Source organism: Acidobacteriota bacterium, from assembly GCA_040754075.1.
Classification (GTDB): domain Bacteria; phylum Acidobacteriota; class Blastocatellia; order UBA7656; family UBA7656; genus JBFMDH01.
Window position 1 is genome coordinate 1 of sequence record JBFMDH010000032.1, and the last position, 57,671, is coordinate 57,671.

Below are 57,671 nucleotides of genomic sequence, written 5' to 3' on the forward strand. Positions count from 1 at the left end.
GCAGTGCGAATGCAGGGAAGACGTTCTTAATCTTCGTGACGGGAAGTGGCGGCACGAGCCGCAACCTGACATCCGCAGTTGCCGGAGCACCGGCGGGATGTGCGTTGGGTAATGAACAGGGCGTTCAAGTCACCTTCACCTGTAGAGGTGCATCGGGTGGCACGGGCACAGCTCCTGTCATTGACAGCGCAACAATTGAAGGCGGCGTGTTAGTCGTCAGAGGTAGCAACTTCCAAGACACTTCGCTTGCCACCATCAATGGCACGAGAGTCAAGAAGATGAAGTTCAAGAACGCCGTAACGACGGGCTCGAACATCAGCTACAACACGTTGATTCTCAAAGGCAATGCCTGCGGCTTACTCAATGGCAACGCTGAATTGAAGATCAGCAACTCTGATGGCGGCTTCGCTACGAAGCGCATCACTCAAACCTGTCAGTAGTTGAAACCCTAACCGTAGAGGTAGGAGATAAAATTCTGCCTCTACTTAACAAATTAAAGAGGAGCCGAATCTCGGCTCCTCTTTTTTATTTCTCGCAAGGCTCACCTTGCGTTTTAATAAATCGCTCGCACATAATGACAAGCTTATGACAGAAAAGATACGAGTTAGATTTGCACCCTCACCGACCGGTTACCTGCATGTTGGCGGCGCTCGAACCGCTTTATTCAACTGGCTATTTGCTCGAAAAAATAAGGGCATTTTTCTTTTGCGTATCGAAGACACAGACATACAACGCTCTTCGGAAGAGATGGTCAAGGGCATTCTTGAAGGCATGCATTGGTTAGGACTTGATGCCGATGAAGGACCATTTTTTCAATCCGATTATGCCGACGAACATCGCGCGGCAGCTTACCGATTGGTTGAAGAAGGCAAGGCGTATTACGATTTCACGCCTAAAGAAGAGAACGATGACCGAACCGTTAAAGAACGTAGCGCGGAGCGTGGACGCGCGCAGGTGACAACCGGAAAGGAGGCAAATCCGTATCGCGATTTGCCTATCGCAGAAGCTCAACGCCGATTGCAGGTAGGGGAACAGGCAGCCATCCGATTAAAGGTTCCGGAATCGGGGACATCGAAATTTGTTGATTTGGTTTTTGGGCAGCAAGAACGAGATTATACAGACATCGAAGATTTGGTTTTGGTGCGCTCGGACGGGCATCCGCTTTATAACCTGTCTGTGGTTGTCGATGATATTAATATGGGAATTACCCACGTCATTCGCGGTCAAGACCATTTGACCAATACCCATAAACAGGTGTTGATTTATCAGGCTCTGGGGGCGACGATTCCGGTATTTGCGCATCTGCCGTTGATCTTTGCGCCGGGTAAAATCAAATTGTCGAAACGCAAACATGGCGAAGTGGTTTCGGTGACTACCTACCGCGATAGAGGATTTGTGCCGGATGCGCTGGTCAATTTTCTGGCATTGCTTGGCTGGTCGCCGGGCGACGAAAAAGAGATTTTATCGCGTAGCGAAATGATTGAAAAATTCAGCCTCGAAGAGGTTCATAAATCCGGCGCAATTTTTAATTTTGAAGAATCGGAAAAAGGCGACTGGACAGACCCGAAAGCGCTTTGGATGAACAGCGAATATATCAAAGCAATGGCGCTCTCCGAGCTTGCGGAAATAGTCGCCGAACAATTTAAAAAGGCGGATTTATGGCGCGACGAATATGCCAGTGATAAGCGCGAATGGTTTGCAAAAACCATTGATTTGCTGCGCGCCCGCTATCGCACCTTGACCGATTTTGTGACGCTTGGAAGACCGTATTTTGCCGATGAATTTGAGTATGAAGAAGCTGCGGTCAAAAAGAATTTGAAAGATGAACGCCTGAAAGAACTCTTGCCGGGGCTGGCTGATAAGTTGAATGAGGTCGAAGATTTTTCTCACGATGGCGCAGAATCGGCTCTCAGAGCCTATTCCGAGGAAGCCGGCGTCAAAGCCGGGTTGCTCATCAATGCATCGCGAACCGCTTTAACCGGACAAGCTGTGGGACCAGGAATGTTTGATATTATGATTACGCTTGGTCGCGAGAAAACCGTTGCCAGGTTAAAACGCGCTGTGGCAGTAGTGGCGACTTGAGCCATCTGAAATTATTTTTGGGATAGGTATTTGATTGAGCATTTAATAAAACAGAGATGGTGATTGGCTATTTGTCGCAGGCTTATGGTGGTTGATTCGAGTCTAAAGATGGCAAAGCGGCAGGCGCAGGAATTATGAGTAGCAAACCCCCTGATTTACTACAAAGCGGAATAGAACCGGTTGATAAACTGCTGGGCGGCTTGATGAGGGGAGCCTTGTATCTGGCGCATGGAGACATTGCCGCACAATCAATCTTAGGTATCAAATTTCTCATTGAAGGATTAAAGCGGGGTGATAATGTCGCGCTGGTGACTCACCATTCACCGCAAGATGCCATGCGCCAATTTGCGCGCCTGGGTTATGACTGTCTTGAAGATGTGCAAAAAGGCAAACTGGTTATTCTGGAATATTCGGAACAGATCATCGGGCAGGTCGCCCGCTTAACCAAACTCACACCGATTCTTCGCGAATTGGCGTGGTGGTTAAAAGAATCATCGCCTAAACGATTCGTTTTCGATTCGGTTGCCGAACTGGTTCAAGGAAAAGTTGAAGGGCGCAAAGACCGCATTCGCGAATTTGCCGAATGGGCACAGTCATTGGACGCTACGGTCTTATTGATTGCTGATGAAGCGCATCAGCAAGTTGTTCAGGAACTTTCGCCATATGTGAAAGAGTCGTTTCACATTCAAAGCAATTCGCTAGGGAACCGTCGAACCGGGTCATTGGCATTTGAAAAATCGACGACCCTCAAACCGCAAGCCATTGAAATCGATGCCTTCAAGGGATTGTTTCTTTTAAATGGCGCAAATCAATTCAACCCATCCGCAACTGTAGAACCCATCACAGAAACCTCGAAACCCGTTGAACCTGCAAAAACGGAAGAGATTTTTGAAGCCTTCTCGGCAGTCGAGTTTCCTGTGGAAACCATTGCCCAGCACGATACCCATAGCGAAACGCAAGTCCACTCCGAAGATTTTCCGCATCAGGTTGAGCCAGTTGTGGAATCAACCTTTGTGCAAGCCGAAGTGGATGCGACCTCGACTCCTCAAACCACTCTTGAATCGGTGTCGGTGGTAAACCCGGCGCGACTCGATACCAGCGAGTTGGTTGAGCAGGAAGCAACCGAAGCAGGCGCGGTCATCGAAGTTCGGGATTACGATTTTTCTGATTTTGTCGAAGAGCTTGATGTTGAGATAGATGAATTTGATTTAAATAAAGTTGAAACGCATGCTCAGATTGCCGACCCGCGACGCAGAGTTGTCGAATTAAAAGACGCGAGCGCAAAAATTGAACGACTCCTGAATGATGACCTTGTCGAGTTGAAACAAAACCTGCTCGCCAGTGCCAGAGAGCAAGCGTCGCTCAGACGCTCGACCGATTTTACTTCTGAGTCAGGCACAGAGCCGGTGCTTGAACAAGAAAAACCTGCCGTCGCCCGATTAACCATTGAGGAGAAAAGCGCAGATTCACATTCGCCTAAACCTCAGATGGAATCAGCCGAATCAACGAAACGTCAGACTTTGCAAACCGGCACTAAAAAATTTACCGTTGCGGTGATTGATTATGACCGCGCCTCCTGTGAACGCATTGCCAGAGCTTTGCAAGATTTTCACGTCGAAATTTATAATGATTCGGTAAACGGAATTGCCAGCATTCTGGCGTCGCCGCCGGATTTGGTTCTGCTTGATGTGGATGCGCCAATCGTTGACGGATTCAAAGTGTTGGCGCATATTCGCGCCAGCCTGTCGGTTCCGATTATCGTTTTGTCGAAATTTCATATTCGCGCCAGCGACCGTATTTTATCTACCGAACTGGGCGCGGATTATTTCTTAACCAAACCCTTCAGCACCAAAGAACTGAAACAGAAAGCGCGACAATTAATCGCTCGTTATCGCGGGATTAATTCCTGGATTGCGACGCCCGTGGCGCTCAGTGAAGCCATCGCCCATCATACGGATAAAATCGCGCAGAAAGTTTTTGAGGAAGACCTCAGCGCAACCCCTGGGGCAGATTTCAGGGATAATTTACCGCGTGCCAAAAAAGATAAACTCGAACCTTACAGCCATTTCATTGTGCATGTTGAAGAACAGATAAAGATGGTGATGGAGAAAGGCAACGCCTTTTCAATCGTCGGCTATCGCCTTGAACCGCAGGCGCAAAGTATCAGAGTCAAAGTTGCCGAATTCTTTGACCTGGTGAGTTCGTCGGTTCGCAACGATGATTTGATTTCTACAAACCCGCACAATGATTTGGTTATTTTACTTTCCGATACCGACATCAAAGGCGCAAAAGGATTTGTCAACCGCTTGCGAAAACAGATCACCGGAGAATTGCATCAGGCATTGACCGTGTGGATTCGCAGCTTCCCAAACTTTGAAGAAAGCAGCGAAATATTGAGTGCGGATAAATCGACACCGCCTAACCAGCAAAATAATGCAAGCAATAGCGCGCGCGCCTGAGAAACCTTGCCTGCTTTAAGCAAACGCACCCTGTTGACCAAGTGCGTCATTATGTTTCCTCTGCGATACGTTTATAACGACGAGCTTTGAATTCATAACGCGGCAGGCTGCCGCTTGCGACCCCTTCAATACTGACGCGAATGTTGAAGCGATTGCGAAAGGCATTGGCAATGGTCTGCGAAGTTTCTTGAAAACCAGTAGCGTCCGTCGGTTCAAACTTGATTAACAAATCGTGCATTCCTGAAATCGAGCGAATCTGAACTTCGTATTCCGCGATGTTCGCGAGTCCGCCAAGCAAATCATCAATCGCGCCGGGATAAATATTGACGCCGCGCACAATCATCATATCGTCTGCTCGACCGAGCACCCCGCCTTTGATGCGCGCGAAACTTCTGCCGCAAGCGCAGGGTTCATCGATGATTTCAACCAGATCGCCAGTGCGATACCTGAGCACAGGCATGGCTGCGCGTCCAAGATTGGTGATTACCAACTCGCCGCGCTTGCCGGCATCAAGCAGTTCGCCGCTTTGCGGATCGATAACTTCAAAAATAAACTCGGCTTCGTTCAAATGAATGGCTGCGCGCTCTTGCGCACAGGCAAATGCCCACGCGCCAACTTCGGTTGCGCCCGCATGGTCATAGCAGGTTGCGCCCCAAGCGCTTTCAATCCGCTTGCGAATATTCGGGAGACTTGCGCCCGGTTCGCCCGCGTGAATGGTTGTGCGAATGCTGGAGTTTCGCAAATCAATTCCGAGTTCCGCGGCGCGGTCAGCCAGATGTAAAGCGTAGGTCGGCGTACAAAGCAACACGGTGCACTGGTTGTCGAGCAAGGTTTGCAACCGCTGTTCGCTGTTGAGTCCGCCGCCCGCCAGACACATTGCGCCGATATTCCAACCCCCGACAATCGCTACCCAGTGGCTGATGTAGGGACCGAAAGAGAAGGCACAAAAAATTAAATCATCTTCACTGACGCCCGCGCCGCGAAACACATAGCCCCAACCGTCAACAAACCATTGCCAGCTTTCGGCAGTATCGAGCCACTTGAGCGGACGACCTGTAGTGCCCGAAGTTTGATGTAAATAGCGATAGCGCGAACGCGGGTAAGTCAGCAGCCTGCCAAACGGTGGGTGCTGCGCTTGTTCCGCAACAAGTTCGGATTTTGTCGTGAAAGCAAGCGCCCGCAAATCTTCAACTGTTTTAATGTCGTTAAACTCAAGCCCGCGCGCCTTGAATTTTTCCCGATAAAATTGATTGGGTTTTATTTCTGCCAACAGATTTCGCAGTCGCTGGTTTTGCCATTCGCGTAACGAATCGCCTGTAAGAGTTTCGATTGATTTATTGAAAAAACAGTTTGAAGGGTCTACTGAAGTCACGCTGCGGCTCCTCGCAATTAAAGTTGGTCGCCGTGTTTAAAAAGCGCCCGCCCGATTAAAGCGGCAAGCACCATATTGGCGTAAAAAATCGGCGGGGCAACAAACAAACCTAAACTTAAAAAGAGAACGATATTAAAACCGGCGCGTAAAAATACTGCGCTAATTAAATAAACCGCTGTAGACGCGATTGCAACCAGAATGAGATAAAACCCAAAAAGGCGCAGAAAAGTTGCGCCAAGTTTGAGCATTGCGCTTAAACCAAAAATCGGATTGATGGTTGTCCAGAAACTGCCGCTCAGATAAGCGACAAGTACAGCAATCGGATAATAAAAAATCGTCCAACTCAGCATGAGTAAAAAGACCGGAAAGGATTGTTCGATGAGCGGCGTTGAACTAAAGCGGAGGATTAAAATCGTCGGCAAACTGACGACCATAAATATCGCCGCAGCGATTCGCACAGAGGTCCAGAATTCGCTTAACAGATACGATAAATCGAAAACGTCTGCGCTATCGCTGCGTCCGGTTTCAAGGCGTTTGATGATTAACCTCGCGCAGCCAATCATCATGGCATTGACCAGAAAAGCCGGAAGCAAGCCAAGGCTGCCGAGAACGCCTCCGACACCTTTCAAAGCATAAAAAGTGAGCGAGAAATAGCCCGCGCCGTAAATTGCCGAAACCCCAAGCAAGGTAAAAATTTCCTGCAACGGATAGCCGATAGCGAATTTGAAATCTTCAAACCCGAAAGCGGTTTGCCGGTCAACTTGAAGATCATGTTTTTGTTTAAGCTCAGCAAAAGGCGCACAAAGTGAACCACACAAAGTGCAAATGCAGACGGTTGAAGTATTGATGAATTTCACGCAATGGCGGCAAAAATTTGTGTGACAGGCAGTGCAGGTAAAAGCGGCGGCGAGGTGTGGATGATTATGGCAAACTTCGTTAATGGCTTGGTTCATCGCGCATCATCAAACCGGTTTTTACCGCTTGAGCAAAGCGAGCGGTTAAGCTTTTACATATTTGCTCAAACGAATGTATTCGGGAGTGCCGGTCACCGCCTACACTCCCGAACGATTTTCATTAAGGCGAGATGGTGATTTGCAACGCGCTTGAAGTGGCTACGACATTGGCTGAATCGGTAATTCGCACGGTGAATGAGAAGTTGCCGGTTTGCGTTGGCGTGCCGGAAATCACGCCCGTCGTAGTATTCAGCGTCAATCCCGGCGGCAAGGTCGAACCGGTCGGCAAAGACCAGGTCACGGGTGGCGTGCCACCTGTGAAAGTGAGTTGATGGGTGTATGCCTGATTGATTCGCCCGCCGGTTAAGGTGCCCGAACTGGTGATGACCAGCGGCGCAGGCACGATAACAATGGTCAAGGTGCCTGAGGTCACACTGACGGGTGGTTGCTGTGAATCGCCCACCTGTACCGTGAAGGTGTAAGTGCCCGGTGTGGTTGGTGTGCCGTTAATCACGCCGGTCGTTGCATTCAATGAAAGCCCCGGCGGCAAGCTCGCGCCGCTGCTGAGTGACCAGGTCATTGGCGCTTGTCCACCAAGGAAAGTTAATTGATAAGTGTATGCGCTTCCGGCTGTGCCTTGCGTTAGGGTGCCGCTGCTCGTGATGACCAGGGGACCCGGCGTGATGGCGATGTTCAACGGCTGTGACGTAACCGTCGTTGAGGTGGCATCGGTCAGGCGAAGCGTGAAAGTGTAATTGCCCACTTGGGTTGGTTTGCCTGAAATCACCCCGCTTGATGCGCCAAGGCTAAGTCCCGGCGGCAAATTGCCGCTTGCCATGCTCCAGGTTCGCGGCGCTGTGCCACCGGCAAAGAGCAACTGATAAGCATAATCGACGCCGGTTAAACCTGCCGCCAAATCGCCGCGACTGACGATATTCAACGGTTCAATGTCCGGTTGAATAAACAGGATGAGCGATGCGACGGCAACCCCGCCTGCCGTATCGTTTACCCGCACACCGAAGGTGAATGAGCCTGCAACCGTCGGCGTTCCCGATATGACGCCGCTGGCGTTCATATTCAAGCCTTGCGGCAGCGCGCCCGAAGTGAGCGTCCAGGTGTAAGGCGGTCGCCCGTCTGCTGCGCCCAATTGGAAACTGTAAGATTCACCTTTTTTGCCTCTGACCAAATCTGTAGTGGTGATGGCAAGCAAACGATTTTGAACTTGAATAGTGCGTGCGCCGACGATCACGGTATTGCCCTGCGCATCGGCAAAACGAACCGCGAGCGTATGATCGCCGTTGGCGAGTTTGGTGGTATCAAGTGAGAATCTGAACCCGGCGTTTGCGCCATTCGGGAATGAACCCCAGGCGACAGCAACATCGGGTCTGGCGATGCCGTAATCGGCTTCGGCGACTTTTTGATTATCGATTAGAATATCAATCGCCACGACGCCCACATTATCGAGCGCCCAACCGGTGCCGGTAATCGTACCGGTCAAAGTGGCTTTGTGGTCGGGTGTTTCAAATACGCCGAAAGGTGCCAATCGGTCAGCCGGGTTGATTTTAATTGCCAACGTTCGCACCGTGGTTTGTTGCGCCGAATCGGTTACGCGCACGCCAAACACCGCGGTTCCCGGTGCGGTTGGCGTTCCTGAAATCGTGCCGCTGGCTGAAAGGTTCAAGCCTGCGCCGAGACTGCCGTTGGCGATACTCCAGGTGTAAGGCGGTACGCCACCAGTGGCTTGCAAGCTTTGGTTGTAAGCGCGCTCGGCTGAAGTTTCCGGCAACGAAGTCGTGGTAATCGCAAGTGGCGGCGGCGGCGGAACGACGGTGATGGAAAGCGCTTTGGTGCTTGATGTGCCAATCGCATCACGCAAACGCACGACAAAATTGGCGGTGAACACGGCGGTTGCGCGTCCCGTAATGTCGCCCGATTCGGATAAGGTTAAGCCGTTTGGTAAACTGCCCGAATCAAGCGACCAGGCGTAAGGTGCAACTCCACCGTTGGCTTCGAGTTTGCCATTGTAAGGCAAGCCTTGAGTTGCCGCCGGTAAGCTGGTAGTGCGAATTTCAAGCGGTGGTGGTGGCGGCGCGATTTCCAATGTGAACGGTTTAGAAGCAACGCGGTCTGCCGCATCGATAGCCAGCAAGGTGAAATTATAAGTGCCTTGAGCGGTCGGTGTTCCCGATAATATCCCTTCTTTGGAAACCGTTATGCCGTCGGGCAAGGTTCCGAATTTGGCTTTTTTCTTTTTCTTCCAGACATAGGGTTCGGTGCCTGACGTGGCTTGCAATTCAACGCGGAAAGGCACGCCAACCGCCCCTGTCTTTAAAGCGGATTGGGTCAAGATGGTAAACTCAGGTGGCGGGTCAACATCAATCTCAAATTGTTTGATGGCGCGTTGTCCACTTTGATCAATGGCTTCAATTTCAAAAGATTTTTCACCTGACGATGTCGGTGTGCCGCTGATGATGCCATTGGCTGAAAGCGTGAGACCATTGGGAAGTTCTCCCGATTTGAGCGCCCAGCGATAGGGTGAACTGCCGCCTGCGGCGATCAGGGTTTGCGAATAAGTTTCACCGACAACCCCATCCGGCAACGCGACGGTTTGAATGGTCAACAACAAAGTCGCCGGATTGATGACGAGCGAAAGGGTTGTCGTCGTTGTGGCACTGGTGGCATCCGTGAGTTTAAGCGTGAAACTCGAAGTGCCGGCGCGTTCCGGGGTGCCTTGCAGGTTGCCGGTTTGCGTGAGCGTTAAACCTTCCGGCAATGAGCCGGATTGAATTGTCCAGGTGTAAGGCGTTTGTCCGCCAGAGGCACCAAGTTGTTGACTGTAACTTGTACCTACTGAGCCTCGCGGTAATTCTTTAGTAGTGATTGTAAGCACTGCGGCAGCTTTGACGACTAAAGAAAATGCTTTGGTAACTGAATTGTTTGCCGTGTCGTTGACGCGCGCGACAAAATTAAAGGTTCCCGCCGATGTTGGCGTTCCTGAGAGGTCGCCAAATTGTGACAAGCTGATGCCGGGCGGCAATGTCCCGCTATCGACAAGCCAACGATAAGGTGGCAACCCACCCGATGCAGAGAGCGTGCGGCTGTAGGGAACATTGACCGTGGCTTCAGATAAATCCGCTGTGGAAATGCTCAGGTTGGTCGAGGTCGCAGGCGTGCGCACACTTGATTCTGAAGAATATCCCGATGCGCCCGACACATTAAAAGCGCGAACTCTGTAGGTGTAAATCGTATCGGCAGCGACCGTGTTATCGGCAAACGAAGTGAGGTTTGCGGCGGCAGTGCCGATCAAACTGAAATTCGCATCCGACCCGCCTTTGCGTTCAATCTGAAATCCCGCCTCGTTGGTTGCGGTGTCCTGCCAGTTGACTAACACCTGGGTCGGTGAAGATGCGGAAACCACGAGTCCTGCGGGCGCTGTGGGAATGTCAGGCAGCACGGTACTCGTCCAGCCGATTTGTGCTGCGGTGTAGGCGCATAAAGCGAGTTCATTGATGCGCATCATGCATTCGGTTGACACCCCGCAACCCGATTCGCAATTGCCGTTTTTGGCTTCGGGTCTCACCTCAGGCGCGCAACTACAACTACAGGTGTGAAACCCCGGTTGGCTATATTCATCGCAGGCATAAAAAATATGCCCGGTTTCGTGCGAGATGATGCGCTTCAAATCCCAACCATAGGTGCGGAATAAAGCATTGACATGCGGGCCGCCGATATATGCCCACGAAGCGCGTCCGTCGGCAAAGGCATTCTGCGCGGGCGCAGGATTGTAACCGATGAAAATCGAATAAGCCCAGTTGGCGCGATTTTGATCGCGAATCACCCGATCAAAAGAAGCGACACGAATGAAGGTATCGCCGGCGTCAACGCCGAGATTGTTCATTACATTATTAACCCAGAGCGCCGACTCGCGACCTTCGTGCAAAATGGGTTCATAAGCAATCTGGCAGGCAGGGTTATTGGCGAAGTAAGGAACAATAGTAAATTGCAACGGGCGTCCGAGATTGAAAGCGCGTGATTGCTCGACCCACCAGTTCAAGCCTTCGACGACAGCGGTGAGCGCGATGTCTTGATCAGCCTGATTCCAGGTGTGTTGATTGGGGTCGATTGCGCCGGTGCTTTCAAGCAGAAAAACCGCGACGGCGACATTACCATCCATAGTATCGGTGTTGCCCCAAAAGTTCGGCTGCACGCTGAGATTTTCTAAACTTTCCTGCGCGCCGAGCGATTGCAGATTGCGAATAAAATCCTGTTTGTTAAATGAATGCGGACGTGGAACCGCGCACTCAACCAGCGGCGGGCGGGTGACGTTAAATTCCTGTTTGTCTTCAAGGCGGTTTGATTCCAACTGGCGCGCCCGTCTGCCGCTTGCCAGGTCGTTATAGAGTCGCGCTGCCATGTGGGTTACGCGGTCGCCGTAGGGCAAAGCCTGGGTGTCAATTGCCGAATCATGCACGGCGCGAATTTTATGCTTACCAAGAATGCGCGCTTTTACCGCAGGAGTAATCCAGCCATAAATGGTATGCGGTGGAAGAATGATGGCAATCGTGCCGCCTTGCGAAGCAATAAAATCGCGGGCGTCGGCAAGTTCTGCCGGGGTGTTGGCATCAACCAACACCATTGAGTAGCCGCGTGAGGACGAAGCCAGCCGTTGAGCGGTGTGAGGTTTTGCTGAAGCATAAAGAGCAAAGGTTATCAACAACAGCAAGGACGATAAGATACAACGCATCAATATGAACCTCTTCTTATTTCCTGCACAAACTTCTAATTTATTAAATGAACCAAAACATCCCCGATAAAAATGTTTTGCCTAATGACATTTGGAAAAACAGGGAGAACATTTGACCAACGGTGAACCCACTTTAATTTTGGGCAACCGAGTATATCGCAGCCCTTCAAGTCGATGCAAGCAAAGCTGCCAGTAGTTTTTTGTCTCGCAGACGATAAAAACAAAATGACTAAATAATGCCTGTTTCCCATGGTTCAAAGAAAGAAACGGTTAAAAATTATTGATGAAAAAGCGGCTTGCCCAACTCCTTGACGATGTATGGTACAAGGGTGTAGAGTTGTGGCTTGCCTCATAGAGATGTATGGAGCGAGAGCAAATCAAGCACGGTTTTCAATGTCCTGCCACGCGCTCTCCCGAAGGAGAGACATTCGTAGCATCAGCGACATAGGTCATCTGAGATTGTTTGGCTTCGCCTTCATCTCTGAATAAAAAGATGAAGCATAGCTATGAGGAACGCTTACGCCAATTTTCATAATTGGTTTTTGATGAAATTTCAAAGGCACTCGAGGAGGCATAGCAGTTAAATGGCGATAGATGAGGTAAACCCGTCCGGCGCAAGCATGGCAGCAGATAGCGCCAACGATAATGCTGCCAATAGCAGTCAGAGCGCAGGCACAGACGGCAAGTCTGAAGAGGCTGCCCCTGTAGCAACCGCACCCACACCGGAAAACAGCAACGATAGTTCCAATGCGAACGACAACCCCGAAAATCCCAATGCTGAACCGGAAACCGAATCCATGGGCGACTTCAGCGCGTTGCTCGAAAACTACGAGAAAGAGAGCGCCGCATCCAAACAGGAAGGCGAAATTATCCGCGGTGTGGTGGTTGGCATAACCGAGCAATACGTTCTGATTGACATCGGCTATAAGTCTGAAGGCGTCGTGGCGCGCGAAGAATTTCTCGACCGCAGCGGCAATGTTACGGTTGGGCGTGGCGATGAAGTGGATGTCCTGCTCAAGAGTTTGGAAAATCAGGATGGTTACGCCGTACTCTCACGCGCTGACGCCGTCAAGATTTTATCCTGGGATAAACTCCGTCAGGCGCATCAGTCTCAAGAAACCGTAACCGGTCATATCACCAAACGCATCAAAGGCGGACTCGCCGTCGATTTGTACGGCGTCGAAGCTTTCCTGCCCGGTTCACAGGTGGATACCCGCCCGGTGCGCAACCTTGAAGCCTACATCAATCAAGACATTGATGTGCGCGTCATCAAACTCAACAAAAAACGCGGCAATGTCGTGGTTTCGCGCAAAGCGATTCTCGAAGAAGAATCTGCCAAGAAGAAAACCGAAACCCTTGCCAACCTCGACGAAGGCTACATTGTTGACGGCATTGTGAAAAGCATCACCGATTATGGCGCGTTCATTGATCTGGGCGGCATTGACGGTCTGCTTCACATCATCGATATGAGTTGGGGACGCATTCAATCGCCGAACGAAATGTTTAAAGTCGGCGATGCCATTCAAGTCAAGATTCTGAAATTTGACCGCGAAAAGGAACGCATCTCGCTCGGCTATAAGCAACTACAGCCAGACCCCTGGCAAAGTGTCGCCGAACGTTTCCCCATCAGTTCAAAGGTCAAAGGCAAAGTCGTGAGCCTTACCGATTACGGCGCGTTCATTGAAATCGAACCCGGCGTTGAAGGTCTTGTGCATGTAAGCGAGATGACCTGGTCGAAACGTTTGAAACATCCCTCGAAATTGCTTTCGATGGGACAGGAAGTTGAAGCCGTTGTACTTGAAGTCGATTCGCACAATCGCCGCATCAGCCTCGGCATCAAACAGGCATTGCCCGACCCGTGGTCGACCTTGATGGAACGCTATCACGTCGGTCAGCGAGTTTCCGGCAAAGTGCGTTCGCTTACCGAATTCGGCGCTTTTATTGAAATCGAAGAGGGCATTGACGGACTGGTTCACGTTTCCGATATTTCCTGGACCAAACGCATCAAACATCCATCTGATGTCTTGAAAAAAGGTCAACCGGTCGATGCCATCATCACCAACATCGAAATGGAAAATCGCCGTTTGAGTTTGTCTATCAAAGACCTTGAACCCAATGCCTGGGATAAATTCTTTGATACGCATAAAGTCGGCGATGTGATTAGCGGCAAGATTGTCCGCTTTGCCAATTTCGGTGCCTTCGTTGAAATCGAAGAGGGCATCGAAGGGCTTTGCCATATTTCGGAACTGAGCGACGAACGAGTTGAAAAACCCGAAGAAGTTTTCAAAGCCGGTCAAGCTATGCCGTTCAAGATTTTGAAACTTGATCGCGAACAGAAAAAGATTGGCTTGTCGGCGCGCGCCGTCGGCAAAGAGAACGACCCCGGAGACATTCGTAGTTATCAGGACACCGGTATGGCGACGCTCGGCGACCTGTTCAATCAGGTGACCAAGAACGAAGAGTAATTTAAGTTTTGGTTAATCAACTGAGCCGGAGGCTGGCGGTTAAATGTTTGCAACAAGCGTTTAACCACTAGCCTCCGGCTCTTTCTGTTTGTAGAATGCTTGCCGTTTATTTAAAAACAAATGGCAATATGACTTTTACTGTTGAGAGGCGGTCTTTGACCGCCGCAATGGCAACTTGTTGACTTAACGCTTTCGCCAAATTTTCAGGAGTTATGAAGCGTGAAAAAAATTGTTATATCAGCCGCTCTGATTTTACTTTCGTTCAGCTTTTTTGCTGATTTGCCTTTCAATTCACAGGCGCAAATTATTGCTCGCAGTAAACCCTTAATCATCGCCCATCGCGGCGGCGCGCGTGAATCGACGGAAAACACCATCGAAGCCTTTCAGCGCGCCGCGCGCATCGGCGCTGATGGTATCGAAACCGATTTGCGATTGACCCGCGATGGCGTGGTGGTCATCTATCACGATGAAATTTTCGGGCGCGTCGAAGGCTTGCCGAAACCGCAACAGACGCGCCCGGTCGCCGATATGACTTACCCGGAACTGCGCGCCAGTCCGCTCACCCCCGTAGGTGATGATGCGGGCAATCGTCATGTGCCGACGCTTGAAGATGTACTCGCGAAAATTAAAACCGGACTGCTGAACATCGAACTCAAGCGCGGCGCGAATTTCGACAAACTGGTTGATAAGACTATCGAGATTTTGCGCGCAACGCCTGCGCGCGACCGCGTCGTACTTGAGCCGCCCGATCTGCGCACCGCTGAAAAATTGCGTAAAGCTTTGGGCGCGGATTTAAAACTTCACATCAATCCGGCATACGATACGACCGTCAGTTTTCAGGAATCTTTAGAGAAAGTGTTGAAGTTCAAACCGCATTCTATCTCAGTCAATTTTCGCAAAGTTTCTTTAGAAGTCATCGAAAAGGCGCATCAATCGGGCGTAGAAGTCTGGGCTTGGACACTCGATTCGCCGGAAATTGCGGGCGCTTTATGGACGCTCAAAGTTGATGCCATCAAAACCGACAGACCAACGGCTCTTCTGGATGCGTTCAGAAGAGCGCGATGAGATACAGGTAAATGACATAAATAGCCTGTAAATCAAGGTATTCGCGCATCTGAAAATGGACAAAGGTGAGAGTAGAAAATTTCTATCACAAATGACGCAAAAAACTTTACCGGCATTCGGTCTTCCAAGCGAGAAGAATGAGGTTTTCAAATTCTTGTAACAAATTTGCAACCATTTATTCAGAAAATAGTTCTTGAAATTTGCGGTTTAACTTTCATATACTGAACCCGTTTCAAAGCAGAGCAAGTTTTCGGTTTTTTCCCCGGCTTAACATTTTTGTTAAGTGAACTGTTCGATATTTCCCGTACCTCACTTCGTCATAGAACCAAATTAAATTTTTAGAGGATGATGTTATGCAACCCAGCCTGTCAGTTCGTTTTTCTTCGCTCATTTCTCAATCACTCAAACCGGTTGTGCGCTTTACGAAAAGCATTTAGGAAGAAAACTGATCTGTCTGGCATTGATCTTGAGTTTGTTGATGCTGCCTTCACACGGCTCATTCATTGAAGGAGCGCAGGTCTTGGCATCTACTACGTTCAATGCAACCACCCATGTGGTGACTGCGCCGATGAGCAGCGTCACCTCGTTTTTCAGGTGGTTGTTCGGAGGCAAACCCGCGCAACGTCACCGCGAGACGTTGAACGAACGCCTTACCAGAGTGGCTTCACTGCAAATCTCTCCTGCCAAATTTGTCGGCTATCAGGGACAAAGTGTTGTGTTTAGTGCCTTGCCTTTGGATAACAACGGACAAACCGTGCAAGGAGCGCGGCTCTCCTGGTCATCTTCCGATGCTGAAAAATTAATTGTTGATGACAGTGGAACGGCAACTTTATTGCAACCCGGACAGGCGCAGATCACTTGTCGCGCCGGGGTTGCCGAACAATCCATTCCGGTGCTGATTCGTCCGGGCAATCGCCCAACTCAAACCGACGCCGATTGGGACGCCGACCAACGTTCGCTCACCGATTCCGGGGTTCGCATTGGCAGCCTCGCGCCTCTCGACAAGCTGATGGATAAATTCATGCCAACCGTCAACGCGCAGAATAATTATTGTCCGACCATCGGTGACAGTTCCGATTTTGGTTATGATGAACTCTACAGCGAATCGCGCAATCTGGTTGGCAATCCGCGCTATCGCGCTCTGGAGCCAACCCTCCTTGGCAATGTGCAACCCGAAGGCAGCAATTTCAATATGGCGATGCCGCTCTATGGTCTGAGCGGCAGAGGCTTGGGCGCAAGCCTGACGCTGTTTTATAACTCTCGCATCTGGTCGCGGCACGGCAGCGCCATCACCTTTAACGCCGTGAATAGCTCGCCCTCGCCGGGCTTTTCTTTGAACTTCGGGCGCATTCTGACTTATGGCTCAGGGGCGAGCGCCAAGTATGTGTTGATTGACCCGGACGGCACCCGTCATTATCTGGGCACCGGCAGCGACACCACTTCGACGACTTATCAAACTACCGATGGCACACACATTACGTTTGTCGGCAGTAAATCGGCGGGCGGCAAACTCTATTTCAATAATGGCACCGCCGTGACCATCAGCGTCACCAACAATCGTTTATTACCGACCAAGATCAAAGATGCCAACGGCAATTATGTGTCTATCGGTTATAAAACCTACAACGGCTCGGCTCCGAATCAATTTCTCTGGCGGCAGGCGATTGATTACCTCACCGACTCGATGGGCAGATACTTGCAGTTCAACTATGACACCAACATGAATCTGTCGTCGATCACTGCGCCGAATTTCAGTACGGGAACACGAACGGTGGCGCAGTTCGATTACGAATGCCGTTCGATCAGCGCGAGTTTCAGCGGACTGACGGTGGAGAACGCGCCTAGCGGCAATATTCCGGTCTTAAAGCACGTCTATTTTCCCGCGACCAACACCGGTTACAAGTTCGATTATTCGGTCTATGGCATGGTTTACAAGGTGACCGGTCGCAAGGATATGAGCATCGATGCCAACCTGGTGATTGCTGACGGCACGGAAAAGAACTCAGTAGAATTTAACTATCCAACGACTGCTTCGTCGCTTACGGATGCGCCGTCATTTAGTCAACGCGCGGAAAGCGCGACCAGCGCCCCGACTGCCACTTATACTTATTCGTCAAGCGCCGGAAGCGGCACGGCGACCTACACCATCACGCGCCCCGATTCCTCAAAGTTATTGTTGACGCGCTCAACTACCGGTTCCAATGATGGCTTGATGACGGAAACCCAGATTCAGAATGCCTCAAGCGCGACGATGGCAAAGACCGAGTTCACTTATACGACCGATGGCGGCAGCAACAAACAGGTGCAGACGGTGACCAGCTCTGATGACGCCACGCCAACCGCCAATCAAATTAAGGTGGATTTCGATTACGATAGCTATGGCAACGTCACCAACACGCGCGAGTATGGTTATAAAATCAGTGGGGTGTTTCAAGTCCGCAGACGAACCCATGTGGTTTATAAAACCGACACTTCCTATCTCAATGCTTATCTGAGAAGTCTGGTGATTGAGACCGATGTTTATGATGCCTTGGAAAACACCAACGACAACGATGATTCGCTGTTGGCAAAGGCGACGTTTACTTACGATGATTATGCCTCAATGGGCGGCATGGAGGTTTATAGCGGACAAAGCGAAGCCCCCAATCACGATGCAACTTATGATGCGACCAAGACGGTGAGGGGCAATGTCACCGGCGTGACCCGTTACAAAGATGTGGGGGCGGGAACCAGCATCACCCGCAAGACCAAGTATGATAAATACGGCAATGTGGTGAAGCAGGAATTGGGTTGTTGCAATGAACAGACCTCGACGCTTGATGGCACCAATGCTTACACCGCGCCGGTATCGGTGACCAAAGGCACGGGCACAGGGGCGTTGACTTCGACGATGGAAGATGATTTCAACACCGGCTTGGTGATTAGCGCGACCGATCCGCGCGGCGAACAAACCACCGTCACTTATGATGCGGCATTAAGACCGGATGTGGCGACCTATCCGACGACCGCAACCAGCGACAATAGTTTCGATGACGCGAATTTGACGGCAAGCCAGACGGTCACCTATGACGAAGGCGCGAATACCAAAACGGTGACGACAAGCTATAGCTATGATGGTTGGGGCAGGGTTATCACCCAAACCCCGCCAGGCGTTGGAGCAGTAACCACGACCTATGATGCGATGGGACGAGTGTGGAAACGCAGCAATCCGTATCAAGCAGGCGTGAGTCCGACGCCGGAGACCGTCAATAGCTTCGATGCTCTGGGGCGAGCCACGCAAGTGAGCTTGCCGGGCGGCAACACCGTGCAGACCAGTTACAGCGGCGCGACGGTGACGGTGACCGATCAAGTGAACCGGCAGATGAAACGCGAGTTGGATGGGCTAGGCAGACTCATCAAAGTGACCGAGCAGGATGTGTCAAGCGGTTCACTCAATCAGGAGACCAGCTATTCGTATGATTTGCTCGACAATCTCAAAGAGGTCAATCAAGGCAGTCAATATCGCAAGTTCAAATACGATTCGCTCTCCCGAATGCTCTATGAAAAAATCCCCGAACAGACTGCCAGCATCAATGACGGCACGGGAACCTATTGGACAACGAAATACACCTACACGGATTTTGACGCGGTTGACACGAAGACCGATGCGCGCGGGGTGATTACCACATACTCCTATGACACGATGAATCGCTTAACCGGCATCAGCTACAACGTCGGGTCAAGCGGGGTTCCGGCAACGCCGAGTGTCAGCTACACCTTCGATAACGGAGCATCGAGTTCTACGATAGGCTTGTTGCTGTCGGTGAGTCTCAGCGGACAATCATCCGAGAGTTACAGCTATGATAGTTTTGGCAGATTATCGGGAATGACCGCGACCATCGGCGCGAAGAGTTACACCACGAGTTACAGTTTGAATGAAGCCGGACAAGCGACGCAGATGACTTATCCTTCGACTCGCGCCCTCAACCTCAGTCACGACGCTTACGGCAGGTTATTGAGCATCGTCAACAACTCAGACTCCACGAATTATTTATCGAGTGTGAGCTACACGGGCGCGGGACAGGTGTCGGGTTGGACGCTCGGCTCGAACATTAATGAGTCATTCGGCTATGACAGCAACCGCTTGCAACTGACCTCTCAGACCGTGACCCAAAACGGCTTCACGCGCCTGAGTTTGACCTACAGCTATGCGGCAAGTTCAGGACAAAACGGCAACGGGTCAACGGCTGGCAACAGCGGGCAGTTGATGAGCATCAGTGGCAGCATCAACGGAGCGACTGAATCGGCGAGTTACACTTATGACAATCTCGGCAGGCTTGTGACCTCCAATCAAACGACCAACTCAGTGTCGGCACAGCGGCGGTTTGTCTATGACCGTTGGGGCAACCGAACCAGTGTGTACGATGCGACGAGCGGCGGCACTCAAATTCAATCCATCTCACTGACGCAATCAGGCGGTGTGCCGACCAATCAAATCAGCAGTGTGACGACGAATGGCGGCAGCCCGGTGAGTTACACCTATGATGCCAATGGCAATGTCACCAATGATGGCTCGCACACCTATCAATACGACGCCGAGAATCGGGTGGTGAGTGTCGATAGCGGCGCGACGGCGACCTATGCTTACGATCATCAAAACCAACGTATCAAAAAAGTGGTCGGCTCGACGACGACACATTATGTCTGGCAAGGTGGGCAATGCATCGCCGAACATAATGGTTCAACCGGTACAGTGGTGACGGATTACATTTTCAGCGGGTCGCGAATGATTGCCAGAGAAAGCAGCGGCAGTCGCTTGTTCTTTTTGTACGACCGGTTGAGTGTTCGGGCGACGATTACGGATGGACAAGGCTCAATTCAAGGACGGCAAGCACACTTACCATTCGGCGAAGAGTTGAACACCAGCGGCACGACGGATAAACATAAGATGAACAGCTATGAGCGAGATACGGAGACCGGGAATGATTACGCGGTCAATCGCGACTATTCGGCGAATATTGGCAGATTTAATCAATCTGACCCTTATGAAGCCAGCGGCTATCTCATCAACCCGCAGAGTTGGAATCGCTATGCTTATGTGGAGAACAGTCCAGTGGATTGGATTGACCCTGAAGGCTTAAAAAAGAAGGGTGGAGGAGAGCCTAGGCAACCCTCTGTGTTAGCGGAATTTGAAGCATACAATCCCGGACTCGGTTTATCCTATGGGGATAGTGAATTTTCCGATGCCCCCACCTCTAGTGGTGAAGCGGCTGAACCAAAAGCAGATGATAGCCCAGAATTTAAAAATTTAATGGAGTTTTTAGAACAGGCGTCGGAAAATTGTAAAAAATGGGCAATTGATTTGGGTCTGTGGCAATTTCTTGAGGACTTCAAGAAAACAGGCAAGGTAGTTGATGCAAAATCTGCGTATGCTAGGACAACCCAGATGCCTGGAGCCCCCCGCGATACTACCTACTATAGGTTTTGGATGGATAACTACTTTGATTATGCAACAGGAAGGGATTATGCAGTTGCTGCGGCCCCAGGTTCGACAAATGGTTCTCCTTATGGGGGATTAATTTTACTTGGTAATAGTTATTATTACCCACAATTCGATAGTATGAAGTATCCATCAAGACAGTATCTACAAGATGCTGGTAATAACCTTGAGTTTTATCAAGCGATGGTTATGCTTCATGAATTAATGCATGTGAAAACTGCAAAAGGTCATGATCCTAATAAATCACCTGATGATTATAAGAAAGAAACGGGCTTTAATAATCCGGGAGAACTGATAAACTTTTTTAAAAATGATTGCAAATAAAGTTACTAACAAAAATATTATAATCAATTTGCCGCAGATAGGAGTGTTTCACTCATGAATTACTTACTAATTCATAGAGTGGGAGAGTGTTTTACGCATTAAAGTTCATATTGTTGAGCTCAATGTGCGACTCTTTTGGTTTGATGCTTCATAAGCCCTTTATTTTCAATGCTGGTGTTTTCGATTTTTTGGCACTGACCGGAAATCACAACCACAAACGGCTGAAAACAAAGCACGAAAAAAGAGTCGCACATTAGGTATTGTTGAATTAGCTGTCGCATAAAGTTGAGGTGAAGATGATCTACAAGGCTGTATTAGGTATTTTTTTAATTGTATTAATTATTGTGGGATTAAAGATGACTATTCCTATCGACTCACACAAGCAACAGGACATGAAATTAGATTTTCCTTTCGAGTTGGTTTGGGAGAAAAGCTTCAAGAGGCTAAGCACGGTAATTGTGAGAACAGGAATATTGATCTCCACGGAAGATTATTCTCAGGAAAAACTCCGCCGTCTCTTTACCAGCTATTCACGGAAACAATCAGATGTGAGTAAGATTTTAGATGTCTATGTTTATACTGATCGAGATAAAGCCAAGCGCGGGATGGAGCTGTTCTTTCCGAAAGTAGAACCTAAAAATGAAGAAGAGCCGATAGATTATCTTTATGATGCCAATTTTTGTAGGGATGGTGATGGCGGTTCATTGGGGTATCGAAACGAATGGTTCATCTACAAACAAGATATAAATGATTGGCAATCGAGGAAGACGGTTGTGCTCAAAGGCGATCCGAGAAATACCGGGCCTTTATTAAGCTCATCCAGGGATAAAGAAAAAACTTTAGAAATTTGGGAGACTGAAAACACGCCTTTCAAAATTAGTGTAACTGTCTTTGAAAGGGACGATCTTGAACCGCCACAAGTCTATTATAATTTTGAAGCGATAGATAAAAAATTCTTCTCTGGTGCCAATAGGGTAATAACCTTTATTTCTCCAAACAAAGTTGAAATTCCAAAGAATCAAATTCGCTTTGTAAACGACAAGGTAGGTTATTTTTATATGGGATGGCTTTATGCCGTTACCCTAGATGCTGGAACAACCTGGTCGGCTTGGGATGCTGAATTGGATTTAGAGAATTGGCAGTGTTGTGACGCGCAATTGATTGAAGAGGTCACCCTAGCTTTAGATGGAACAGGCAAAATGAAAATCAAACCCATAAAGCAGGGTTCCGGCTATATCTCGGAACTTTATACCGATGATTATGGAAAACATTGGAAAGTTAAGTGAATAATTAATTAAACCTCCTTGTGGATCATGGAAAAAGTTTCTGCTTTTGCAGCAAGTTGCAAGGATATCAAGAATGGATTCACGCCATTATACGAGAAACTGAAAATCAAAAATCAATTCGGCAACAGTATCACTATAATTTTTGGACAGTGAAAGTTGGACTACAAAAGATCGCAGCAATTTGATTTTTTCACCGGTGAAAATTTGCAGGGTTTTTGGACACCCTGCAATTCCCTTCCCCTGCCGGAAAACCACATAAATTTTGCTTTGTAAAAAATCTATTGAATCAGTCCTTGAGCCTCGTTAAAACTCATTTAGAACTGATTACCGAAAGCGAGACAGCAACCGTTGAACGGCGTTTATGAAGAGTTTGAACAGGAGCTTGAACTCTGGCGCGTAAAATATGCCAGCGCGCCGCGTCGTGAAATTTTGAAACTCTTTCTGCTTGCGCTCGAACGCGAAGAGATTGTCTCCATCGGCTATCGCGAAGAAGCCATTTTAAAACGCCTGCGGCAAATGCCGATTACCGAAGACGCGCGCGACCTCGTGCATCACGCGCTGCTCTGGTCATGGAAAGATGAACAGATGCACGCGATTTATATGCGCGGCGCGATTTTGAAATACGGCAGCCCCAGGCTTCGCCTGCTGGCATTCGCAAGTCAAATGGCGGGCGTCATCGGCGGTTGGGCAACCTCTGTGCGTCAACATGTGCGCTGGTCGCAAGCGCCGCTCTCAAGGCTCTGGGCAACCTGGATTACCTGGCTGGGATTTTTTGCAGGGAAAATTCCCGGACAGGTTCGCCGTCATCTCGATTACCGTTCATTTCGCGAATTCTGTCTATTCAACATCGATGCTGAACGCACCGCCTGGCTCTGTTTCAAACGCCTCGTCGAAATTCTCGAAAAACAAAACGAATTTGATACCAAAGTTATTGATGATTTTCGGCGCACGATGGAAGATGAAGACCGCCACAAACGTATCTTTGAAATTCTCGCCGCCGCCTTTGATGAAAACGATGAACTCGTAAACTCGGAAACCGCCGATACCCTTGCGCAAAAAATCGCCGAAGTCGGTGAAATTTTTTTACCACGCGCGCATCGCAAAAATTTCATTGCGCGCAGCCCGCTCGGAAGCGGCGGTGCGGTTTGCGTTTTGCAAGGCACAACCGCCGAAGAAAAAATCCCCCTCTTTCATCATCTGCTTGGTGAAGCAAAACTCAAACAAGCCCTTGAAGATCGCGCCACCCAACTTGGCAAAACGATTAACCAATTGCGAGTGACTATCAAACCCAATTTCATGCTCGGTTATTCGCAAAAAGACCAATCGGTCATCACCGACCCGGCGCTCATTGAACAACTCGCCCTCTATCTTCGCTCGCTTGGTTGCCGCGACATCACGGTTATCGAAGCGCGCAATCTGTATGACTTCTTCTATCAAAACCGTTCGGTCGAAACCGTCGCCCGCTATTTCAACATCACATCCAATAATTTCAAACTGGTTGATGCGTCCGCAGAACAAATCGCGCACGATTACCCGCGCGGTTTGGGGCAACGTACAGTGAGTCACACCTGGAAGGAATCCGATTTTCGCATCTCATTTGCGAAGCTATGCAGCCATCCCGTCGATATTGTTTTTCTCACCTTAAACAACGTGGAAACCCTGGGTGAGCCTTGCGATAAATTTATCTTCGTTGAGCGACAAGCGCACAAAGACACGGCGGTGATGATGTTGCTCGATCAGTTCCCGCCGCATTTCGCGTTGATTGATGCTTATGATACGGCGGCTGACGGATTGTTGGGAATGATCAGTTGCCCGCGTCCGAAACGACCTTGGCGATTTTACGCGGGACACGATGCGCTGGCGGTTGATATGGTGGCGTCGCGTCATATGGGCATTAAAGAAGTCCGTAACGTCGGCTTGATGCAAACTTCGCGGCACTGGTTCGGCGACCCGTCAAAACGAATTGAAGTCGTAGGCTCAGACGAACCGCTTGCCGATTGGCGCAGCCCGTATCACAACGAATGGACGACGATGCTCAGTATGCTGGCGTTTCCGGTTTACGAATTCGGTAGCGGACGCGGCGCATCGTTTGTTCCTGAAATGGATGAAACTGCTTTTCCGCAGATTGGTCGCGAAAGTTTATTTTTGAAATTACGCCGCCGCAGCCTGCAACGCTTTTTAGGCATTCGCCACCCAAAGAGCCTGGAACGATAATCTACCCTGTGAAAAATTTATTCTGCGAGGTCATAACGAAAGACCAGTAAATCGCGTGTGCGGATACCGTTTTCAAATACCGGCGAAGCGTGATACCAGAAATAATCTTTGCGCACGCTGTCCATACGAAAGCCACATTTCTGATAGAAGACAATATTGCCGATGCCGGAATTGGCGGTGCCGACAAAAAGTTGCGCTTTGCCACGATGGCGAGCTTCGGCAATGAGATAATCAATCATTTGTCTTCCGAGTCCCTGCCCGTGATGGTTTCCGGCAATCGCCAGTTCAATGATTTCGACAGGCGCTTTGCGCCATCGCATCGTTGCTGCGCCGACAAGTTTATCATCTTCATCCATGCGGTAAATGGTGTCGCTCAAATTGTCCAGGCTCCAACGCAAAGCGCTTTCAGACGGTTCTGCCTGCAACAGTAAAGGAATTAATTCATCGCGTTCGTTCGTTTGTGCTTCTCGAATGATGATTGCCATATAAAACTGACTCCGTTCAATCATTTGAATTATATCGCAACCGGGTGAAGAAATCGGTTAACAAGAAATGCTAAAACCAGGGTGTCAGTTCATGATTTCCGAAGCGGCGCGGCGCAGTCTGTCCATGACCGCAGCGCCTTCGCCCGCTTCGCTGATGCCTTCGATAAGAATGACCTGCGGTTGACGTTCATCGAGGTCTCTGAGCGCCGCATAAATTCTTCGCGCATAATCTTCGGCGCTGTCCGTGAGTTGAACCGCAAATAAATTTGCGTCGGTGATTGCAAGCGGGGTGTGATGCAGCAAGCCGACCCGACCTTGCTGCAATAATTCTTCACAACGATTTTTCAATTCATCTGCGGTTGCCTGTTCAATTAACACCACGCGGGCGCGCGGGCTGTAGTGACGATAGCGCGTGCCGGGCGAGCGTTTGAGTTCGTCTTCGGACACCGCTTGTTCAACGTCGCCAATGACGTCGGCAATCGCTTCGCGGGTAATCCAACCGGGGCGCAAAATCATCGGCACACTGCCTGTCATATCAATCACCGTTGATTCGATGCCGATATGGGTTGCGCCGCCATCCAAAATCATCTCGATGCGTCCGTCTAAATCTTCGAGAACGTGCGCCGCAGTGGTCGGGCTTGGTCTTCCCGAACGGTTGGCGCTTGGCGCGGCAATGGGGGTGTCGGCTTTTTTAATCAATGCCAGGGCAATGGGGTTGGCGGGCATTCGCGCAGCAATCGTTGGCAAGTTGCAAGAGACCGTCGGCGCAACCTCAGCGCATTTTTTCAAAACCAGGGTGAGCGGGCCGGGCCAGAACTTTTTTATTAACTGCTCAGCCTTTTCACTGACATCGGTTGCCACACGCGAAAGCATTTCTCGTGAACTGACATGGACGATGAGCGGGTTGTCGGCGGGGCGACCCTTGGCTTGAAATATTTTTTGCACGGCGGTTTCATTCAACGCATCTGCGCCAAGTCCATAAACCGTTTCGGTCGGGAAAGCCACCAATCCTCCCCCACGAATGATCGTCGCCGCCTGCTCAATCATTTCTTCCTGTGGATGCGCGACATTGATTTTTAACAAATGGGTTATGGACATGGGTAAGTAGTTTACTTGCTTTATCGGTAAGTCGCGAGGGTTGTCGCTTTTAATCACAATTAAAGCGAAATTAAACCCTTTTAAAAGCTTTTAAACCGCTTTTATTCGATACTGCTTGCCGTCAAGGGTGCCAATAATAAGGGAAAAGCAAAGGCACCCACAGATTTCAAATGATACCCAGCCAAACATAGGCTCGTTGTGAGAGCCGTCTTGCCGATAACTCAAATCGTGCAATCGAAAAACGTGATAGGCAATGCTCGAATTGCCCTTCATCGCCACAGTTCAGACAAACGTGTAAATCATTTCTACAGGATATGCAAGAACGGAGATTTTACCCGGCATCTCCGAACAATCGAATTGAGGCTGATGATCTCACCCGTGCAGGTCTTAGCAATCAAATCAAAAAATAGCTCAAGAGGATTTTATGAGAAAAGCATTACCATTCCGCAAATTTTGCAGTGTTCTTTTGTTGCTGGCTCTGGCATTGATGCCGGTCAGCACATCGCTTGCTGCGCTACAGGAAAATACCGGACGCATTCAAGGAACCGTCAAAGACAGTTCCGGCGCAGTGGTCGCCAATGCCAAAGTGACAGCGACCAGTCCGACAGCCGTGCGTCCCTTTGAAACCACCACGGACAGCAGCGGCTTTTACGTTTTTCAAAGACTACCCATCGGCACCTATACCATCACTGCCAGTCAGCAAGGGTTCAAGACCGTCAACAAAGAGCAAATCGTTCTTGAACTCGGCAAAGAATTATCGCTCGAAATTGAACTACCCACCGGACAAGTTTCTGAAAGCGTGACGGTCACGGCAACCAGCGAAGCCATCGATGTGACCTCAAGCAAAACCGCGACCAACATCAGCGAAAAATTTATTGAGAATACGCCCAAAGGCACCAATTTCCATTCGATTTTACAGGTTGCGCCCGGTGTGCGCCCTGAACCGAAAGCCGGAGCCGCAGGCGTTCCCGGCGCGCTCGGCGGGGTCGGCGGGTTTCAAGTGGATGGCGCATCAGGTTCCGAAAATGTCTTTGTCATCGACGGGGTTGACGTGTCCAACGTTCGCAGTGGCACTTTGTCGGCGCAAAATTCGCTGCCGTTTGAATTCGTGAAAGAAGTCCAAGTGAAGAGCGGCGGCTTTGAAGCCGAATTTGGCGGCGCAACCGGCGGCGTGGTCAACGTCGTGACCAAGAGCGGCTCGAATGATTTTCATGGCGAAGCCGGTCTTGAACTCAACAGCGCCGCGCTTGATGCCAGCCCGCGCGGGTACTGGCGGTTGAATCCGACGGATGTGACGCAATCCAGTTTCTTTTCGCCAAGAGAAGATGAATTCCGCACCTTCTTCCCAGCATTCTCGTTGGGTGGTCCAATCGTTAAAGACCGCCTGCATTTCTTCACCAGCTATGCGCCGCAACTCAATCGCACAGAGCGCACCATTGACCATGTGTCGGGCGGCACACGCGCTTATACGCAACGCATCGTGCAGCAATTCGGATTGGCGAGACTTGATTATGCGCCATCGCAAAAATTGCAGGTCAACAGTTCGTTCACCTGGTCGCCCAACAAAATTACCGGTGTGCTTCCGGGACTCGCTTCGCCCGCGCCGTTTGCCGGAACGGTTTATGGTGACCCGTTAATCTCGCCGCCCGCAAACAATGTCGCAATCGGCGGCGGTTATGTGCCTGCATCAACTTACTCAGCGGCAGTCACCTATTTGCCGACCAGCAAACTCATCATCACCGGTCGCTACGGTTATAACTATTTCAATGCCAAAGGCAATTCTTATGGCAAATCGGGTCTGCCGTTTATTCAATACGGCACCAATTCCACCAAGCAGACCAACCCGGCGGTTCCGGCAGAATTTGTCGGCAACTCAGGGTTCACCAATGTGACCACGACGTTCGCCATTCTCAAAGACGTCACTACACGTCACAACATCTATCTCGACGGCGCCTATGTCGGACGTTTTCTCGGACAACAACACACCTTGAAAGGCGGTTATCAATTGAACCGCATTGCCAATCAGGTGCAGGACGATTTCACCAACGGCTTCTTCCAGGTCTTCTGGGGTGATGCGTTCAATCGCGGCAGCATCGCCGGGGCGCGTGGTACTTATGGCTACTACATCTGGCAAGATGGTGTGCGTCACGATACGGGCGTCAACAGCCGCAATCAAGGCTTCTTCATTCAGGATGCCTGGCAGGTGACTCCGCACATCACCGTCAATGCCGGTATGCGTATTGAAAATGAATTCCTGCCGCCGTATCGCAAAGAGGTCAACGGCGTTCCGCAAAACAATCCCATCAGCTTCGGCTGGGGCGATAAAGTTGCGCCGCGTCTTGGCGTGGCGTGGGATGTGTTAGGCAACGGCAAGTGGAAACTGAGCGCCAGCTATGGTCATTTCTTCGACACCATGAAACTGGAACTGGCGCGCGGTTCGTTCGGCGGCGATTACTGGGTCAGCCATGTCTATCGATTGGATAGTCCCAATCTGAATCTGCTCGGCAAAGCCAACCCCGGCGCGCTCGGCGCGACGATTACCGAATTCGACAATCGTCTGGTTGAAGTCGATGCCAACGGGCAGATTGCAGGCATTGACCCGGCAATCAAACCCTATCAACAGAGAGAATTCACCGTAACATCGGAACATCAGCTTAACGAAAACATGATTTTCTCGGCGCGTTACACCCGCAAGCGTTTGATTCGCGCCATCGAAGATATTGGTATTCTCGATGCCGAGGAAAATGAAAAATACACCATCGGCAACCCCGGCGAAGGCTTGACCGACGAAAGCATCGTTACCACGCTTGGTGTGCCGCTGGTTCCGAAAGCCAAACGCGAATATGATGGCGTCGAGTTTCGTCTGGATGGTCGTCGCACCACAGGCTTTTTGCGCAATCTCGGTTACTCGGCTTCTTACACCTGGAGCCGGCTCTACGGCAACTATGCGGGTCTGGCGAATTCGGATGAGAATGGTCGTTCACAACCCAACGTCAGCCGCGCCTTTGACCTGCCGTTCGGCAATTTCGATTCGCACGGTCAAAACGTGTACGGACGCCTGGCAACCGACCGCCCGCACACCTTCAAATTCTTCGGCAACTACACCCTCAATACCGGCATCGGCGCGACCACTTTCTCGCTGACGCAGTTGGCTTATAGTGGCACACCGCTTACGTCACAAGTGACCTTCATCGTGCCGGTCTATTACAACGGTCGCGGTGATTTGGGGCGCACACCTGCCTTGACGCAAACCGACGTTCTGGTGGCGCACACTTATGGACTGACGGAACACACCAAAGTGAAATTCGACTTCAACGTGTTGAACGTCTTCAATCAGGCAGCAGTGCTCAACATCGGGCAACAGTTGAATCGCAACGGTAATTTGAATGCCTTTGTCAGCGTCGCGGATTTCTATGCGCATGGCTTCGATGCCGAATCTCTGGTTAATCCCGCAAATGGCGCGTCGCCTGCGCGTAGCGCGATTTACGGATTGCCGACAGCTTATCAAGGAAACCGCACGGTGCGCCTGGGCTTCCATTTCATTTTCTAAGCTTGAACCATTGCCTTAGGGTTCCTGCTTAGATAATCGCGGTCGGGTTGCTTATACTTACCGATAAGCAACCCGACTTTTTGTTCTTTGGGCGATGAATGATGTTTTGAAAATGGAGGCAGCGGTTATGCTCATACTCATTCTATTTTTCAGTTTTCTCGTAAACCCTTTTGCTTTGCAATCCGAAGCCCGCTTTGCTTTGAGAGGTTATGTGAGAACCGCTTCCGGGCAGGCACTCGGCAACGTTCGTGTCTCTCTGCTTGATGAAAACCGTCAAACGCTTAAAACCATTTTTTCCGACAGCACCGGCAAATACGAATTTCGCACGATTAGTAGAGGCGTCTATTTTCTGCGTGTCGATATGATGAACACCAATTATGAAAATGTCGAACAACGCATCGAACTTGTGCCGCTGTCGGTTACGCGAAGCGAAGAACCGGTGATGATTGACCTCACCGTCAAGCCGAAAAAAAACGCTGCCCAGGGTGCGCCACCGGCAATTAATTTTTCTCAATCGGTTCCCGATGCCGCGCAAAAAGAGTACAAACGCGGGATGGATAATTTGAGAGCCAGGCTCGTCGAACAGGGCGTCGTTGCTTTGAAAAAAGCCATTGAGATTTTCCCGGATTATTACGACGCGCTTGAACAACTGGGCAACTTTTATGTTGAACAGCGCGATTATCAAAACGCGCAGCCGTTATTGCTTCGGGCTGTCGAAGTGAATAGAGACGGTTGGCGGGCGCATTATGGACTCGGCATCGCGCAGTTCAATTTGCATCAACGCGAGCAGGCAGTGAATTCATTGCGGCGGGCGGTTGAATTGAATGCCGGTTCAGTAAACGCTTATATGTGGTTGGGCATTGTGCTCGCGCAACAAAGCGACACGCGAATGGACGCGATTCAGGCTTTTGAACGGGTCGTGCAGATGGCGAAAGACGACGTGCCGGATGCCTATTTTTATCTGGGTTCGCTTTACAGTCGCAACAATCAATACAAAGAAGCCGCCGATGCGCTCGAACATTTTTTACGCATCGCGCCACAGGTGAACGATAAAGAGAAAATCAAAAAACTCATCGAACAACTCAGACAGAAAGCTAAATCGTAGCGAGGGAGAAAGGGGATGGGGAGAAGGGGAGAAGGGGAGATAGGGAGATAGGGAGAAGGGGAGAAAGGGGGATAGGGAGATAAATAACCTCATTCACACTCAAATGTCTTTTACAATATTTGCTGTAATTTTTGGGACTATAATCGGGTGATACTATTTAAACAAATAATCACCCCCTTCTCCCTTTCTCCCCTTCTCCCTTTCTCCCCTTCTTTCATTTTTCCTGCGTGTCATTCATTAACACGACATCACTGATGGTAACGCCTCTATCGAGCGCCAGGGTTTTTCCATCGCGTGACCAGGCAAAGCGAAAAATACTGTCGCACTTGAAACGGGTAATCGGTGTTGAAATTCCGCCATCAATCGGTTGGCTCCAGATATTCGCCACACCGTCACTGATTTTGATGTAATGCAAAGCGCGACCATCGGGCGACCAGCGCAACAGCAGATGTTCGGGTATCGGCATTTCATTAAAAGTTTTGCTGACTTCGCCGCCCGCAAACGGCATCAACGCCACCACCATACGCTTGTGCGACGCATCCATTTTAATAAATGCGATGTGTTTGCCGTCAGAGGAAATCTGCGGACGAATCGACCATTCGTGGGTGAGTTGTTCAACGGCGCTGCCATCAATGGAAACCTTATTTAAAGCCATCACCCCGCCAACGAAAGCGTTATACACAACCCATTTGCCATCGGGTGAAATCGCGGGGTCTTGTTCGCCTTTGCCATCAGTTAATTGGATAGGGTTTTCGCCGTTGCTGTCCATGCGCCAAAGGTGCGGTGGACCTGCGCCTTTGGCAACATAAACGATATAACGTCCATCGGGAGAAACCACCGGTGCGGTTTCCTGACTATCGGTGAAAGTTAATTGGCGTTGATTAGTGCCGTCGGCATTCATCATCCAAATGTCGGCGTTTCTGCCGCCGTGCGAACCGTAAACCAATTGTCCGTCAGGCGTCCAACTCATCCCAAACAATTCGCTGCGATTATCGCCCATTACCGAAATGATTTGCTTTGCAGTTTCCGAATCGCCTTGATTGAGTATCCAGATTCGCGACACCCGCTCCATCGTTGAGGTGACCAGACGATGCGAACGATTTGCAAGGCTGACGCCTTCATAGCTGATTAAATCGTCCGTGAGCTTGATGACTTCACCCTTCGGGTAAGCAATGCGCCAGAGTTGCGAACCGTAAAGCGGTTCTTCCTGACGAAAGGCGCTCACCAGAATGCCGCTGTTATCGTCGAGCCAGGCGATTTGTCCAACGTCTGCCCATTCGTTCGGACCCAGAGGCGATTCCTGCTTATCGGCTAAATGATAAATCATTACCTGCATATGACAGGCAGGCAAATTCATTCGGCGCACGACACAAGCAATCAATTTACCATCGGGCGACCAGGCGACGCCGCCCCAGTTTGATACCAGTTCGGGTTTCTGCCGCGTCATCAACACGCGCGGTTCGCTGCCATCGGCGTTTGCCACCATCAATGCGGTTCGACCTTTGGCAAGGTCAGAGGTGACATAGGCGAGTTGTTTACCGTCAGGCGAAATGGCGATGTGGCTATCGACATCAACGAGAATTTTTCTCGGCGTGCCGCCAAGTATGGGAATTTGATAAAGCGCGCTTTGATACTGTTTGTCGGTGGTGTCGAAGTAGAGGAATTTGCCATCGGGCGAAAAAGTCACGCTATCGTAAATAACTTCTGTCGGAGCGATGACCTGCACACAACTTTTGGTTTCCACCTGCATAACCCAAAGCGATTGTTTGCCCGCATCATCGAGCACATAGGCGACATATTCGCCATCAGGCGCAAGCGTCGGCAACAGATTTTTGCCATGCGCCGTGAGTTTTTGTTTGCTGATTTTTTGAAAAGGTGTCGCAGATGTCGGGAAAAAATCTCGTCGTTTCAGATAGAGAAAAGCGATGAAAATGACCGCTGCGAAGATGACCATCGCGAAAATGCTCAAAGGCTTTTTTTCTAACCACCAATGCGGTTTAGTCAGTTTTTGAATGTGGCGCGCTTGATTGATTGGCTGTTCAATCGGCTCATCACCACCAGTTTGAATCTGAGCCGCGCTTACCTGCGCAATTGTAGGCAGCAGTTCATTCGAGGGTGACAACAATGGTTGAACGTCAGCCGTGAGCGATTCCTGATGAATCGGGATTGCCTGAACAGTTGCTGAAAACCGGTAGCCTCTTTTCGGCAGGGTTTCGATGTACTGATGATGCGCGGCGCTTTCACCGAGAGCTTTTCTCAAATAGGAAATATGAACATTGAGATTAATCTCTTCGACAAAGGTTTCCGGCCACAAACGATTGAGCAGGTCATTTTTTTCCAATACCTGTCCGTTATGTTCAACCAGTACGAGCAGCAACTCAAAAGCTTTGGTGGTCAGCGACACCGCCTGACCGTTACGCTTGAACAGGCGATTTTGCGGGTCAACGATAAATTCATCGAAGGCATACAGCACAGCCTCGCGATTGGTCAGGGACATAGAGCGATTTTGAGCAACATCTTTTTTGTAAAATCTTTGCATATCGGCGAACGGAAAATGGTAATTTATTTTGCACGGTAGAAAGTTTATCGGAGCCTTGGCTCACGTTCTGGTTTTTATTTTTATTGATTGAATATACGGCTGGATATTAGAGAAGCGCTCTCAGGCTAACAGCATCGCGCTCAAATCGTCAAGATTTAATTCAATTGATTCAGGGGAGCAGGGCAAGCGACGCAGCAATCCTTTTATTCATCTTCATCAAATCAATCTTATCAACGAAAGCTGAAATTGCTCTTGGGATTGAACGGATAATAGCATCCGCATCCGCCTGGTCTTCGGATAAGGTGTTCTCGTTTAAAAGCGATAACCGAAAGGCGCGAAAAATTTGTTGCGAATAGGCGGGGTTAAAGAAAAGAGCAGTCGAAAGCGACAAAGGCTTGAAGCATCTGGTTATCCATCAAGCCCTGCCGCTTTGAATTATTTGAGGAGCGCATTCATTAACCCTGTGACCTTCTGATGTAAATCGGGCGGCGCGCCGAAAAAGACATTGGCAGTTTTGCCGGTGCGGTCAAAAACATACATCGTCGGCACACTGGTAATGTCGCCAAAATTTTTAATGATTGCGTCATTCACGAACACTTTATGAATCATCGGATTTAAGGTTGCGGTCATCTGTCGCACCTCTTTTTCAGGCGATTCAACGGCAACCGCGATGAGTTCGACGCGCTCACCATAACGCTGCTTGATTTCATTAAACCATTTGAGCGTCGCGCGACAAGGTACACACCAGGTTGCCCAGAATTCGACGATGAGCACTTTGCCGTTGAGCGCCGCAAAGTCAATTTGCTTTCCATCCATATCGTGCGCAGTAAAAGTTGGCAAAGCGGCAGGTCCCAGGGCTTCAAGGCGGGCGGCAGGTTTTTCGGCTGCGGCTTTATGACCGCTCAAAATCAGGTCAATCATTTTGCTGAGGTCGTTTTTAAATTTCGCGTGATTGGCGGCATCGCGCCACGGTGTGTATTTGCCTTTTGCCCCGTACCAGCCGAAATCATCCGGTTGCGCAATGAGCAGGTCATCGACAAAAACTACAGGGTAGCGGGTGATACCATAGTAATCCGCAAGTTTTGATTCCCCCCAATTTTCACTGACGAATTTCACTTTTGCGCCGTATTTCTGAGCGATCTCTTTAATCAGCAAACTTGCCGGGTCTGAAAGGCTTCAGGTGTAGGGCCAGCGCACCAGCGTCACCGTCACCGGTTGGTTTGAGGGTGCAACCCCGGCGCGTTTTTGAATTTTTTTCTTTACCGATGGTGATACGGCAAACCCCTGTGCGCTTGATAAGATGAGCGCACAACAAATCAAAACAACATTCACTCGCTTCATCAGTTGATCTCTCCAAGATATTTGAAATAGCGCGGCAGTAGCTTATCCGAAATGATTGCCGCGCGTTTGAGCATTTCGGCATCGTTTTGCTGAAGCGCATACTCGACCAGTTGCCAGTAAAACCAGCCGATGCTTTGATCGGTTTTTGCCGCCAGCAAACGTTTGTGCACAGCGGCGTTTTGAGTTTTTAAACGGGCTACGGTTTCATCATTAACCGCCGCCGCCGTAATTAAATTGAGCGCCAGACAGGTGTTGAGATATTGCAAAAGCGCGCCTTGAAATTTTTTCGCGGCGTTCAATTCCTGAGCGATTTTCAACGAGGCATTCACCGGTAAATATCTTGTCTGATCGTTTGTCCCTTCGGCTTTGGCAAAACCGGCGATGATTTCGGTTTCTAAAGTTTGCAACTCGCTATCGAGGGCACGCAACGTTACTGCCGGTTGTGCGGGCGGAAAATTGAGTTGCGCACAAAAGCGTAGGAAATCGCTATGCGCCACAGCCAATCCTAAATAGTAGAGTCCGTTTTCAACTGTGGTGTTGATGCCGTAAAGACGCCCCGATTTGTAATAGGGTTGAATCTGGCTTTGCGAAATTTCCGTCAATGCCTGCACCATGCCTGGCGTTTTTCGAGCAGGCAAGGGTTTCTCTTTAGCAAACAATTGTGTGCCTAACGTTTGCCAGGTTTTTTCAAAGGTTTCGCGAGTGGTAATGCCAGCACGCTTTTGCGAACGTTGATAAGCCAGAGGTTCCAACCCCATACGCAATTGCTGCAAGCGGTACAAACTCAGATAGAGATAGCCCGACGTCAGCGCGGTTTCTGCCTGTTTAAACGGATAAATATTTTCGTTGGCTTTTTCTTCAAGCGAAACCTGAAGCTTTTTGAGCCGAGCGATTTCCGTTGTCAGTTGTTCACTTGGCGCAGGCGCTTGCGCGGCAAATCCGGTAAACGGCATCAGCCCTGAAAGCAAACACAAGATAATGCGACTGGCTTGGTAGAGATGTTTAGTATCCATCGTTAATTTTCCAGGCGTTAATTTTCCAGGTTTGGCAAACACCTGCCACAAAGTTTTATTTTCATCCCAAGATGAATTTAAAAGCTTTTATGAAAAGTTTATTTTGTTTAATTTTGCTTTAAGCTCTGGGTTTAATATTGGGCTGGATAATTCGGAAAGGATTTTAGCAGATACCAACCGCATCCTGAAAATTGCAGAAAATATTAATCAGTGTTTCGGGCATTCATATATCAAGCCGTCCGTTTACAGTCATCAGGTTTTAGTGCTCATTCGTTCTTGCCATTTTCAAACTGCGAAATTCCTTATTGCGATGCAGGATTAAAAAACGCGGGTCAACGCTTACCTCGCGCGCCTGAAAATTCACCGGTATGCGAAATTCGGTTCGCGCGCCGCGAAACTCAACTTCTCGCGCGAGTTGTTGTCTGCCATCGCCTTTAATGACGATTTCAACCATGACCCGATAATAAGGCTCTGTCTGGGTGATGATGCCGCGCACCGAACGAGCGTCCGGTTGCCAGGTCAACTCCCATGTCGGTACGCCTGTGCGTTCCAACCATTGCTCGAAAAACCAATGAAGGTTTCGCTTTGAGGTTGATTCAATGGCTGTCTGTAAATCTTTCCAGGAAGCCATGCCATCGGCGTTTTGCAGCAGAAATTTTCTCAAGCTGTCAGCGAGGTTTTTTCTTCCCAATAAACGCGAAAGCATATCCAATACGATGAACCCTTTCGAGTTTGCCAATCGGTGCATCAATAAAATCTCGTCCTGATTTTGAGGGATGTGCGCTGCGAGAGGCAAATCCGTGCCTTTCGCGATGAGGTCAAAATATCCGGCGGCGGATTGATTTTTGTTGTAGCCTTGATAACCATATCGGCGAAATTGCTCGGCGGCTTTCTCGCCTTCAATATTTTCTATGGCAAGCAGCGCGCCGAATTGCGCCAGCCCTTCGGTGAGCATCGTTTGTCCAGGCGTTTTCGGCGCAGCCTTTATCAAATTGCCCCACCACTGATGCCCGAATTCATGCGCCCAATAAGCCAGATTAACATCTTTGTCGAACTGTGAGTCATCGGCAAAAATAAATCCGTATTCGCTGGTTCCTGAAACCGCCGAGCGAAAATCAACTTCGACCAATGAAAAAGTTTGATAGGGAAATTCTCCAAAAAACGAAGTGAGAAAATTTAAAGCTTTCGCGCAACCATCGAATATCTTTTGCGAATTTTCTCTGGGATGCAGCAGGTACAATGCGAAAGGGATTTTGCCCGCGTGACTGAGAACCGTGTATTTCCCGCATGCAAAAGCGAACTTCGACGGCTTGCTTACCTGGAAAATAAATTCGCCTTTTGCCTGTTGGTCTTTGGCGCTTTTCAGAATGCCGTTGGCAATTACCGTCTCGCCCATCGGCGCTGAAAAATGCAAAGTGCCGATTTCCCGATTGCTGAAAGCAGCTTGCGGATACCACAACTCGCCGCCGCCGCCCGCAAACGACCCTTCGGGGCTGATGTTGAATTGCGGCGCTGGCGCAGGTTCCGAAACATAAGAAAAATCAAGCGAGACGGTTTGCCCCGACGGTATAGGGTGATTGAGTTTGATAGTCCACCTGGTATCTCCTCCGGCGTCTTTGCCGGTGAGCGAAAAAGAGGAAGCGGATATTTCCGGCTTTTGAAAATTGACCTTCAGGTTTTGCATTTTTGGAGAAAGATAAAATTCGATGGTGTCGGTCGCGGCTTTGAGCGCGGGAAGTTCCCACGTTCCCTTGACTTCTATTTGACGCGCGGTTGGTAAAATGCCAATGAACAGATTGTACCTTGACATATTGTTGATGATTTTTTTTGCCTGTGGTGTTTGAGCGGAACCATCAACCAATGCATAAACCAACAAAAGTAGAATCAAAACAAGCTTTTTCATATTTGAAAAGCTATCAGAAATCGTCGGCGGGGTATTGGACAGGTTGAGCGCGATGGCATCAGGTTAGCGGAAACTCGCCCGGTAATGTTGTGGCGTGTTGCCGGTGTATTGTTTGAACGTTCTGGTGAAATGGCTTTGGTCAAAGAATCCCGCCGCTAAAGCGATTTCGCTGAGAGGCGCATCCGATTTAGCGAGTTTTTCGCAAGCGAACTCGATTCTCAACCGGCGCACATAATCGCCAACCGTGCAATGATAAAATCTGCGAAACTCGCGCGCCAAATGAACCGGATGAACGCCGACAACTTCTGCTTGCTCACGAAGCGATAAATGCTCTGTGAAATGTTCGTGGAGCAGATCGCGCGCTTCACTCAGCCAAGGCGGCGGAACCTCACTGAATTTTTTGATGGAGTTGCGACCGGCTTCGCCCATCATTTCGAGCGCAATGCCTTCAACAATCAACGACGATAATTCATCGGCTTGGCGAAATTCCTGGTAAAGGCGCATCGCCAGATGCGGCAGCAATCCGCCCTGAAAATTTTGGGGTTCATTAAGCTCAAGCGGATAGGGGCGCATGCGCGCGACCCAGCCTTCATTCATCTGAATGTTGAAGCAATGCGAAAGGCTATGAAAGTGGTCGGCGTGGGGTTCGTCTGCGGGATGGAAAACCAGTGTAGCACGCTTACAGATGCGCGATTTTCTGCCATAGCTTTCGGTGTATGAGCCTTTCAAAACCAGACAAAAGTAGGCTTGCTCATGCGAGTGATGGGGCAATTTAAGATTCGAGTTGTACACGGTTTCGGTGAGCGTCAGTCCTCCAACGCTATCTGTACTGAGGGTATTGCCGTACCAGATTCCTGAATGCAATCTCATGTCATTACTCCCTTGAACGCCCAGTGATTTGAATGTTATGTAAGTGTAACAGAAAAGCCAAAAGTTGCAGGCGCTCTATAAATAAGAGCGTAGAGACCTTCTCTACGCTCTCAAGATGAATGATGATTGAGTCGGTTTTCTAAAACTCGAATGCGGTTTCTTGTTTGATGCGCGCCACGAATTCTTCGAACGGCACAGCGCCTTCGTCGCCTTTTACACGCGAGCGCACCGCGACCGCCTGATTTTCGGCTTCTTTTGCGCCGACCACCAACATATAAGAGACTTTTTCCAACTGCGCATCGCGAATCTTGGCGCCGATTTTGTCATCGCGAATATCGAGTTCAACGCGGATGTCTGCGTCGAATAATCGCTCGTAAACTTTTTCCGCATATTCTTTGGTCTTTTCGGAAATCGACAAAACTTTAACCTGCACCGGCGCCAGCCACACCGGAAAAGCGCCCGCGTAATGTTCAATCAAAATCGCGATGAAGCGTTCAAACGAACCATAAATCGCCCGGTGAATCACTACAGGGCGCTCTTCGGTATTGTGTTCGCTGACATAGGTCAACCCGAAATTCAACGGTTGTTGAAAGTCGAGTTGAATGGTGCCGAGTTGATGTTCGCGTTTGAGAGAATCCTGCACCAGTTGGTCAATCTTCGGTCCGTAAAACGCCGCGTCGCCTTTGGCGACTTTGTATTCGAGGTGGTTTTGCTCAAGCACCTCTTTGAGTTTGGCTTCGGCGGCATTCCAAACCGCTACGTCACCCATGAATTTTTCTTCGTTGCGCGTCGAGAGCACAAAGCGGAAAGACATATCAAAGGCTTTGTAAACGCGCGCCACCAGATTGATCAAGCGATTCACTTCATCACCGATTTGCTCTTCGGTGACGAAAATGTGGGCGTCGTCCTGGGCAAATTGACGCACGCGCGTGAGTCCCGAAAGCGCCCCTGCGCGTTCATTGCGATGCAGGACGCTCTGTTCAGCAAGCCTCAGCGGCAGTTCTCTATAGCTGCGTTTTTTTGCGCCGAAAATCAACATCGCTTCCGGGCAGTTCATCGGCTTGAGAGCAAACTCGGCATTCTCTTTATGCTGCTGCTGGGCTTCTTCATCAGGGACGACGAACATATCCTCTTTGTAATGTTGCCAGTGACCTGAGGTTTTAAAGAGTTGTTCGTTTGCTAAGAGCGGCGCTTTGACTTCGTGATAGCCGTTTTTTACCAGAAGCCTGCGCATCTTTGCCTGCAAGGTGTTATAGACAATCGTGCCCTTCGGTAGCCAGAAGGTCGCGCCCGGCGCCCATTCATGCAGCATGAATAAATCAAGCTCGCGACCGAGTTTTCTGTGGTCGCGTTTTTTCGCTTCTTCGATGTTGTGCAAATATTCTTCGAGTTGTTCTTTCGTTTGCCACACCGTGCCGTAGATGCGTTGCAACATCGGATTTTTTTCGTTGCCGCGCCAGTAAGCGCCTGCCACCGAAGTCAATTTAAAATGTTTGCATTCACTGGTGCGGCGAACATGCGGGCCTGCGCAGAGATCGGTGAATTCGCCGATTTTGTAGGTCGAAACGGTGTCGTCTTTAATACCGTTAATGAGTTCGAGTTTAAAATCTTGATGTTTATCGCCGAAAAATTTGAGGGCGCTTTCTTTATCGAGATTGCTGCGCTCGAACGGATAGCCCTCTTTGACAATCTGTTTCATGCGACGCTCGATCTCTTCAAGGTCTTCGGGCGTCAGCGGTCGCGGCAAATCCATGTCGTAATAGAAGCCGTTTTTAATGGGCGGGCCGATGCCGAATTTGACTTCGGGAAAAATCTGTTGCACCGCATACGCCATAATGTGCGACGTTGAATGCCGCAGGCAATGCAGGCGATACTCTTCCTCGGACTCGAAATCCTCCGCGCCCAAGGCAAAATCACTATCACTTTGAAATTCGTCAGCCATAAGTTTCCTCTGAAAATTTGAGATGTATAAGTCAGGGCGAAAAAGCTCTAAGCTATAAAGCGTTTATGTTACATCAAGAACGTCTATGGCTGAAAGAAGGTTTCGTGTTGTTGATTTAGTACAAGTCGGAAAGGGTTTATATCTCGTTGTCAGAGGTGAAAAAATTGGCGAAAAAGTGGGTAGATACAAACGGCGCGCCGAAAATACAGGCAAAGGCAATAAGATTGACGATACCTGTCCAAAGTGTCGCTTCATCACGCGACTGCAAAACCAGTGGATTAATCAGCCAGATTGCAAGCGGGACAATTGCCGACACAATTCCTATAAAAAATTCTGCGGATAGGGTTTGCCTCAGAATTAGGTGATGAAATACATTTCGCTGTAATATGACCGCGACGACGTGCGCGAAAAAAGCCAGCGGCAAACATACCAATAGGACAAAATAAAGTGTCAGGTAAAAGCTTTCTGCTGCCTCAAAATTTGTTTGGCGTTCAGATAAATAAATAATAAGGAGAAAAGCCACCCAGCCAATCAGATAAACCAGAGGAAAGATGCAAAAGACTAACAAAAATGTGGAAAGCCGGGTTGACATATGTACTCCTTTTAAATGCCGCAAGTTTATCATAACTCGTTGCATCAAATGTCAATCAATGATGATGGCGCTTTTAAGATGAAGATCGTCATTGACCGGCTATCGGTAACAGGGTTGATTATTTAATCCACGTTGCCAGTTCAATTGACTGCGCCGGAGGCGTAGCGGAGATTAGCCAGCGGTGCAGCCGCTGGAAAATGCCGGTCGTCATTGCAACCGCGCCCTGAAGGGGCGCAGGAAGTTCATGGCGACCTGCGCCCCTTCAGAGCGCGGGAACTTTGCCTGGCGCAATGACCTGTGGCTGCACCACAGGCTAATTTCCTTTGCCCCGAAGGGGCAATATCGTTTCTTTATGGAGCTATGAGTAACTGGCAACTTGGATTATTTAATTGCAGACAAGCGAAAGCCTGGTTCACTTAATCCAGATAATTACCTTTTTTTCGTCGCCCTGTTCAGTTGCATATTTCAACAATTCGGCTTTTGCAATCGATAATTCTTTGTCGGTGATAAATTCTTTCAAGCGGTCATCATTTCCGGCAGTGCCTTCTTTTTTGCTCGGATTGTAGAAAATCGTATCGCCTTCGATGCGGGTGATTTTATCGGCATAAAACCACGATTTGCCGTCTTTTTGAAAACGATAAACCAACACATCGCCGGCTTTCACCTGTTCAAGTTGCTCTTTGGTTACAGAATTGACGCCACAGGCTATTGGCAACAGGCAAATCAGTATCAGAATAATTTTTCGACGCATTGCAATTTCTCCTCAAACAACAGGTAAATGTTTTTGTGAGGATGGGATTTGAATGTTAACGGGAAAACGGGAACGCCTTGCTGGAATGGAGATAGCTGCACAAAATTAACCTCGTGCGAAAATTTTTTCAGGTCGCTATTCATCCAGACCAATAAAATCGGCATCTTTATCACCTTCCCCATAACCGATTTCTGCTTTGCCCAGCGAAACTTCAATCATCAGCAGACCTTCAGCGACGATTTGTGGAGGTTTTTTTAATGTAGCACCCCAGTCCATCAGTCTGAACATGGCGATGCGTTTACCGTTGGTAAATTTTTCGATGTTCAAATTTAAAATCATAAGGTTGTTCTTCGCAGCATTTTCACTCAATTGCAGGGCGACCTGCATATCGTCGCCACCCTGAGTCGGCGGCATAAACAAGGTGATGTTTTTATATTGGCGCGCCTGTTCAAACTCGGTCGAAATACTGAAATCACTGGTCGCCTTCAAATTGATGGTTCTTTTTGAACCGCCAACCACTGAAAACGAGCTGATTGCTACGAAAGGGCCGCCTACATATTTATTATCCTTTCGACTAAAGGTTATGTAAGAAAGCTCTCCCTTATAAGTCATCGCCATCTTCTGTCTCCTTGTATTCGGGACGGGTTCTCGAAGCAGCCATAGTTTTCCACGCTCAATGATTATTGAATTGCGAATCCATTCAGGGGATTGCCGTAAAAAGCCTCAGTTTTCCAGGCTATCGCATTCACTTTTTCAGTTGTGCCGATAACTTTTACCGGCACAATGATGCGGTGATAAGGCAGAAATATCTGACCGGTATAAGCGGGCGCAACAAATTTTCCGTCTGCGCCGACGGTGAAATTCATTTCGCGAATCTGCGCGCCGTTGCGATAAATTTTAACTGTATAATCGCCGGGATTTTTATCTGCGTAATGGGCGTTCGGATAGTAATCGGGGTTATACCTGCCACGATTATCAATACGAAATTTATCCCACTGAAACAGCCAGCGTTTCCAAATCTGATGGGGCACGAAAGCCGCCACATAATCGGCTGCTCGTTCATCATAATCGCTCACGATGCCGCCTTTTTCTTTCGTCGAGGCAATCTGCGCGCCTTTGTAAAACAGGCGGGCTTCCAATTCATTGGCATCAATCAAACCATTGAGCCAGACACTGACTTCGGGCATGATGCCGCCGATTTCAATATCGCTATGGTGAAAGCCAATCATGCCAAACGGCAGCAACCAGTCGTGCTCGACATAAAAACTCATTTTATTTTTTTCCTGCGGGCGATAGGCGCGGCTGAATTTGCCGACTTTGAATTTACCTTGATAGAGCACTTTCTGGGTGTCCTGGTCGGTGATTTTGAATGAATAGATGCCTATCCCGTTTGTTGATTTTTTATCGAAGACGCCGTTATAAGGACTCGGACTTTGATACATCACCGTGCGGTCAGCGGCGCTAATCCCGGATTCCAGCTTTTCGCTGTACCACAACGAACCGTCCGGGTTGAAATAATCCACCGTGTAATTCAATTGTCGTTCATTGTTGTAAAACTGTTTGAAGCGAATGAGGGGAACCCAACTCGAATAATCGCGTTCGTTGGGGTATTTCCAGTATGAATCCTGAGTTTTCGCTTGAACATAAATTGAGCTTTTCAGCAATACCGGAATCGGCGTCGGAAATTGATTCTCGTAAATATGCTTCGCGGCGGATTGTATCGGCAGGGGTTGATTGGTCGATAATCGCGCCTGTCCGTTAGTGATTACCATTGCCAGTATGAGGCAGGCGAAAACGACCCGGGCTTTCCTTATTCTCATGCTAACCATTCCTCTCAGTCGAGTTCATAAAGGGAGAGCTAAAATTTTCTTCACATTCTCTAGTGGCAAGCAGAAGAAAATCATGTCGCGGAAATTTTCGGAAGCCTTTCAAGTGAAGCTTCAATCATCAGGAAGCCATCGTCGGGTTTATTGATAGCGACGGTAAACCGTCTGCACCGCCATGCCGCCGATGGATTCCTGCAATTCCAACCGGTTCGCATCGAGCGCAATGATGCGGGCTTCACGTCTGTAAGCTTGCGGCGCTTGCGCGACTTCGATGACGGTAGTGAAAAAATCGCCGTCCTGCACGCCCCATTGACCTGTGAGGTGCGGCGTTTGAAATACCCCGTTGCCCCAGTAAATCATATCTTCGGGACCGTTTTGACCGGACTCTCTGAGCCAGCGACCTTGCAACCATCGCCAGGCAATTTGTGCATCAACGAATTTGAAAAACACATACGCGGCATTTTGCACGACGGGTTTTGAGGAAAGCGTATCGCCTTCCGCAGTTGATTCGATGGCAAAAAGAAAGGTGATGGGTTTATCGGCTGCGTGGTCAAGCGAGATGACTACATAAGCGCCCTGTGCGGTCTGTAACGAATGACAGATGCCGACGGCTTTCGCTTGTCCTGAGCGGGCGATTTCGATTAATTTGCGATGCAGACGTTTGCGAAAATCAAAAGCGGGTTCATTCTCTAGCGGTGGCAGGTATTCAAAGGTGACGGCTCCTTGAAGACTTAAAGATGCGCCGAGCGGTTGAAACATCTTTTCGGCAACCATCTTTTGCGCCAGGCGATGGAGCACATTCAATAATTCATAAATTTGATCCTGCGGCGTTTTGGGTTTTTGCTCCGGCAATAACTCGACGGCGCAGCAAACCTGTTTGTGAGCAGCGCAGGTCGTGCAATAAAACGCGCCGCATTGCGAGCAATTGACATATTCGGTTGCCCAATGTTCCGGGTCGTTTTGCGCGACCGGATTACCGCCCGGAATGGTTGAAACTGAAATCAACCGTTGACACGCGCCTGCGCAATAATAGACCGGCATAAAATAATCTCCGTAGGCAGAAAGCAATGGGCAATAGTAAATATCAAACGATTTTGTCCGGCTGCCGCTTTTCGGATAATCGGCAGAATAGCCCACACTTTGAAAATTCGTTCGCCGCTTTCTCAAAAACGGAAAGCTTCAACTCTATAAGAAAAATTCAAGAAATTATTTCCAATCGCCCTGGATGGTAAAAGCTGCCCAGTAATAGGGCGACGACCAGGGTTTCTGTTTGAACATCGCCAGTTGCGCCAACCGCAAAGCCTCACTCGGTCGTTTGCCATCTTTCAACATGGCGCGATAAAAATTTTTCATCAGTTCAGCGGTCGCCAGGTCATCAACTTGCCAGAGACTCGCTACGACGCGCTCAGTGCCGGCATACATAAACCCGCGCGTCAGTCCCACCAACCCTTCGCCTTTGATCTGTTTGCCGAGCGCCGTCTGACAAGCGCTTAAAACGACGAGGCTAGCCGGGAGATTCAGGTTGTAGATTTCGTGCATACGCAAAAAACCGTTTTGCGGCTTGCCCTGTTCATCAACCAGAGAAAGCACCAGCCCGGAAAGTTCCGGGTGCTCGCTGTTGAGTAAACCGTGAGTGGCAAAATGCAGGATGCGAAAATGCGAGAGTTCGCCGCTTACGACATTTGCCCGATTGGCTTGAAAGTCTGTGGCTTTCAAGGAAGCGTTTTTAGCCGTCAGTGAGGTGATTGCCTCAGCCTCATCGCGTGAGAAAGGCAGACGGGAAAATCCGCCGCGTTCATTGATGAGAGTGAAACTTCTCATTGAATTCAGCAATTCGGCAGGTTGTGGCGCAGTCGATAACCGTTGATTTTCGACAGGCATTGGCGCTTCATCGCCTGAACGCACCCTGACAGTGAGCGGCTTATTTGAAGCTCTCTTTCCGGCGCTAAGTACACGCGGGTCGCTCGCTTCAAAGACCGGGTCGGCGATGACCGCAAGGGTTTTTTCAGCGGGCTTTCTGCCAGCGGTTTCGCGACGAATGGCTGCCAGCACTGAGGCTGATGGCAGATTGATGATTTCGCGTTCGGCAATCAGCGGTCGGTAGCCGATAGTCCGGGGTTGGCTATGAATTACCGGCTGTTGATTGGCAGCAGACCGGTCACCTGCTGTTTGCTCACTGACGACCGTCGACGGGCTACCGACCACTGGCACGGGCAAAGCCGAGAAGGGAATATATTCAAGCGCGCCGGAAGCGACGATAGCCAGTCGTTTGCCTTTCCACTCATTTTGAAATTTGGCGGCAAGTTGCCCGAAAAGCAGTTGACTAAGCGATGAGGAAGCGGTTTGCCATTGGGCATCGGCTTGATTGACGCGGGATCGATACTGCGTCGCGTTTTCACCTTTTCGTGGCTGTCGGGCGATGAGCAATTCATAGACCTTGCGCGCGGCGGATTCGATTTCACGGCTGTTTGATAATTGATAACTGTCGATGGTTGTGCGCGTGACCGCCCACAGCCAGCTCTGGTTTTCGCCAAGCGCAAACTCCAGCAGCACGGTCTGGTCATCAAGTTGTTGTTGAATCTCGGTTGCTGAAAGCGGTTGAGGTTGGGTGAGCGCCGCATAGCGTGGACTGTTTCGGCGAATTTGCGCCTGCACTTCCTGATAGCTGATCAAGATGTCGTTCGAGGCTTTTTCGGCGGCGGCTTTTTGTTCCTGAGTGGGGTTGCTGCCGAGCAGTTGGGTCAATTTTTCCGAACTGGCGTTGAGCGATTTTTGCAAGGCGCGCTCACGTTCGAGCAACGCCAGATCAACCCCTTGGCGAATATCAGCGCGGGCTTCCGCGAGCAATTCCAGCAGAACGCGGGCGCGAATGCGTTCACTGGTATCGAGCGCCATTGCATTATAACCGGAAGACGGGTTTTGTTGATGCATCAACATCAACAGGGAAACATAGAATTCGTAGGTCTCCTGCATACGCGCAACATAAGTGGCGCGCAACCCGGCATCAGCGATGTTTGCCCGCAAGGATTCAATGATCGAAAGCGCCGCCTGGCTCTGGGTTCTGGATTCGGCTAATTGTCCACGGTCGCGTTCAACCCGCGCAATATTTAATAAGTTTTCAGCTTCGCCGAGCGGGTCGTTCAATTGTTTGCGAATTTCCAGAGAGCGCCGCAGGCAATCGAGGGCTTTTTCTGCGTTGCCGAGTTTATGCCAGGCGCGACCCGCTTGGTTGAAAGCTGAAGCTTCGCCCCGGCGGTCGCCCAGGGCGACGCGAATCTGGCGGGATTGTTCGTGATAATCCAGCGCCTTCTGAGGGTCTTCCAACTGGTAATAAATGGCTCCGATATTGTTGAGCGCCATCGCTTCACCGCCGCGCATTTTGAGGCGACGAAAAAGCGGCAGCGCCTGATTATAGTATTCCAGCGCCTTAGGATTATTACCTTCCGCCCGATGCACGTTGCCGATATTGTTGAGCAACTGCGCTTCTGCAACCACATTGTCGAGACGGCGACTGATGTTGAGCGACTGTTGATACGAATCGAGCGCTTTGGGGTAATCGCCCAGGTCTTTATAAATGATTCCCATATTATTAAAGACCATCAGTTCAAGCACTGCATCTTTGACCGCCTGACTGTTCAGTAATGCCTGCTGGTAGTTTTCCAAGGCATTTTGAAAATCTCCCAAATCCCGGTATGTCAAAGCCAGACCGTTATAAATTGAGGCTTCACCCGGACGATCCCCGATAGCTTTAAAAGCAGCCAGGGCTTGTTCATAACAATTCAGCGCTTCCTGTTGATTTCCCAGTTCGATTAAGGCGTGCCCCTTAACTTGCAAAGCGTTGGCTTTTCCTTTGAGATTGCCGATGGCTTCATGGATTTTTAAGGATTGGTCAAAGTATGAAATCGCTTCCTGTGCGCCTTCAACGATAAGGTACGTTCGACCGAGTTCCCTTAGCGCCTGGGCTTCACGCAATTGATTGCCCTCGGCGCGCGCCAGTGACAAGGCTTGATTGATATATTCGCGGGCTGTCTGCATTTTTTCGTTCAACGACAGGTAAGCTTGCGCGACCAATAAAAGCGCGTAAGCTTCAAGCGAAGGTTGCCGGGCTTCACGAGACAAGGACACTGCGGTTTGGAATTTCTCAATCGCTTCGCGGATAGAAGCCGTCTTGGCTTTTGCAAAGAGCGGTGTTCCTTCACTGATATTTCGTTCGGCTAGGGCACGGGCTTTAGCCTGCGCGGTGGCTGCCTGTATCGGCGTGATATGGATTTCGTACCGGCTGGCGGGCGCAGAGTTGTGTTTTGCGCGAATCTGTACCTGATACTTGCCCGAGGTTTCGGCAAGCAGGGAAACCTCGTCATTGGTGGTTTCCGCCAGCTTCTGCATATCGGGAGCCATAATCGTCATCACCAATTCAAGGCGGCGCTGCTGTTTGATGGAGATTACCGTAAACTGCCCTGCTTCAATCGTGAGCGTATAGGTATGGGTTTGGCCGCCTTGCAGTTCGCGTTCGACGGCTTTGGTGGGCGAAAGTTCCTCTACGGATTCTGCTTGTTGTAGAGGCAGGTGGTGTGCGGCGCGAGAGACCGGAACCCCCAAAGCAAGCCCAAGCCACAAGATCAGCAAACTCCAGAGCAACCATTTGATTTGTCTGAGTAATGTCGGTCGGGGAAAGAATATTGATTGAGTCACGATATACCTCCTTACAAACCTCGAAATCTTTCGTAAGGCAATACGGTTGATGGTGAGGAAACGAATTGCTTGATTTTAATAAGTGTTCACATAGATTGCACGGAGCGAATATTTTCCGATTAATAAGCTAGCACTCAAAGAAATCTTGCGCCAGACACACGATAAATTGGCGCAAGATTTCTTTGAGTGATCAAGCTGCCGGGTTTCCAACGACCAAACAGTATAACCCGATTAATTTCGTATTCGCGAAGCTTTCTGTTGTTGTTTGAGTTGCTCGCGTTGCTCTTTCACACGCTGCATCATTTCGGGATTGCGCGCGAAATTGATGCTGCGTTCCTCAGGCTGATTGAAGGCATCCGCATGGAGATAGTAGCCGCGTTCGCGCTCGCGCTTGGCTTCTTCAACCGGAATGCGGTGTTTGTTGGCGTAAGCATCCTGACGAACGCCTGTGACTTGCCAACTGACTTCAACATTCGGCGCGTTGGTTTTGATGCGGAAGAAATTGCCTTTAATTTTTTCGGCAACGATGGCTTGCGCAAAGGTGCCGATGACCGTGAGTTGATAACGGAAATCGCGATTTAAGGCTTCAAAATAATCGGGCATCTGAACGATTGCTTCGCCGGTTGCGTCGGTAATGATATTGCCGTTGTAAATGTTCATCATCTCGGGCGATTCAACGAATGAGTGATAGAGGTATTTATTTTCCGGGTCGAGCGGGTGATCGATTTTGAAGGAGCCGCCGCCTTTGGCGAGATTACCTGAGACTTCAACATCGCCAAGAAATTCACCTGCAAGTCCGGCGGTTGCGCCGCCTGCGCCGCCGCCGGGAATCGCCACAATACCTCTGCCGCCCTTTTTGCCCATGCCTACGCCGAGTGCGCCAACCGCGAAGAGTCCATCGCCACCGTTCCCGGCAGTGCTCACGCCACCAATCAAACTGCCACCGGTGCCGCCCGAACCGTTGGAAGCGGAACCCCCAAAGCCAACCACTCCGACGCCACCGGGAGAAGTAGCGCCGCCAGTGCCGCCGGTGCCGCCAAGCGCTAATAACCCTGATCCACCGCCAATCATTGCATTGGCATTGCCACCAACAGCGAATAATGACGGACCGCCAGCCGCCGTGTTGGTTACTGTGATGACTCCGTTGCCGTTAGAAACATCGCCGGTAAGGATTAGCGGGATAGCCACGCCGAGCGGCGAACCGTCGGTGCCATTGCCCTGAAGCGATGTATCATGCGCCACCGAAAACAGCGCCGCGGCAGCCGAGGTTGTCTGTACACTGCCGTCAGGGAATTTATAGCCGCCAAGCGTGGTTTCAATCATTCCTTGAACTGTTAGTGGTGAAGTGGGCGCGCTGGTGCCAATTCCGATCTTGCCGAATTTGTCTTCAAAGATGTTTGAATCGCTGATAACAAAAGTGGTTGAACTTGATGTCCCGACCCATTTTGAGAGTCGCCCCGGGGTGCCGCTACCGGTTACCGGACTGCTGGTTGCCGCCAACAGGGAGGGTTGCGCCTTCTTCCTCATTTCAGGTTTAGGTTGGATAACGTTTTGAGCGAGGCTAATGTTAAGCGCCAATACAACCATCACAGTGAGCAAAACTAAGCTCTTTAATCGTTTCATAAATTGTTACCGTTCCTTTCAGGGTCTAATGGGTTATTTAGGGAGAGCGAAGATTCATCCACATTTTCTAGTGGCAAGTGGGCGACAATCATGTCGCGGAATAGCTGCGGCAGGTTAAAAATTTCTTCTCTAGCGGAAAGCGCAATCAGCTAAAACCAGGATGGTCTTGCTACACCTTGATGGAAAGCAATTCGCGGAATTTTTTTTGCGGGAATCAAGCGACACGATGTTCTTAATCGGGCGGCATTAACCCTGCCCATCAAAATTTATTGCCGGATGATTCGGAAAAAATAACGGTTGAGTTCTTCTGCCCCCTGCGTCGCGGTTGTCGAGGAAAGCGACAAAATATAATCAGCGGTTGCCAGTTTATCGGCTGGGATACGAACTGCAACCATCGCCCGGTTTTTGATAACGCCACTGCTGAAAACCTGTAAGCCTTCGACGGTTCTTAACGAGACTTGAAATTGTCGCGCCGCGGTTTCTTCAACCGGGATTTTTAAAAGAACGGCGCTGGCGTTTTTCGGAAGCTTCAACACCTGCGGTTCGCCGCCGCCGCGCGTCAGCATTTTCGGAGTCAGCAAAAATGAAACCACCAGAGGCGCTTCAGTAGGTTTCGCTGGAAGCGGTTCATTTTTATCCGGCGATGGCGGCGCGGCGCGCAAACGTTCGAGTTCAGCCGCCAGTTTGTCATTTTGTTGGCGCTCGCTGGCAATCGCTTTTTCAAGCTCTTCGGCGCGTTGTTGCTCAAGGGTTTTTGCCTGATCGAGTTGATGGATTTGTTCACTGAGTCGCGCCCGTTCGTAAACCAACCAACTGCCGGCGGCAATCAACAAAAGCATTGCTGTTGCCATTGCCCAACCCCATCGAGGAGTTCTAAGCATTGCCAGCAATGCAGACCACCACGACAGGCGATGCCCGGAAATCGTTGAGGTTTTGTTATCGATGGTATCAACCGCCTGCGCCAGCGTTCTGGCAAATGCCACACGCTCGCGATGCACCGGCGATGCCAGATAATTTTTCTCAAACAAAGTTTTCTCTTCGGCTCGCAGTTGGTTGCGCACATAAGCATCAACCAGTTGATTTTCAATCGCCCAGACCTGCTCAAAGGTTTCGCTGTCGGCGAAAAACCTGTCTTCGAGCGATTGCATCTCGTTTTCAGGCAAATCACCAAGCAGATAACGACTGATCAAATTTTCCTGAATGGTTGTTTTCATTACCCGTTTGCTCATTCGCCGGGAAACCCGAACGAATGAAACCCCTCTTTCTACTGACTACTGGCAAAACCTGCGAATTCATGTCGGAAGAAATAAATATTTTCGCGCAACCCTCATTTCATACATCGCTTGACGCAATTTTCAAGTTTATTGCGCACCCGTTGGGCGCGGCTTCGTAACGCATTGAGCGGAATGCCGAGCCGTTCGGCAAGCGCCAGACGATTATCAATTTTGTCGCGTTTTTCATCCCGATAATATTCAAGAATCAACTGTCGGCTCTCAACCGGCAATTGATTCAGGCAGTGTTCAAAACATTCGCGTTGCCGGTCGGCATCGGCATTTTCAGTAAGGTTTTCGGCGGCATGTTGTAACTCATCGAGACTGACTGAACGCTGGTCAGGATGTTTCAAGGTTTCCAGAAAAAGCAGCCGCGCCACCCCTCGGCAATAGGTGGCAATGTCGCGAATCTCTTCTCCCGCTTCGATTTTTTTGATGACACGATTGAAGGTTTCATCGGCGCACTCTTCGGGAAAATGTGCGCCCCGCCAGTCGAAAAATTTCACCAGCATCAAGCGGAGCGTTTCATATTTTTCTCCGGCGCGGTCCTGGTTGGCGTCCAGATAGGCGAGAAATCCGGCAAAGGCATCCGCCGTCAGCGTCCATTCGGACTTGGAAACTGAAGGGCTATCCATGAATCTCCTTTACCAGATAAATGATCATTGTGTGCTGCTCAAATTCCGGCAGCCTTTCGCTTTCGATGTTCAGCAGCTTTGAGGATGTATTGCCCGGCATCCGGAGTTTTGCAATTGGTATCGCCATGATCGACTTCAACTTTACCGATTTTTTTGGCTACTGCGAGCGCCCGTTTCTGCAACTTATCGCGCAGACCGATGGCAATCAGAGCATTGTTCATTGAATGGCGCACACGATTTTTGCGCGAATGAATGTCGCGTTCGATAGTTTCAAGAAATGGTTCAAAATAACTATCAGGCAAAGCCTTATTCGCGGCAGTCACCGCCAGCATCAGCCAGCCGGTTTGTCCTAAACATTCGCTTTTTGCGTCGCGCCATTTCTCCGACAATTTTTGGGCAAGCGGGGACGCCGCCGCCAGTTTGGCAAAGGCATCGCTAATCACATTGTTATTTAAATCTTTTGCCCAGCTTTCAAATTCTTTGGCGGTAAATTGCCTGGGGTCGGCTATCAGAGTAGCCAAGACCTGCGCGTCGTGATTTCCCGTAGCCCAAAGTTTTTTGGCGAGGTCTTGATTGATCTTAATCTTTTTCTGAAGCGCATAGAGCGCGGCGTAACTCACGCCGAACATTTCATTGGTTACGCCATGACGCCGGTAAGTTTTTCTGGTCTGCTCACTGCCTGCGGCTTCCAGTTGTTGCATCACTTCCTGAACATCCATAGAAGTTTCCTCGTGGTTTAAATAAATGGGGTACGGGTAAACCAATTTAAAATAATAGCCTGAATCATTACATAACGGATTTTTGCGAGCGCCTGCAAAGAGGCGCTAATCCAAATCCACAAATATATCTGCAACTTTGCAAGAAAAGTTTTTCAAAACCGATGACCGAAATGACTCTTTTTCTTTGAGTTTTGCCGTAAGCATTAAAACTTTTTCGTTGAGATGATAAATTTCAACGGTGCGAGCTTTGGGGTCAACGATCCAATATTCCTGAACGCCATACTTGCCATACAGATGGCGTTTGGCAACGCGGTCGCGCCGACGATTTTCCGCGCCCGGCGAAATGATTTCGCCGACGAGTTCCGGCGCGGCTTTCAACTTGCCGCCAACTAAAATCTTTTCTTTAGTTTCATGGGTTACGAATACGAGGTCAGGAATCACGCCGCTATACCTGCTGAAAATAACTCCTGCGCCGGTAGCGAGAATTCCTATGGGATTTTTATCAAGGTATAGATTTATCAGATGACCCAATTTCATAATGACAACCTGGTGTGCAAAATCCGGCGCTTTAGACACAAGCAGTTCTTCTTCTATGAGTTCATAGCGATTACCGTCATCGGGCATCAATTCCAATTCGTCTATGGTGATAAATCGTTCGATTCGCGCTGCCATTTTGACCTCTTATTTTGTCGCTATTGTAACACGTTCGGTTCACGCGCTTCATCAAGCATTGCCAAGCGCCTCGCGCGCTATCGCATCATCAACCTCGATTTCCATACGCAGCAATGCTGCGCTGTAGGTTTTACCCTGCGCATCGGTCTTCAAAGAAATCGTGCCACCGCCATCCAGGCTATTGTGCAAAAGAAAATTCAATGCTTCGAGATTCGGCACCTCAAAGCGTTCGACTTCGCCGAAACAAATTTCTTTGAAATGTTCTTTGACGCGCCCGGCGGTCACTTGTTCAACCAGTATCGGATAATAGTTGCTTTTGAGCGCAATCAATCCGACGTTTGCCGTATCGCCTTTATCTCCCGAACGCGCATGCGCTAAATGAACTAATTTTATTTTTGCCATATCCTTACCTTTAATCTTTGTTCCACCGCAAGCGAGTATCCATTGCCTTTGTGGAGTAAAAATATTCGAGGGCGTTTTTGCCGGTTTCGTATGAAGTCGTCCAACTGGAAGGATAAAAATCCACCTGACCATTTGATAAAACAAACTTCATCAACTCACTTTCACTCGTTCTTTGGTTACGAATTGTAAAGCCTGAATCACCCTCAAATCTCAAATACATCAAAAAACATTTATGCTTATTTTTAAGACAACAGAGCGACATGCCTTCAGGTGCCGTAATCCATATCTCGCAAAATTCTTCATCGCTCATTAGTGAAAGTGAGCGATGAAGAAATTCACGAGACACATCTTTGTACTGTTTACCATTTAAAGAAAGCATCATCTCTATTCGGTTATCCCTCAACCACCGAAATTTCCGGTGTCACCTCGGATTTCGGAATCAGCGCGGGCCAGTAAGCGATAATCTCTTCGGTTTTTGGACGCCCGCCCGCAAAGCCTGTAACCGTCGGGGGTCCATTTAGCACCAGCGGCGCAATCTCGCGGCTGAATCGTTCAATCGCCGTTTTATCCTGACCTCTGACGCCAACGCGAAATTGCACTTCGGGAATGTCGCTTGACGGCGTACCCGAAAGCGCCAATCCGTGACAGGCATCGACGCCGACAAATTCGGTCATCACCGTATCAAATTTGAGTCCGAGCCGGTCTAACCGCTCACGTAAAATCCGGTCTGCCGCCTGCGCTTTTAAATAGGCATCAGGCCAACCGTAAACCAGTGAGCCGACCGCTTTCCAACCGGCGCTATAGCTGATACTGACCTTATAAAATTCGGTCGCGGGTTTGCCTTTGATGCCTGAAAAGCGCACACGATTTTCGCCCGCCTGTTCCAGATGAATAGTCGTGAAATCGGCAATGCCATCGGGCGTGATATAAGCCGTTGGGTCGCCCATCTCGTAAAGCAATTGCTCTTTGATGGATTGAATGGTGATGCGTCCGCCGGTGCCTTCATGTTTGGTAATCACAAAAGCGCCGTCGCCCGAAGTTTCAATAATCGGATAGCCAATGTCGGCTAAATGAGGAATGGTTTGCCAGTCATAAAAACAGTTGCCGCCGGTGCATTGCGCGCCGCATTCGACGGTGTGCCCGGCGATGGTTCCCATTGCCAGATTATTCCAATCGTCTGCTGCCCAACCGAATTCATGAATGAGCGGGCCAAGCGCCAGTCCGGTATCGGTGACGCGACCGCAGACGACGATTTGTGCGCCTTGATTTAAAGCTTCGGCAACCGGACGCCCGCCGAAATAGACATTGGCGCTTTGCACGCGCGAACGAATCTCAGAGAGCGGTTCGCCGGTTTCCATATTCCTGAGTTCGACGCCGCGCGCCAGATAATCATCGAGTTTATGCATGATGTCATCGCCATCAACGATGCCAATGTTGATGCGACCGGTAAATCCTGTGCGCCGCGCCACCTCAATCAACGCATCACGACACGCGGGATTATTGACGCCTCCGGCATTGGCGACGACTTTGATTTTATGTTCAACCAGGTCTGGAAGGATGTGCTCAATCATCGCCACGAAATCGCGCGCATAACCGCTTTTCGGGTCGCGTGCGCGTTGTTTCTGCATGATTGACATGGTGATTTCAGCCAGATAATCGAGGGTTAAATAATCAACGTGCCCACGCCGCACCTGTTCGACCGGCGCTTCCAGCGAATCACCCCAGAACCCTTGTCCGTTTGCTATTCTTATGGTTTTCATTTCTCATCCCGAAGGCAAAAGGCGAAAGGCAATCGCAAAAGGCAAAAGTTTTTCGCCTTTAACTTCTACCTTTCAGCTTTTACCCAATTGATTTCATTTTACTTTTTGCCTTTTGCCTTTTGCCTTGTATTAAGCCTGCGGTTTTGGCGGCAAATCGCGCGCTTCGATGGCTGAATCAAATCCGACTCTGCCGTGAGTGCCGTCGCAAAACGGTTTATTATTCGAGTGTCCGCAACGGCAAAGCCCGACAACCGTGCGTCCGCCAAGTCCGAAAGTATTACCCGCTGCGTCTTTGATAACGATATTTTCGCCACTGATAACCAAAGGCCCGTTATTTTTACAGGTGATTTCCGTGTTATCACTCATTCAATCTGCTCTCCTTGATGATGATTTCAACCGCACCATAGCGCGGAGGCTGATTTTAACTCACGCGCTGGCATTGTCGAAAGCGGTTGTGCTAAAACTGGTCTTCAAGTTCGGATAGCCAAAATTCGATTGCAGTTTTCCAACTTCACTCAGCCTTTCAAGGAGACTCTATGAAGCGCGTGATTATCAGCTTGCTCATTATCGCGTTGACCGCTGTTGCTGCCGTCACCGCCCAGACGTCAACCGATTACAAACCGTTTACGATTAACCAACTCATCAACATCCGTCGCGTTGCTGACCCGCAACTGTCGCCCGACGGCAACTGGATTGCCTATACCATCACCGACACGGACAAAACCGCCAATCGCCGCGCCACCAGGATGTATCTGATTTCGATAAAAGGCGGCGAATCACCAACCCTGTTAAACGGTGAAACGGCAAGTCAACCGCGCTGGTCGCCCGATGGCTCCAAACTCGCTTTCATTTCCACAAAGAGCGGCGCGCCACAAATCTGGACGCTCGATATGGCGACCAAAAAAGCCACACAGGTTTCCAACATCGCGCTTGGCGCAGACAACCCGATCTGGTCGCCCGATGGCAAAATGCTTGCCTTCACATCTGATGTCTACCCGGATTGCGCCGACAATGATTGCAATGCCAAACGCGATGAAGCCGCATCCAAGAGCAAGGTCAAAGCCAAGATTGCCGACAAACTTTTATTTCGTCACTGGACTTTCTGGAAAGAAGGCAAACGCGCGCATATTTTCATCGTCGCCAGCGAAGGCGGCGCGGCGCGCGATATGACGCCGGGCGATTTCGATGCGCCGCCGTTCAGTTTGGGCGGTCCCACAGACTATGCCTTTTCGCCCGATTCCAAAGAGTTGGTGTTTGCCCGCAACACCGATAAAGACGAGGCGCTTTCGACCAACAGCGATTTATTCATCGTGCCGGTTGAAGGCGGCGAAGCCAAACGCCTCACCGGCGCGAACCTTGGCGCAGACCTTTCGCCGCAGTATTCACCCGACGGCAAATACATCGCCTATCGTTCGCAGGCGCGCGCGACTTTTGAAGCAGACCGCTGGCGGTTAGTGCTCTATGAACGCGAAACCGGCAGGAGCCGCGCCATCTCGAGTTCGATTGATAATTCCGTCGAGAGTTTTGCTTTTTCACCCGACAGCAAAAAAATCTACGCCGTGGTGCTCGAACGCGGCGGGCAGCCGGTTTACGAACTCTCGCCCGATAATGTCTCTGTGAAAAAAATCATTCCGCAGGGAATGAATGATGATTTGAAAGTCAGCGCCGATGGCAAGATGGTTGTTTTCACGCGCAACAGCGCGACGCGCCCCGTAGAAATTTTTCGCGCCAATGCCGATGGCACAAGCCCTGTGCAAGTCACCCGCATCAACGAAGAAACCATGTCGCAATACGGTTTGCGCGCTGCGGAAGAAATCAGTTGGGAAGGCGCGAATAAAGCCAAGGTCTATGGCTATATCGTCAAGCCTGCAAATTTCGACCCCGCGAAAAAATATCCGCTCGTCGTCTTGATTCACGGCGGACCACAAGGCGCATGGAATAACGCCTGGAGTTATCGCTGGAATCCGCAGGTGTTTGCCTCGGCGGGTTATGTGGTGTTTATGCCGAATCCGCGCGGTTCGACAGGTTACGGACAAAACTTTACCGATGAAATTTCCGGCGACTGGGGCGGCAAAGTATTTACAGACTTAACCAACGGCGTCGCCAGCGTGACGCTTGCGCCTTACATTGACAAAGAGCGTATCGGCGCGGCGGGCGGCAGTTATGGCGGTTATATGGTCAACTGGATTTTGGGACACAATGACGACCCGCGCTTTAAATTCAAAGCCCTGGTTTCGCACGCAGGGGTTTTCAACTTAACCAGTATGTACGGCGCAACCGAAGAGTTGTGGTTCACGGATTGGGAATTCAAAGGTCGCCCGTGGACCAACCCGCAGATGTATGACAAATGGTCGCCGCATAAATTCGCCGCGAAATTCAACACCCCGACGCTCGTGGTTCACGGTGAATTGGATTACCGCGTGCCGGTCACCGAAGGCT

The 57,671-nt window shown here is 49.8% G+C and carries 38 protein-coding genes (1 of these 38 running past the window's edge); 11 read left to right on the forward strand and 27 right to left on the reverse strand.

Going from position 1 to position 57,671, the window contains the following annotated elements; all coding sequences use genetic code 11:
- The 3 genes from AB1757_25360 to AB1757_25370 form a co-directional block, all read left to right on the forward strand.
- The coding region (locus tag AB1757_25360) for a hypothetical protein (protein ID MEW6130387.1) at positions 1 to 440 on the forward strand (440 nt) is incomplete at its 5' end.
- Between the two features lie 145 nt (positions 441 to 585).
- Positions 586 to 2,082: a glutamate--tRNA ligase gene (gene gltX, locus AB1757_25365; GenBank protein ID MEW6130388.1), complete on the forward strand. Its 1,497-nt coding sequence runs from the start codon at positions 586 to 588 to the stop codon at positions 2,080 to 2,082.
- Positions 2,083 to 2,216: 134 nt separating this feature from the next.
- On the forward strand, positions 2,217 to 4,541 hold the full coding sequence (locus tag AB1757_25370; GenBank protein ID MEW6130389.1) for an ATPase domain-containing protein: 2,325 nt from the start codon (positions 2,217 to 2,219) through the stop codon (positions 4,539 to 4,541).
- A gap of 49 nt (positions 4,542 to 4,590) precedes the next feature.
- Here the strand turns inward: AB1757_25370 and AB1757_25375 are convergent, their stop codons facing one another.
- The 3 genes from AB1757_25375 to AB1757_25385 all read right to left on the reverse strand — a co-directional run bounded on the left by AB1757_25375 (position 4,591) and on the right by AB1757_25385 (position 11,610).
- Entirely contained in the window at positions 4,591 to 5,913 is a 1,323-nt protein-coding gene (locus AB1757_25375) for an AMP-binding protein (GenBank protein MEW6130390.1), read from the reverse strand.
- A gap of 17 nt (positions 5,914 to 5,930) precedes the next feature.
- Complete coding sequence (locus tag AB1757_25380) at positions 5,931 to 6,866, reverse strand: hypothetical protein (GenBank protein ID MEW6130391.1); 936 nt, start codon at positions 6,864 to 6,866, stop codon at positions 5,931 to 5,933.
- Positions 6,867 to 6,987: 121 nt separating this feature from the next.
- Entirely contained in the window at positions 6,988 to 11,610 is a 4,623-nt protein-coding gene (locus AB1757_25385; protein MEW6130392.1) for a putative Ig domain-containing protein, read from the reverse strand.
- Between the two features lie 584 nt (positions 11,611 to 12,194).
- Between AB1757_25385 and AB1757_25390 the strand changes: the two genes are divergently transcribed.
- The 5 genes from AB1757_25390 (at position 12,195) to AB1757_25410 (ending at position 24,443) form a co-directional block, all read left to right on the forward strand.
- Positions 12,195 to 14,075: a 30S ribosomal protein S1 gene (locus AB1757_25390; GenBank protein ID MEW6130393.1), complete on the forward strand. Its 1,881-nt coding sequence runs from the start codon at positions 12,195 to 12,197 to the stop codon at positions 14,073 to 14,075.
- A gap of 219 nt (positions 14,076 to 14,294) precedes the next feature.
- Positions 14,295 to 15,140: a glycerophosphodiester phosphodiesterase gene (locus AB1757_25395; protein MEW6130394.1), complete on the forward strand. Its 846-nt coding sequence runs from the start codon at positions 14,295 to 14,297 to the stop codon at positions 15,138 to 15,140.
- 520 nt (positions 15,141 to 15,660) lie between these two features.
- A complete protein-coding gene (locus tag AB1757_25400) occupies positions 15,661 to 20,943 on the forward strand; it encodes an RHS repeat-associated core domain-containing protein (GenBank protein ID MEW6130395.1) in 5,283 nt (1,760 codons plus the stop codon).
- A 296-nt stretch (positions 20,944 to 21,239) separates the two neighbouring features.
- Positions 21,240 to 22,229: a hypothetical protein gene (locus AB1757_25405; GenBank protein ID MEW6130396.1), complete on the forward strand. Its 990-nt coding sequence runs from the start codon at positions 21,240 to 21,242 to the stop codon at positions 22,227 to 22,229.
- 348 nt (positions 22,230 to 22,577) lie between these two features.
- Positions 22,578 to 24,443 carry a DUF362 domain-containing protein gene (locus tag AB1757_25410; protein ID MEW6130397.1) on the forward strand — a complete coding sequence of 622 codons (1,866 nt, stop codon included), beginning with the start codon at positions 22,578 to 22,580 and terminating at the stop codon, positions 24,441 to 24,443.
- Positions 24,444 to 24,460: 17 nt separating this feature from the next.
- On the opposite strand, the gene AB1757_25415 is transcribed toward AB1757_25410, so the two are convergent.
- Positions 24,461 to 24,928, reverse strand: coding sequence for a GNAT family N-acetyltransferase (locus tag AB1757_25415; GenBank protein MEW6130398.1), 468 nt, complete (start codon positions 24,926 to 24,928; stop codon positions 24,461 to 24,463).
- Between the two features lie 84 nt (positions 24,929 to 25,012).
- A complete protein-coding gene (locus AB1757_25420; GenBank protein ID MEW6130399.1) occupies positions 25,013 to 26,026 on the reverse strand; it encodes an L-threonylcarbamoyladenylate synthase in 1,014 nt (337 codons plus the stop codon).
- Between the two features lie 424 nt (positions 26,027 to 26,450).
- On the opposite strand from AB1757_25420, the gene AB1757_25425 reads away from it, so the two are divergent.
- Positions 26,451 to 29,576, forward strand: coding sequence for a TonB-dependent receptor (locus AB1757_25425; GenBank protein ID MEW6130400.1), 3,126 nt, complete (start codon positions 26,451 to 26,453; stop codon positions 29,574 to 29,576).
- A gap of 127 nt (positions 29,577 to 29,703) precedes the next feature.
- Complete coding sequence (locus tag AB1757_25430; GenBank protein ID MEW6130401.1) at positions 29,704 to 30,681, forward strand: tetratricopeptide repeat protein; 978 nt, start codon at positions 29,704 to 29,706, stop codon at positions 30,679 to 30,681.
- A gap of 214 nt (positions 30,682 to 30,895) precedes the next feature.
- Here AB1757_25430 and AB1757_25435 read toward each other — a convergent pair whose 3' ends face one another.
- The 22 genes from AB1757_25435 to AB1757_25540 form a co-directional block, all read right to left on the reverse strand.
- The gene (locus AB1757_25435) at positions 30,896 to 33,178 is read right to left on the reverse strand and encodes a winged helix-turn-helix domain-containing protein (GenBank protein MEW6130402.1); all 2,283 of its coding nucleotides are present in this window, start codon (positions 33,176 to 33,178) and stop codon (positions 30,896 to 30,898) included.
- A gap of 477 nt (positions 33,179 to 33,655) precedes the next feature.
- On the reverse strand, positions 33,656 to 34,375 hold the full coding sequence (locus AB1757_25440) for a TlpA disulfide reductase family protein (GenBank protein ID MEW6130403.1): 720 nt from the start codon (positions 34,373 to 34,375) through the stop codon (positions 33,656 to 33,658).
- A 21-nt stretch (positions 34,376 to 34,396) separates the two neighbouring features.
- The gene (locus tag AB1757_25445; protein MEW6130404.1) at positions 34,397 to 34,561 is read right to left on the reverse strand and encodes a hypothetical protein; all 165 of its coding nucleotides are present in this window, start codon (positions 34,559 to 34,561) and stop codon (positions 34,397 to 34,399) included.
- Positions 34,561 to 35,574 (reverse strand): hypothetical protein, encoded by a 1,014-nt coding sequence (locus AB1757_25450; protein ID MEW6130405.1) that lies wholly within the window; start codon positions 35,572 to 35,574, stop codon positions 34,561 to 34,563. The genes AB1757_25445 and AB1757_25450 overlap by 1 nt, the downstream gene beginning before the upstream one ends.
- A 259-nt stretch (positions 35,575 to 35,833) precedes the next feature.
- A complete protein-coding gene (locus AB1757_25455; GenBank protein MEW6130406.1) occupies positions 35,834 to 37,477 on the reverse strand; it encodes a M1 family aminopeptidase in 1,644 nt (547 codons plus the stop codon).
- A 63-nt stretch (positions 37,478 to 37,540) separates the two neighbouring features.
- A complete protein-coding gene (locus AB1757_25460; GenBank protein MEW6130407.1) occupies positions 37,541 to 38,347 on the reverse strand; it encodes an AraC family transcriptional regulator in 807 nt (268 codons plus the stop codon).
- A gap of 139 nt (positions 38,348 to 38,486) precedes the next feature.
- Positions 38,487 to 40,289 carry a threonine--tRNA ligase gene (gene thrS, locus AB1757_25465; protein MEW6130408.1) on the reverse strand — a complete coding sequence of 601 codons (1,803 nt, stop codon included), beginning with the start codon at positions 40,287 to 40,289 and terminating at the stop codon, positions 38,487 to 38,489.
- A 136-nt stretch (positions 40,290 to 40,425) separates the two neighbouring features.
- Entirely contained in the window at positions 40,426 to 40,926 is a 501-nt protein-coding gene (locus tag AB1757_25470; GenBank protein MEW6130409.1) for a hypothetical protein, read from the reverse strand.
- 367 nt (positions 40,927 to 41,293) lie between these two features.
- Entirely contained in the window at positions 41,294 to 41,632 is a 339-nt protein-coding gene (locus tag AB1757_25475; GenBank protein MEW6130410.1) for a hypothetical protein, read from the reverse strand.
- A gap of 135 nt (positions 41,633 to 41,767) precedes the next feature.
- A complete protein-coding gene (locus AB1757_25480) occupies positions 41,768 to 42,250 on the reverse strand; it encodes a hypothetical protein (protein MEW6130411.1) in 483 nt (160 codons plus the stop codon).
- Positions 42,251 to 42,312: 62 nt separating this feature from the next.
- Entirely contained in the window at positions 42,313 to 43,452 is a 1,140-nt protein-coding gene (locus AB1757_25485) for a hypothetical protein (protein MEW6130412.1), read from the reverse strand.
- Between the two features lie 147 nt (positions 43,453 to 43,599).
- Complete coding sequence (locus AB1757_25490) at positions 43,600 to 44,499, reverse strand: hypothetical protein (protein MEW6130413.1); 900 nt, start codon at positions 44,497 to 44,499, stop codon at positions 43,600 to 43,602.
- Positions 44,500 to 44,664: 165 nt separating this feature from the next.
- Positions 44,665 to 48,150, reverse strand: coding sequence for a CHAT domain-containing tetratricopeptide repeat protein (locus AB1757_25495; protein ID MEW6130414.1), 3,486 nt, complete (start codon positions 48,148 to 48,150; stop codon positions 44,665 to 44,667).
- A 231-nt stretch (positions 48,151 to 48,381) separates the two neighbouring features.
- Positions 48,382 to 49,773: a hypothetical protein gene (locus tag AB1757_25500; GenBank protein MEW6130415.1), complete on the reverse strand. Its 1,392-nt coding sequence runs from the start codon at positions 49,771 to 49,773 to the stop codon at positions 48,382 to 48,384.
- Positions 49,774 to 50,039: 266 nt separating this feature from the next.
- Positions 50,040 to 50,987, reverse strand: coding sequence for a hypothetical protein (locus AB1757_25505; GenBank protein ID MEW6130416.1), 948 nt, complete (start codon positions 50,985 to 50,987; stop codon positions 50,040 to 50,042).
- 113 nt (positions 50,988 to 51,100) lie between these two features.
- Positions 51,101 to 51,679: a sigma-70 family RNA polymerase sigma factor gene (locus AB1757_25510; GenBank protein MEW6130417.1), complete on the reverse strand. Its 579-nt coding sequence runs from the start codon at positions 51,677 to 51,679 to the stop codon at positions 51,101 to 51,103.
- Between the two features lie 38 nt (positions 51,680 to 51,717).
- Positions 51,718 to 52,398 (reverse strand): DNA alkylation repair protein, encoded by a 681-nt coding sequence (locus tag AB1757_25515; protein ID MEW6130418.1) that lies wholly within the window; start codon positions 52,396 to 52,398, stop codon positions 51,718 to 51,720.
- 105 nt (positions 52,399 to 52,503) lie between these two features.
- The gene (locus AB1757_25520) at positions 52,504 to 53,070 is read right to left on the reverse strand and encodes a Uma2 family endonuclease (protein MEW6130419.1); all 567 of its coding nucleotides are present in this window, start codon (positions 53,068 to 53,070) and stop codon (positions 52,504 to 52,506) included.
- A gap of 51 nt (positions 53,071 to 53,121) precedes the next feature.
- Positions 53,122 to 53,472, reverse strand: coding sequence for a hypothetical protein (locus tag AB1757_25525; GenBank protein MEW6130420.1), 351 nt, complete (start codon positions 53,470 to 53,472; stop codon positions 53,122 to 53,124).
- 10 nt (positions 53,473 to 53,482) lie between these two features.
- The gene (locus AB1757_25530) at positions 53,483 to 53,854 is read right to left on the reverse strand and encodes a hypothetical protein (protein ID MEW6130421.1); all 372 of its coding nucleotides are present in this window, start codon (positions 53,852 to 53,854) and stop codon (positions 53,483 to 53,485) included.
- A gap of 10 nt (positions 53,855 to 53,864) precedes the next feature.
- A complete protein-coding gene (locus AB1757_25535; GenBank protein ID MEW6130422.1) occupies positions 53,865 to 55,232 on the reverse strand; it encodes an acyclic terpene utilization AtuA family protein in 1,368 nt (455 codons plus the stop codon).
- A gap of 129 nt (positions 55,233 to 55,361) precedes the next feature.
- On the reverse strand, positions 55,362 to 55,598 hold the full coding sequence (locus tag AB1757_25540) for a CDGSH iron-sulfur domain-containing protein (protein MEW6130423.1): 237 nt from the start codon (positions 55,596 to 55,598) through the stop codon (positions 55,362 to 55,364).
- Positions 55,599 to 55,768: 170 nt separating this feature from the next.
- Here AB1757_25540 and AB1757_25545 point away from each other — a divergent pair, with 170 nt between their 5' ends.
- A protein-coding gene (locus AB1757_25545) for a S9 family peptidase (protein MEW6130424.1) crosses the window boundary here: on the forward strand, positions 55,769 to 57,671 show its 5' portion. The gene runs 173 nt beyond the window's last position; the window shows 1,903 of its 2,076 coding nt (coding positions 1-1,903); it begins with the start codon at positions 55,769 to 55,771; its stop codon lies off the right edge, out of view.

Bases quoted from the DNA above. Each gene is read 5' to 3' on its own strand.
- gltX (MEW6130388.1), top strand. From the start codon at position 586: ATGACAGAAAAGATACGAGTTAGATTTGCACCCTCACCGACCGGTTAC.
- AB1757_25370 (MEW6130389.1), top strand. From the start codon at position 2,217: ATGAGTAGCAAACCCCCTGATTTACTACAAAGCGGAATAGAACCGGTT.
- AB1757_25380 (MEW6130391.1), bottom strand. From the start codon at position 6,866: ATGAACCAAGCCATTAACGAAGTTTGCCATAATCATCCACACCTCGCC.
- AB1757_25385 (MEW6130392.1), bottom strand. From the start codon at position 11,610: ATGCGTTGTATCTTATCGTCCTTGCTGTTGTTGATAACCTTTGCTCTT.
- AB1757_25390 (MEW6130393.1), top strand. From the start codon at position 12,195: ATGGCGATAGATGAGGTAAACCCGTCCGGCGCAAGCATGGCAGCAGAT.
- AB1757_25405 (MEW6130396.1), top strand. From the start codon at position 21,240: ATGATCTACAAGGCTGTATTAGGTATTTTTTTAATTGTATTAATTATT.
- AB1757_25415 (MEW6130398.1), bottom strand. From the start codon at position 24,928: ATGGCAATCATCATTCGAGAAGCACAAACGAACGAACGCGATGAATTA.
- AB1757_25420 (MEW6130399.1), bottom strand. From the start codon at position 26,026: ATGTCCATAACCCATTTGTTAAAAATCAATGTCGCGCATCCACAGGAA.
- AB1757_25425 (MEW6130400.1), top strand. From the start codon at position 26,451: ATGAGAAAAGCATTACCATTCCGCAAATTTTGCAGTGTTCTTTTGTTG.
- AB1757_25430 (MEW6130401.1), top strand. From the start codon at position 29,704: ATGCTCATACTCATTCTATTTTTCAGTTTTCTCGTAAACCCTTTTGCT.
- AB1757_25435 (MEW6130402.1), bottom strand. From the start codon at position 33,178: ATGTCCCTGACCAATCGCGAGGCTGTGCTGTATGCCTTCGATGAATTT.
- AB1757_25445 (MEW6130404.1), bottom strand. From the start codon at position 34,561: ATGAAGCGAGTGAATGTTGTTTTGATTTGTTGTGCGCTCATCTTATCA.
- AB1757_25450 (MEW6130405.1), bottom strand. From the start codon at position 35,574: ATGGATACTAAACATCTCTACCAAGCCAGTCGCATTATCTTGTGTTTG.
- AB1757_25455 (MEW6130406.1), bottom strand. From the start codon at position 37,477: ATGAAAAAGCTTGTTTTGATTCTACTTTTGTTGGTTTATGCATTGGTT.
- AB1757_25460 (MEW6130407.1), bottom strand. From the start codon at position 38,347: ATGAGATTGCATTCAGGAATCTGGTACGGCAATACCCTCAGTACAGAT.
- thrS (MEW6130408.1), bottom strand. From the start codon at position 40,289: ATGGCTGACGAATTTCAAAGTGATAGTGATTTTGCCTTGGGCGCGGAG.
- AB1757_25470 (MEW6130409.1), bottom strand. From the start codon at position 40,926: ATGCAACGAGTTATGATAAACTTGCGGCATTTAAAAGGAGTACATATG.
- AB1757_25475 (MEW6130410.1), bottom strand. From the start codon at position 41,632: ATGCGTCGAAAAATTATTCTGATACTGATTTGCCTGTTGCCAATAGCC.
- AB1757_25480 (MEW6130411.1), bottom strand. From the start codon at position 42,250: ATGGCGATGACTTATAAGGGAGAGCTTTCTTACATAACCTTTAGTCGA.
- AB1757_25485 (MEW6130412.1), bottom strand. From the start codon at position 43,452: ATGAGAATAAGGAAAGCCCGGGTCGTTTTCGCCTGCCTCATACTGGCA.
- AB1757_25490 (MEW6130413.1), bottom strand. From the start codon at position 44,499: ATGCCGGTCTATTATTGCGCAGGCGCGTGTCAACGGTTGATTTCAGTT.
- AB1757_25500 (MEW6130415.1), bottom strand. From the start codon at position 49,773: ATGAAACGATTAAAGAGCTTAGTTTTGCTCACTGTGATGGTTGTATTG.
- AB1757_25505 (MEW6130416.1), bottom strand. From the start codon at position 50,987: ATGAAAACAACCATTCAGGAAAATTTGATCAGTCGTTATCTGCTTGGT.
- AB1757_25510 (MEW6130417.1), bottom strand. From the start codon at position 51,679: ATGGATAGCCCTTCAGTTTCCAAGTCCGAATGGACGCTGACGGCGGAT.
- AB1757_25515 (MEW6130418.1), bottom strand. From the start codon at position 52,398: ATGGATGTTCAGGAAGTGATGCAACAACTGGAAGCCGCAGGCAGTGAG.
- AB1757_25520 (MEW6130419.1), bottom strand. From the start codon at position 53,070: ATGGCAGCGCGAATCGAACGATTTATCACCATAGACGAATTGGAATTG.
- AB1757_25525 (MEW6130420.1), bottom strand. From the start codon at position 53,472: ATGGCAAAAATAAAATTAGTTCATTTAGCGCATGCGCGTTCGGGAGAT.
- AB1757_25530 (MEW6130421.1), bottom strand. From the start codon at position 53,854: ATGATGCTTTCTTTAAATGGTAAACAGTACAAAGATGTGTCTCGTGAA.
- AB1757_25535 (MEW6130422.1), bottom strand. From the start codon at position 55,232: ATGAAAACCATAAGAATAGCAAACGGACAAGGGTTCTGGGGTGATTCG.
- AB1757_25540 (MEW6130423.1), bottom strand. From the start codon at position 55,598: ATGAGTGATAACACGGAAATCACCTGTAAAAATAACGGGCCTTTGGTT.